The organism is Actinoplanes oryzae (assembly GCF_030757795.1).
In the GTDB taxonomy this organism is placed as follows: domain Bacteria; phylum Actinomycetota; class Actinomycetes; order Mycobacteriales; family Micromonosporaceae; genus Actinoplanes.
In genome coordinates this window covers 1-42,450 of sequence record NZ_JAUQWH010000074.1, presented here as the reverse complement: position 1 = coordinate 42,450, position 42,450 = coordinate 1, and the positions used below count along the sequence as shown (strand labels likewise).

Sequence of the window (42,450 nt, the reverse complement as noted above, 5' to 3'; positions counted from 1 at the left end):
CCGAGAGGGGTGACCGCCCGTTGTGGCGAGTAGGGGCTACCGCCCCGGCGGGTTGATGATGATGGGCCCGCCGTTGCCACCCGGCCGGGGCTTGTCCTCGTCCTTGTCGTCCTTGTCCTTGTCGTCGGGCTTCTCTTCCTTGCCCTTGCTGACCTCGATGCTGACGTAGCCGCCCTTGATCGTCTTGTGGCCCGGGTCGGTGCCGGCGGCCGTACCCTTCGGGCAGTCCGACTCCACCTCCTGGCCGACCGTGGCGGTGAAGCCGGCGCCCTCGATGCGGGAGCGGGCGCTGTCCAGCGAGGAGCACGTCACGTCCGGGATCGAGCGCTGGTCGCCCTCGGAGATCTTCTTGTCGCCCGGCTTCTTGAACTGGACCTTGGGCTTGCCCTCGAGGTAGTCGCGCATCGTGTCCCACACCGCCGGGTTGACGATGTCGTGGGACATGCGGTCGGGGTGGGCCTGCCAGTCCGGGTTGACCAGGTAGCCGGCGACGGTGAGCGAGCTGCTGCCGATGATCAGCGAGGCCGTCTTGTCGTGGTCGGTGGTGCCGGTCTTGCCGTAGATCGGGTGGTCGATGATGCCGTGCGCCGCCGGGGCCGTCCGGCCCTTGCAGGAGCCGAGCTGGGCGCTGTCGCCGACCGGGCAGCGGGCCGCGTCGAGCGCCGCGCGGGCGACGTCGGCGGAGGTGGCCCGGGTGCAGTGCGGCTTGCCGACGTCGAGCTTCTCGCCCTTCGGCGTGGTGATCTGCTCGACCGGGGTCGGGGAGCAGTACATGCCGTCGCCGGCCAGGGTGGCGTACGCGTTGGCCATGTCGAGCGGCGTGGACGCGGAGACGCCCAGCGTGAACGCGCCCCACTGGTGGGCGGAGTCCTCGTCGTTGGCGAAGTCGTAGTCCGACTTGGCGCGGAACTGCACGCCGAAGCGCTTGGCGACGTCGACGACCTTCTCGGCGCCGACCCGCTCCTGCAGCGGCACGAAGTACGTGTTCACCGAGGCGCCGAAGCCGGTCCACATGTTGAAGACGCCGGCCTCCTTGGCGGAGGCGTTCGTCGGGCAGTAGTACTTGCCGTTACACGTCGACGGGCCCGGCGCGATGATGTACTTAGAGATGTACTTGGCCGGGGCGTTGATCGAGTAGGCCAGCGGATAGCCGTTCTCCAGGGCGGCCACCATCGTGAACATCTTGAACACCGAGCCGGCCTGGTAGCCGTTGATGTCCCCGCCGCCGGTCATGAGCGGGTTGGTGGTGTTCGGATAGGTGGCCTTGACCTTCTGCTTCTTCTTGGCCGGGTCCGAGGAGAGCGGGTTCTTCGAGTCGTCCAGCTTGAACGTGCGGTTCGCGGCGAGCGCGCGGACCTTGCCGGTGCCGGGCTGCACGGCGGCGATCAGGAGAGCGTTGCGGTTCTTCTCCTTGATGTGGTCGGCGATGTTCTCGCGGGCCGCGCTCTGGGCCTTGATGTCGAGCGACGTCTGGATGCGGTAGCCGCCGCCCTTGAGGCGCCGCTCCCGGTCGTACGTGGTCGCGCCGAAGGCGTCCTGGGCCAGCCACCACCGGTAGAAGTAGTCGCAGAAGAAGCCCCAGTTGTTGGTCTTCACCGAGACGCAGCCGTTGCCGACGTGCTGGACGGTCCGGCTGATCTTCGTCGCCTTGGCCTTGGTCGCCTCGTCGGCGGTGATGAAGCCCATCTCGAGCATGTCGTTGACGACGTAGTTGCGGCGGTCGAGCGCCTGCGGGTAGCCGCTGGCCGTGGTCGGGTTGAACGCGGTCGGCGCCTTCACCATGCTGGCGAGCAGGGCCGACTCGGCGACCGTGAGGTCCTTGGGCTTCTTCTTGAAGTAGACCTGCGCGGCCGCGGAGACGCCGTAGGCGCCGTTGCCGAAGGGAGCCTGGTTCAGGTAGTGCTCCAGGATCTCCTGCTTCGACATCTCCTTCTCGACCTGCATCGCGTACTTCATCTCGGTGACCTTGCGCTTCGGCGTGTCCTTGGTGGCGTCGACGACCTCCTGGGGGTTCGTCGCCGAATAGGCCAGGGACATGCGCACGTACTGCATGGTCAGCGTCGAGGCGCCCTGCTGGGACTTGCCGCTGTTGTTGCTCACGAATGCGCGGGCGACGCCCTTGAGGTCGACGCCGTTGTGATTGAAGAACTCGTGGTCCTCCGCCGCGACGATCGCGTCCTGCATGTTCTGCGAGATGTCCTTCAGCGCGACCTCGCTGCGGAACTCGTCGTAGAAGACGGCGATCTGCGTTTTGTTGTCGCTCGCGTAGATGCGGCTGATCTGGGGGGTCGTCGCCACTTTCAGCTCGCTCGGCAGGCTCGCGAATGTCTCGCCGCCGGCCTTGGCCGCCAGGCCGGACATGGCCACTGCCGGGAATGCGGCCGCCGCGACGACCACGCCTGCCAGCAGGCCACAGATCAGCAGCGAGGTCGCATTGGCGAAGATGTTGTGATCGCGTCTGCGCATCCAGGAGGTCACGTGAGCAGGGTACGCGAAAGCGGCCCGTGTCCACGCGTCGAGAAGGTCACGGTTCGCCCAGAATGATTCTGTCCCTCCGGTCGGTTGCGCGTGGCGGATTCTGAGAAATTCCCCGGAGATTTCTCCGTCCGGTCAGCCCGGGATGCCCGGAACTCCCGAGGTATACGTATTTGAGGGACAACGTTGCGTAATCGCCCGACTACGGAGCATGATGGTCCGGCGAGACATCGCAGTGACGCCCGCGCGGCCTCGGGGTCCCAGACACTCCGTTCCGGTTCTCGGTAACGGACTGGCACAGGCCGGCCGGCGTCAGGGGGTGAAAGGCAAGGGGGGACGGAACCAGATGGGAATGATCAGCGACTGGCCCAGCATGGCGGCGTGTCAGAGTGGCGACCCTGACGCGCTTTTCGTGCAGGGCGCCGAGCAGAACGTGGCCAAGAGGATCTGCCGCAGCTGCCCGGTCCGCTACGAATGCCTCGCGGACGCACTCGACAATCGTATCGAGTTCGGCGTCTGGGGCGGCATGACCGAACGGGAACGGCGGGCGCTGCTGCGCCGGCACCCGCACGTGGCGAGCTGGCGGAAGATGTTCGAGGCCGCACTGCGCGAGAAGGGCGCTGACAAGGTGCTCGTGTCAACCCGCTGATCACGGGGCCAGAGCGGCACCGATCGTTCGCAGCCCGTCGACGTCGTGCACGTCGGCGGGCTGTGCTGTGACCGCCACCGTCGGCACGGCGGGGAAGGCGTCGGTGAAGCGGGCGGCCACCTTGACCTCGCGCTCGATCTGGCGCAGCAGGTGGGCGTGCACCCGCAGGGCGTCCGCGGTCATCGCCTGGTCGCCCTCGGCCTCCAGGGCCGCGGCGGCGGTCTCGGCCTCGGTCAGCGGAACCGTCTCGAGCGCGGCCCGGTGGATGCGGTTGAGCACCAGCCCGGCCAGCGGCATCCGCTCGGCGACGAGCCGCTCCGCGAAGTACGCGGCCTCGCGGACCGCGTCCGGCTCCGGCGCGGCGACCAGCAGGAAGGCCGTCTGCGGGTCCTGCAGGATCTGGTACGTGGCGTCCGCGCGCTGCCGGAAGCCGCCGAACATCGAGTCCAGGGCGGCCACGAAGCCGGACAGGTCGGTCAGCAGCTGGGCACCCAGGATCTTCTGCACGGCGCGGGAGAACACCCCGAAGGACGCCGTGACCAGGCTGAACATGCTGCGGCCGCCACGCGCGGGAGCCATCAGCATGCGGAGCATCTTGCCGTCGAGGAAGCGGGACAGCCGGGCCGGCGCGTCCAGGAAGTCGAGCGCCGAGCGGGACGGCGGGGTGTCGACGACGATCAGGTCCCACTCGTCCGCCGCGCGCAGCTGGCCCAGCTTCTCCATCGCCATGTACTCCTGCGTGCCCGAGAAGGTCGAGCTCATGGCCTGGTAGAAGGGGTTGGCGAAGATCTCCGCGGCGCGCTGCGGCGAGGTGTGCTGCTGCACGACCTCGTCGAAGGTGCGCTTCATGTCGAGCATCATCGCGAAGAGCTCGCCGCCGGTCGCCTCGGTGTCGATGCCCTTGACCTGCCGGGGCGTGTTGTCGAGCTCGGTCAGGCCCAGCGACTGCGCCAGCCGGCGCGCCGGGTCGATGGTCAGCACCACCGTGCGGCGGCCGTGCTGCTCGGCCGCGCGCAGACCCAGGGCGGCCGCGGTGGTGGTCTTGCCGACCCCGCCGGCGCCGCAGCACACGACGATGCGGGTCGCCGGATCCGCCAGCAGGGCGTCGACGTCCAGAAGCGGGGCGGTGTGATCGGAAGCCACGATTCGAGCGTAACGACTTCCGGCGCGAGCGCTGCGCTGTGTGGCGGGTCAGACACTCATCAGGATGCCCGAGAGCCGGTCCAGCCCGGCCCGGTCGACGCCCGCCTCCAGCAGCGGGAGCTCGACCAGCGGATATCCGGTCTCGGCCAGGTCGCCGCGCAGCGACTCCTCCAGCTCGCGCCGGGTCAGATGCGCCCTGGCCTCGGTCTGCAGGCCCGCCACGGTCGCCGCGTCGCTGGGCAGCCCGGCCGCGACCAGCCCGCGCTTGAGCTCCGCCTTGGTCACCTTGGCCCCGGCGAGCAGCGGCGGCCGGGCGGCGTTGACGATGATCCGGCCCACCGGGATGCGCAGGGTGGTGAGCTCCGCCACGGCGTCCAGCGTCTCCTGGACCGGCATCTCCTCGAGCAGGGTCACCACGTGCACGGAGGTGATCGGGGAGCGGAGCAGGGAGGCGACGCCGTCGCTCTGGGTCTTGATCGGCCCCATCTTGGCGAGCTTCGCCGTCTCCGTCGTGACGTTGAGGAACCGCCCGATCCGGCCGGTGGGCGGGGCGTCGAGCACCACGGCGTCGTACGCCCGGCGGCCCTCGGCGGACCGCGTGGTCGCCTCCTTGACCTTGCCGGTGAGCAGGACGTCCCGCAGGCCCGGCGCGATGGTGGTCGCGAAGTCGATCGCGCCGATCTTGCGCAGCGCCCGGCCGGCGGCGCCGAGCTTGTAGAACATGTCCAGGTATTCGAGGAGGGCCTCCTCGGGGTCGACCGCCAGCGCCCGGACCTCGCCGTCGGCCCGGGGCGGGGTGCCGATCCGCAGCTCGCGATAGGGCAGCGGCTCCAGCCCGAAGAGCTGGGCGATGCCCTGGCGCCCCTCGACCTCGACGAGCAGCGTGCGGTGCCCGCCCGCGGCCAGGCCGAGCGCGAGCGCCGCCGCGACGGTCGTCTTGCCCGTGCCGCCCTTGCCGGTCACCACGTGCAGGCGCGCCGGCCACTCACTTCGACCCATGCTCCGACATTACGCCCGGCTGGTGACGTCGCAGACCAGCCAGCCTGTCTTGCGGATCACGGTGAAGGTGAGCTGCTGCCGGGCGGCCCGCTCGTCGTCGGTGGTCATCGTGAGCTGCACGTCGACGAGGGCCTTGTCGCCGGTGTTGGAGGTCACGGACGGCTCGTTCCAGGCGAACGACGGCGCCGGGTACTCGGTGGCGTACCCCTCGATCTCGGCGACCCGGGCGGTGAGCTGCGTCGCGTTGCGTGCCTCCCGGCACACGTGCTCGGCGGCCGAGGTGGCGTCCTGCCGCGTGTAGACCTCGGTCATGAAGCGGTCGACGGCGGTCGCCGGGTCCGGAGAGCCCTTGCCGCTGTCGGCGTCGCGCAGCAGGAGTACGGCCGACACCGCCCCGCCCGCCAGGATCAGCAGCGTGAGCACCACCGCCAGCGCCATCCACCGCCCGGAACGCCGCCGCCGGGGCGACACGGGCTCGGGGTGCGGCTCGGCGTGCTGCGGGTCGAAGGGCACCTCCCACGGCTGCGGCAGCATGCGCAGCGGGATCGCCTCGGTGGGCAGGTCGTGCTGGACGCCGGGCTGCACCTCGGCCGGCGGCGAGTGGTGGAAGGCGAGGTGGTCGGGCGGGTGCGTGTGCCACTCGCCGGGCTTCTCGTGCTTGGCGTGGAAGGGCTCGGCCGGCGGCGGCTGGTGCCAGACGACCTCCCCCTCGACGGTGTCGTCCGAGACGGCGGGGAACTGATCCGTGCTCCGGTCGTCGGGGCTGAGGGAGGGGTAGTACTCGAGCGGCGCGTACGCGTGCGCGGGCGGCACCGGCTCGGGCGTCTCCCCGGGGTAGGCGCCGAGCGGCGGCCACTGCGGCGGGGCGACGGCGGTGTCGAGGGGCGGGTCCTGCGCCGCGGCGACCGACGAAGGCCGTGCGCCATCGTCCGGTGACGGCTGGTGCGTCATCGTGCTCCCTGGTCCGGCCCGGGGGCCGCCCCTCCCCGACGACAAGCCTAGAGGAAACCGGATGCCGCGGAGGGTTGTCCGCGCTGCGTGACTAGGCTGACGTCGACGATGGGCAGGACAACCCGGAGGCGGGCGAGCAATGCAGAAGTGGGAGTACGTGACCGTGCCGCTGCTGGTCCACGCGACCAAGCAGATCCTCGACAACTGGGGTGAGGACGGCTGGGAGCTGGTGCAGGTCGTGCCGGGGCCGAACCCGGACCAGCTGGTGGCCTACATGAAGCGGCCCAAGGCATGACGGCCCCGGCGCCGGTGAGCGGCGCGGGCGGCGCCGACGCGTACGCCCGGCTGGCCGAGCTCGGCATCACGCTGCCGCCGGTCGTGCCGCCGCTGGCCGCGTACGTGCCGGCCGTGCAGTCCGGCAACCACGTCTACGTCTCGGGTCAGCTGCCGCTGGTCGACGGCAAGCTGCCGTACACGGGCAAGGTCGGCGCCGAGGTCACGCCCGAGCAGGGCGCGGAGCTGGCCCGGCAGTGCGCGGTCAACGCGCTCGCGGCGATCGAGGCGCTGGTCGGTCTCGGCCGGCTCGTGAAGATTGTGAAGGTCACCGGGTTCGTCGCGTCGGCGGAGGGCTTCACCGGCCAGCCCGCGGTGATCAACGGCGCCTCGCAGCTCTTCGGCGACGTGCTCGGTGAGATCGGCCGGCACGCCCGCAGCGCGGTCGGCGTGGCCGAGCTGCCCCTGGGCGCCCCCGTCGAGGTGGAGGTCATCGCCGAGGTGGCGTGACCCGCTGCTACCCAGCGACGTGTGGAGTACGTCGCCGAACGTGACCGGAGGATGCCCGGGTCGCACATTCCGTGCTCGGCTCTCCGCCGTTCGGCGACGTACCATGCGGTTGGGGGTGGGGCTGTGTCGTCGCAGGTCGAGCGGTTTCCGGAGTGGCTGTCGTTGCTGCGTGCGCCCAATCCTGGCCCGATGACGCTGGAGGGCACCAACACGTGGGTGCTGCGCGCCCCGGGCGCCGCCGAGACCGTCGTGATCGATCCCGGGCCGGACGACGCCGGGCACCTCGCCTCGATCGCCGAGCACCGTCCGCTGGCGGCGATCCTGATCACCCACGGCCACCACGACCACGTGGAGGGCGCCGAGACGCTGTCCCGGATGCTCGGCGGGGTGCCGGTGCTGACCGCGGACCCGAAGCTGGGCGACCCGCTCCCCGGCACGCTGGCCCTGGCGGGCCTTGATCTTCAGGTGCTCACCACGCCCGGTCACACCGCCGACAGCGTCTGCTTCACGGCCACCGACGGGCACACCGCGGGCATCTTCACCGGCGACACGATCCTCGGGCGGGGCACGACCGTGGTCGCCTGGCCCGACGGCGATCTGGGTGCCTATCTGACGAGCCTGGAGACGCTGACGGCGTACCCGATGCTCATGCTGCCGGGCCACGGCCCGGCGCGGGCCGACTGTGCCGAGCTGGCCCTGGAATATCTCGCCCACCGCCGGGAGCGGCTCGATCAGGTCCGGGCCGCGGTGGCCGCCGGCTCGGCGACCCCCGAGGCCGTCGTCGACGTCGTCTACCCGGACATCGACCCCGGCGTGCGCTTCGCGGCGGAGTGGAGCGCCCGCGCGCAGCTCGACTACCTGAGGCGGGAATCACAGCCCGGCCCGGTGGAGTTGGACCCGCTGTGACCTGTCCAGTCTGCGGGACCGTCGCTGTTCCCCATGCCCGTTTCTGCCACAACTGTGGTGCCGCGCTGCCCGCCGCGGCCACGTTGCCGGCGGCCGAGCGGCGCATCGTGACAGTGCTCTTCGGCGACCTCTCGGACTTCACGTCCTGGTCGGAGGACCTCGACCCGGAGCGGGTCGGCGCGGTCACCGACCGGGTGCTCGCGGCGCTCGCGGGCGCGGTCAAGACCTTCGGCGGGCACGTCGACAAGCTCACCGGCGACGGCATCATGGCCGTCTTCGGCGCGCCCGTGGCCCACGAGGACGACGCCGAGCGGGCCGTGCGGGCCGCCCTGAGCATGCAGCGGGCCGTGCGCCGGGTCCTCGACGACGAGCGCGGCGGCGGGGCACCGACCGGCCTGCGCGTCGGCCTCAACACCGGCGAGGTGGTCGCCGGCATCCAGGCCTCCATCGAATACACCGTGATCGGCGACACCGTGAACACCGCCGCCCGGCTGGCCGACGCCGCCGCGGTCGGCGCGGTCTACGCGGGCACGCGCACCTCCGCCGGCACGAGACACATCGCGGCGTGGCGGCAGCTGCGCGCGTTACGGCTCAAGGGCAAGCGGGAGCCCGTTCCGGCGTACGAGCTGCTGGGTCTCCGCGACGCCCCCGGCACCCGCTCGGGCCTCGGCGACGAGGCCCCTTTCGTGGGCCGCGAGGCCGAGCTGGGCCGCGTCGCCGGCCGGCTCGCCGAGGTGATCGACACCGGCACCCCGCGCGTCATGGTGATGACCGCGGAGGCCGGCATCGGCAAGACCCGGTTCGCCGGCGAGGTCAAGCGCCTGGCCGCCGGCTACGACGTGGGGCCGGACCGGTTCGCCTCGCACACCGGCGCCCGGGTGCTGCGGGCCCGCTGCCGCGCGTTCGGCGAGCGGCGCCGCTTCGCGCCCCTGGCCGACCTGGTCCGCAAGGCCGTCGGCCTGCCCAAGGACGTCGCCACGGCGATGACCCGCACGGTGGTCGAGGAGCGGCTGCGCAAGGTCGTCGCCCGGCTGGCCCGCGACGGCGAGGCCCCGGACGTGGACATCGACCGGCTGCTCGCGCTCCTGGGCTACGGCGAGGCGCCCGCGAACCCGGTCGGGCCCAACGCCGTGGCCGAGTGGCAGCCGACGAGCTCGCTGCCCGAGACGGAGACGATCCCGGCGGCGGTGGCCGGCCTGCTCACGGCGCTCGCCAAGGAAGCGCCGCTGGTGGTCATCGTCGACGACCTGCACGACGCCAGCGCGGAGACGATCGACGCGCTCGGCGGGGTGCTGTCCCGGCTCGACGGCCCGGTGGTGCTGCTGCTGCTCGGCCGCCCCGAGCTGGTGCGCACGGCCGGCGCGCTGACCGGGCTTGCCGACGCCGAGATCCACAGCCTGCCGCCCCTGCGCGGGGCCGACGCGTCGCGACTGCTGACGTCGTACCTCAATGGGGGCAAGCTCCCGCAGCCGGACGCGGACCGCCTGCTCGCCACCGCGCAGGGCAATCCCTTCTATCTGGCCGAGCTGGTCACGCTGCTGCTCGAGCGCGGGGCGCTGATGCCCGCGGTCGGTGCCAACGCGGCCGGCAGGTGGCAGCTCGCGGCCGGCTCGATGGGCAGCCAGCTGCTCTCCCGCGACCTCGCCGCGGTCCTCGCCGCCCGCATCGACGCGCTGCCGAGCGAGCCGCGCGCGGTGCTGCGGGACGCGGCCGTGGGCGGTGACAGCGTGCCCACCGGCGTGATCGAGGCCCTGCGCGAGCGGCGCGAGCCGACCGACGCGCGCCCCGAGGCCGATCTCGAGCACGCGGTCGACGAGCTGCTCCAGCGGCGCATGCTGCACCGCGTCCGCGGCGGGTACGCCTTCAGCACTCCCCTCATGCGCGAGGCGGCGTACGCGGGCATCGGCCGCGCGGACCTCGCCGAGCGCCACGCCTTCCTGGCCCGCTGGGCGGCCCCGGAGACGATCGACGCGCTCGGCTACGACGCGGCATCGCGGCTGAGTCTCGGCGAGAACGAGCGGGACGCCTTCGTCGCCTCCCACGCCGAGTGCGCGGTCGAGCTGGCCGACGCGGTGAGCCTGCGCCCCGACGCCACGGTCCGGGAGGTCGCGCCCCTGGGCGTCGCGGCGCTCGGCCGGATGGCCCGGCGGGCGCTGGCCAACATCGAGCCGGCGGCCTCCATCGCGTACGCCGAGCGGGCCGCCGCCCTCGCCCGTGACGGTCTGCCGCTCTCCGACCAGCTCGTGCACGCCCGCGCGCTGCTGCGCCTGGGACGGGCCAAGGAGGCGCTGGAGGCCGGCGAGAAGATCGCCCACAGCGGTACGCCCGACCCGGTCTCCCGCGCGGAGGCCCTGCTCGTGATCGGGCGTGCTCAGGAGGCGCTGGGCGATCAGGCGCAGGCGGTCGAGGCCTGGCAGGAGGCCCTCGACGTGGCGACCGAGGCCGAGCTGGCCCCGGAGCGCGCCAACGCGATGCGCCGCCTCGGCATGGCCGACTTCCTGGCCGGCAAGCTGAGCCGGGCGAGCAGCCGGTTCGCCGCCGCCTACCAGGTGACGCTGGCCGCGGGCGACCGGCACGGCCAGGCCTGGGCGCTGCAGAACCTCGCCTGGGTGACCACGACCCGCGGGGACTTCGCCGGGACGGACGCCGTGCTCGGTCGCGCCGCCCGCCTCTTCGCCGAGCTGGGCGACCCCGTGGGGCGCTCCTGGCTGCGCGGCACCACGGCCTTCGCCCGGTTGCTGGCGGGCCGGCTCAACGAGTCGCGCCGGCTGGCCCGGATCTTCCTGCCCTTCGGCGACCGGGTCGGCGAGGGCTGGGCGGTGGGGACGCTGCGGGCGGTCGAGGCGTACGCGTCCGCGGAGCTGGGCGACCTGGGCGAGGCGGACGGCGAGGCGCGCCGGGCGTTCCGGGACTTCGACGCCGTCGCCGACGACTGGGGGCGCGGGCTCGCGCTGGTGGTCCGTGGCGTGATCGCGCGCGGGCTGGACGAGCCCGACCACGCGTACGACCTGCTCACCGACGCCCTCGGCTATGCCGACCGCACCGGGCACCCGCTGCTGCTGGGCATGGCCGGGGTGCTGCGCGGGTTCGTGGCGCTGCGCCGCGGCGACGTGGAGGCGGCCGAGGCGGATGCCCGGCGGGTGATGAGCGCCGTCGAGCCGCACAACCCGCTCGCCCCGGCGCAGGTCGGGCCGCGGGTGCTGCTGGCCGAGGCGCGGTTGCGGGCCGGCGACCCCGGGACGGCGGTCGGCCTGCTCGCGCCGATCGCCAGCGACACGGGGGCGTCGTTGCTGTTCTCGCGGCGGCACGCGCTGGCTTCGTACGCGTCGGCCCTGCTCGCCGACGGCCGGGTCGACACCGCCGGCACCTGGGTGCGCCGGGCGCGCGAGGTCAAGGCCGAGGACGTCCGCAGCGGGGTGCTCGCCGCGCTGGTGCTCGCCCGGGTCGAGGCGGCCGCCGGAAACCTGGCCGAGGCGCGCGCCGCCGCGGCGGAGGCGGTGCTGCTCGCCCACTCGACCGAGCAGCTCAGCGAGCGGCTGGCGGCCGAGGAGGTGCGGGACGCGCTGAGTCTCTCCATCGTGGATCCGCCGGAATCTGTCGCCTACGCGTCTGACGTGCCGGGATGATCCGGTACACCGGTCGCGTATTTTCATAGCCGTGACGGATACCCCGCCTGGCCGCCTGCCCGTGCCCTACGTGCCTGGCATGTCCGGCTTGTCGGTCATGGCCCGCGGCGGGTACGCCACCGTGTACCGGGCCACCCAGGACTCCGTGGGCCGCGAGGTCGCGATCAAGGTCGAGAACAGGACCCTGGACAACCCGCGCGACCAGGCCCGGTTCCTGCGCGAGGCCAAGGCCGCCGGGCGGATGTCGTCGCACCCGCACGTGGTGGACCTGTTCGACGTCGGCGTCACGGTGGACCAGCACCCGTACCTGATCATGGAGCTGTGCGACGGGTCGTACCTGGACCGGATGCGGGTGTCGCCGCTGGGCGCCGCCGAGGCCCGCGACCTGGGCGAGAAGATCGCGGACGCGCTGGTGCACTCGCACGCCAACGGGGTGCTGCACCGCGACGTGAAGCCGGCCAACATCCTGTACTCGCACTTCAACCCCGCGGTGCTGGCCGACTTCGGGCTGGCCGTGCTGGGCGAGATGCGTGACTCGTCGGTGACGCTGGAGGTGCTCACCCCCGCGTACGCGCCGCCCGAGATGTTCTCCCACGCCAACCCCTCGGGCGCCGTGGACGTCTACGCGCTGTGCGCCACCCTCTACGCGGTGATGGCCGGGCGCCCGCCGCGCTGGGAGAGCGACCGCAGTCCGAGTCTGATCACCCTGATGGACCTGTTCAACCGGCCGATCCCGGATCTCGACGGGGTGCCGCCCGCGCTGACCGAGGTGCTGCGTTACGGCATGGCCAACGACCCGCGCGCCCGGCCGACCGCCGAGCAGCTGCGCGAAATGCTGGGGCAGCTGCGGTTCGAGACCGCTTCCGTCTACCGCTCGTCGGGCTATGCGCCCCGGCCCGAGCGGCAGCCGCGCCCGGTGCCGCCGGTCACCCCGACCCGGGACTCCTCGGCGCCCGACGAGACGCCGACCGTCAACACCGAGAACCCGGCGAAGCGCGGCAAGCGCAAGTGGTTCCTCGGCGGCTTCGGCGCGGTGCTGCTGACGGTGGGCGGGCTCTGGATGACGCCGGGCGGCACCACGCCGACCGTGCCGGTGGCCATGTCACAGCTGCCCGGCTGCCCGGCTTCGAGTGAGCATTGTCCCGCCGAGGTCGAGTGCTTCACGCCCCGCGAGGGCAGTGCCGTGGCCCACCGGGTCGCCTGCTCCGCGGAGCACAGCTGGGAGGTCTTCGCGGTGGGCGCGTTGCGGGACGGGCTCGACCCGCGGGACCGGGCCGCGGTCACCACCGATCCCGCGGTGCTCGAGGTGTGCAGCCGGAAGACCTTCCACCGCACGACCACCCGCACCGACAGCGCGCAGTGGTCGCTGTCGGTGCTGCCTCCGGTCGGCGAGGAGCGGACCTTCCGGTGCCTGGCCGGTCAGGGCGCGGGCAGCCTGCGGGGTGCGGTGCTGGCCCGGGGGTGACTACTCCGGGTCGAGCACGGCCAGTAGCTCGCCGGTGTCCACTTCGGCCCCCGGGTGCACGGGCAACGAGGCCACCACGCCCGCCGAGGGCGCGTGCACGGGATGCTCCAGCTTCATCGCTTCAAGGGTGAGCAGCAGCTCGCCGGCGCGCACGCGCTGACCGGGGACGACCAGAACGCGCCGCACAGCACCCGGCAGCGGCGCGATCAATGATCCCTCGGTCGCCTCGGGCGCGGGCAACGGGAAGCGCGACAACTCCCGCAGCGCCACCGAGCCCTCGGGACTGTCCACGTACGACACCTCGCCGACCCGGTGCACCCGCAGCGTCAGCCGGATGCCGTTGACGTCGAGGTCGACCCGCGAGCCGTCGGCGTGCACCACGACCGTCGGCGGGTGGTCGTCGAGCGTCGGGGCCTGGCCGAGCCCGGCGAGATCGAGCTCCTCCGGGTCCACCGAGCGCACCCACCAGCCGGCCAGCTCGCCGTGGCGGTTCATCCGGTAGCCGACCTCGACCGGGCCGGCCGGGCCGTCGTACACGGCCGTCTGCGAGCCCGACGGGACGTTGCGCCAGCCGGACGGAAGCGACCGCAGCACGGGCGCGGCGGACCGGCGGGCGGCGGCACCGGCGAGGGCGGCGGCGAGGCAGGAGATGCGTACGGCGTCCACCGAGGACAGCAGCGGCGCGAACACCTCCGGATGCCGGTCGAGGAAGCCCGTGTCGACGTCGCCCGCCCGGAACGCGCCGTGCCGGAGCACCCGGACGAGCAGGTCACGGTTGGTCACCACGCCGTGCATCTCCGAGCGGGTCAGCGCGGAGGCGAGCATGCGGGCCGCCTCCTGCCGGGTCGGGGCCCACGCGACGAGCTTGGCGAGCATGGTGTCGTACTCGACGCCGACCACCGAGCCGTCGACCACCCCGGCGTCCAGGCGCAGGCCCGGCTGCGGCAGGGGACGGAACGACCCGCCCACGTCCGGTACGCGGAAGCGGTGCAGCGTGCCGGCCGCGGGCAGCCACGCGTACGCCGGGTCCTCCGCGCAGATCCGCACCTCGATGGCGTGCCCGCGGATCGGCGGCGGGCCGGGCATGGGCAGGTGCCCGCCCTCGGAGACGAGCAGCTGCAGCCGGACCAGGTCGTAGCCGGAGACGCACTCGGTGATCGCGTGCTCCACCTGCAGGCTCGGCGTGAGCTCGACGAACCAGAAGTCGCCCTCGTCGTCCAGCAGGAACTCGACCGCGCCGACGCCGACGTAGCCCACCGCGCGCACGGCGATGATCGCCGCCCGGCACAGCTGCTCGCGCAGCGTCGGGTCGACCGCGGGCGACGGCGTCTCCTCGATGATCTTCTGGTAGCGCCGCTGGACCGAGCACTCGCGCTCGCCGAAGGGCACCACCGCGCCGTGCGTGTCGGCGATGATCGGCACCTCGATGTGCCGCACGTTCTCCAGGTAGGGCTCGCAGAAGACCTCGTCGCCGGTCTCCTGCCGGGTCGAGGCCACCGCCTCCGCCAGCGTCGCCGGGTCGCGCACCACGCGCAGCCCGGTGCCGCCGGCGCCGCCCGCGGGCTTGAGCAGCACCGGGAAGCCCGCGACGTCCTCCGGGTCGCCGAAGGTCGGCAGCACGGGCACGCCCGCCTCCGCCACGATCGTCTTGGTCTCGACCTTGCTGTGCAGCGTGCCGAGCGTCTTGGCGGGCGGGCCCACCCAGATCATGCCGGCGTCGGTGACCTCGGTGGCGAACTCCGGATCCTCGGCCAGGGCCCCGTTGCCGGGATGGATGGCGTTGGCGCCGGCGCGCTGGGCCGCGGCGATGATGAGGTCGCCGCGCAGGTACGTCGACGACGGCGCGGTGCCGCCGGCCAGCCGTACCGCGTAGTCCGCCTCGGTGACATGGGGGGCGTCGGCGTCGGCATCGGAGTAGACGGCGACCGTCTCGATGCCGACGAGGCGGCAGGTGGCGAAGACCCGGCGGGCGATCTCACCCCGGTCGGCCACCAGTAGACGTCGGATCACTGCTACCTCTCCTACGGTCTGAAGACGCCGACGTGTTCGGCGCCTTCCACGGACGCGCTGTGCACGGCGGAAAGGCAGAGGCCGAGCACTGTTCGGGTGTCGCGGGGGTCGATGACGCCGTCGTCCGGCAGCTTGCCGAGCGGGCCCTCGACCCCGCGCTCGACCGGCCAGCTGAACAGGAAGCGTGGTTCGTAGGCCCGGCCGTAGACGCCGCCGGCCTCGTCGGGCGGGGCCGCGCCGATCATCAGCGTGAGATGCGGCACGGTGGACTTGGCCACGGCGTGCACCAGCGGCGCCCCGTGCCGGACGTCGGCGGCCTCGTTGGGCTCCGCGGCCGGCGTCCCCGTGTACTGCACGAACAGCAGCGTGGTCGAGGTGGCGTTGGCGAGCTGGATGAAGTGGACGGCCTTCTGCGTCTCGGCCGGCGAGAACGGGTTGCCCAGGTTGGCGACCACGCCGATCGGGTAGCCGTGCAGCTCGCCCCAGCCGGTGACCAGGCCGGTGCCGGTCGCGGGCTTGAACTCGTCGAAGTCGCTGTCGTCGAGGACCCGGGCCAGCACCTCGCGCGGGTCGAACACCGACTGCGGGTCGGGCCCGGCCATGGTGAGCAGGTCCTCGGCGTCGTAGCGGGGCGGCGGCGGAGGTGTCGTGCGCGGCTGCGGACCGCGTTTGCGCCAGTTGAACCGCCGCACGCACTGGCGGGCCAGGCGCAGGCCGTCACGCTCGTCCTCGGCCAGCTGGTCGGCGGGGCCGGTCACGCCGGCGGGGACGGTGGGGGCGCTGCGGACCTCGGGGACCGGGCGGCCGTTGGCGCCGGCCGCGCGTACCGGCTGGGGGTGGATCGTCAGCATCTTGGCGTGCCCGCGCACCATGATCGTGTAGTCCGACAGCGCCGGCAGGTAGGCCGCGTCGCCGGTCGTCGCGCCGAAGACCACGCAGACGGTCGGCACCCGGTCCGCCGTGAGCTGGCTGAGATCCCGGGCGATCGCACCACCCGGCGGCGGCCCGGTCGGCGCCGCGGCCCCGGTCGACTCGACCAGGTTGACCAGCGGCAGCCGGTTGACCGCGGCGATGCGCGCCGCCCGGCGGATCTTCTCCACCGTGTACGGGTTCACCGCGCCGCTGTCCACCGTCGGATCGTTGGCGATGACCACGCACTCGACGCCCTCGACCACACCGATGCCCGTGACCACGCTGGCACCGACCGGGAACTGCGAGCCCCAGGCCGCGACCGGCGAGAGCTCCAGGAACGGGCTGTCCTGGTCCAGCAGCATCTCGACGCGCTCCCGGGGCAGCAGCTTGCCGCGCGCGTGGTGCCGCGTGACCCACTTCTCGCCGCCGCCCGCCCGCGCCGCCTCCAGCGCGGTCTCCAGCTCGGCCAGGCGCTCCAGCATCGCGCTCCGGTTCGCCAGGTATGCGGGCGTACGCGGGTCGATCGCGGTGTCCAGCACGGTCACGTCCTCACCCCGCTGCACTGCACGCCCGCCACCTCGTTCAAGACCGCGCCCTCTCGACCGTCGTATCGACCATTCCGCTAACGACTCGGTGTCCGGGTGCGACACGGACCTTCCTACCCTCGATCAGGGAGAGTTATGTCGCTTTTGTCGGGTTACTGAGGTCTTAAGCGAGGATCAAGAGCTTTTTGTCGTAGCTGGGTGGGGGGTGCGGACCGTCGCTCACGCCGAGGTGCCCGGCGCGACTTCGCTGGCCGCTGGCGCGTCCAGGGCGCGAAGCCCCACCGGGCCACGTGCGTGAGTGGTTGCTGTCACCCCGCAAAACCACGTGCGGGCCGGGTGGTCGCGTGCGTGTCAGCGCTTCCGCACTCGTCCTTGCGTGGGCACGACTCGAAGGCCGCCTCCCTCGGGGAGACGGCCTTCGGGGGCCGGTCATGCCGGTGGCCGGGGCCGGCCGGGTGGATCAGACGCGGGCGCGCCGGGCCAGCCGCTCCGGGTCCAGGATGATGACGCTCTTGCCGTCGAGCCGCAGCCAGGCGCGGGACGCGAAGTCCGCGAGGGCCTTGTTGACGGTCTCGCGGGAGGCGCCGACGAGCTGCGCCAGCTCCTCCTGAGTGAGGTCGTGCGTGACCCGCAGCACACCACCGTCGCGGGTGCCGAAGCGGCCCGCCATCTGGAGCAGGTTCTTCGCGACGCGGCCGGGGACGTCCGTGAAGATCAGGTCCGCCAGGGCGTCGTTGGTGCGCCGCAGCCGCCGCGCGAGCACCCGGAGCAGCTGCTCCGCGATCTCGGGGCGGTTGTTGAGCCACGGGCGCAGCGACGACTTCTTCAGCCGCGCGAGCCGCGTGTCGGTCACCGCGGTCGCGGTGGCCGTCCGGGGGCCCGGGTCGAACAGGGCGAGCTCGCCCAGCATGTCCGACGGGCCCATGATCGAGACCAGGTTCTGCCGGCCGTCGGCTGCGCGCCGGCCGAGCTTGATCTTGCCGGAGAGAACGATGTAAAGGCTGTCGCCCGCCTCGCCCTCATTGAAGACGATGTCGCCCTTCCGGAACTCGATCGTCTCCATCTCCTTGGCGAGCGCCTCGGCAGCCTCCGGGTCAACGCCCTGGAAGATCCCGCTGCGAGCCAGTACCTCATCCATCGCTGTACCTCCGACTACGCGCCTTCGCCGCGCACGATCAGTCTAGGCGCACGCTGGCCGTAAACGGGCGGGCACCCCTCGAACTGGATCTCTGAGCGTAACCACCGCCCCCGGACGCGCCGGAAAACCGTCGCTCTCGGTGAGCGAAGGCTGGCCGTTCGACGGTCGTGGCCGCTTGTCGCCCGACGGTATCGTCCCGGTCGATGAATGCCCACCCCCCGAACCAGCGCCGGGGCCTCTTCGGCAGGCCCGTCCTCACCGCGACGATCGTCGTCGCGGCCCTCCTGGGCGCCGGGGTCGGTGGCATGGCCCTCGCCGACCGCAGCCCGGAGACTCCGCAGGCCCAGTGGCGGGACGCACCCCCGAAGAGTACGGCCAGCGGGGTCCCCGTCGCCGGCACTTCGGAGGATTCACCCGCGGCGCAGGACAGCATCACGTTCTCGGCGACCGGCGACATCATCATGGGCAGCGTGCCGGGCCGGCTGCCGGCGAACGACGGGCAGGGCTTCTTCGACTCGGTGGCGCCGGGGCTCGAGTCCGATCTCGTCATGGGCAACCTCGAGCAGCCGCTCACCGAGGACACGGGCACCAGCAAGTGCGGCTCCCCGCCCCGGGCCGACTGCTTCGCCTTCCGCTCCCCGCCGAAGTACGCGAAGCTCCTGAAGGAAGCCGGCTTCCAGCTGCTCAACACGGCGAACAACCACTCCAGCGACTTCGGGCCGCGGGGCTACACGAGCACGATCGAGGCCCTGGAGAGCGCGGGGCTCGAGCACACCGGCGCCAAGGGCGAGGTCACCGTCGTCGAGGTCAAGGGCGTGAAGGTCGCGGTGATCGGGTTCTCGCCCTACGCGACGGCGAACAACGTCAACGACCTCCCCGCCGCCAAGGCGATCGTCGAGGAGGCCACCGGGCAGGCCGACGTGGTCGTGGTGCAGGTGCACATGGGCGCCGAGGGCTCGGACAAGGATCACGTGCAACCGGGCAGCGAGCTGTTCGCCGGCGAGAACAGGGGCGACCCGATGAAGTTCTCCCGGGCGGTCATCGACGCGGGCGCCGACGTGGTCGTCGGGCACGGGCCGCACGTGCTGCGGGGCATGGAGTTCTACAAGGGGAAGCTGATCGCGTACAGCCTCGGGAACTTCGCGGCCGGCGGCAAGACGCTCAAGCGGACCGGGGTGCTCGGCTACGGCGGCATCCTGCACGTGACCATCACCAAGGACGGCACCTTCACCGGCGGCAAGTTCCTCTCCACGGCCATCAACCCGGCCGGGAAGCCGCTGCGGGACAGCTCCGGGGAGAAGGGTCTGGCGCGGGTGCGTGAGCTCTCGGAGGCCGACTTCGGCGACTCGGCGGCGGTCATCGGCACGGACGGGGCGATCGCGGCCCCGAAGTGACTGTCGTACGGGCGACGTACTCTTGCTCCCGTGAGTCGTCCTCTCGTCGCCGCGTCCGCCGGTGCGGCCGTGCTCGTCCGGTCAGCCAAGCGGTTCGCCAACGAGACGCCGATCGGGCGCAAGCGCCGGGCGCGCAAGATGGCCAAGGCGCTGGCGGAGACCCATCCCGACGCGCACTGCGAGCTGGATTTCCAGACGCCGCTGCAGCTGGCCGTCGCGACGATCCTGTCCGCCCAGTGCACCGACAAGAAGGTCAACGAGGTCACGCCGACCGTCTTCGCGCGCTACCTGACCGCGGCCGACTACGCCGCGGCCGACCGGGGCGAGCTGGAGGAGATCCTGCGCCCGACGGGCTTCTTCCGGGCGAAGACGGATTCGCTGATCAAGCTGGGTCAGGCCCTGGTCGAGCGGCACGAGGGCGTCCTGCCGCGCACGCTGGACGAGCTGGTCGCGCTCCCGGGCATCGGCCGCAAGACGGCCAACGTGATCCTCGGCAACGCGTTCGACGTCCCGGGCATCACCGTCGACACCCACTTCCGCCGCCTGGTCAACCGCTTCGGCTGGGTCCAGGAGGAGGATCCGGTCAAGATCGAGTTCCTGGTGGCGGACCTGATCGAGAAGCGCGACTGGACGATGCTGTCGCACCGGATCATCTTCCACGGCCGCCGGGTGTGCCACGCCCGCAAGCCCGCCTGCGGGGCCTGCACGCTGGCGAGCATGTGCCCGTCCTACGGCACCGGGCCGACCGAGGCGGCGCCCGCGGCGAAGCTGCTCAAGGGCCCGCGCGCCCGGGAGCTCGCCGTGCAGGCGGGCGTCGACCCCGAGCTCGTGCCGGCCGGCGCGGTCGTCGCCCCGGAGGCGCCGTGAGGGCAGCAGGCTGGGTCGCGGCGCCGCTGGTGCTGGTGCTCGGGGGCTGCAGCGCCGATCCGGCGGCCCCGGAGCCGTCGGCGCCCTTCGCCGACTGCGCCGGCCTGACCTCGCCGTTGCCCGCACAGGCGGCGTCGGCCGCCCCTTCGACCACGTCCGCCGATTCCCCCGTCGTCACTCAAAGTGACGGGTCGCGGTTGCCGGACGTGTCGTTGCCCTGTTTCACCGGCGGCGAGTCGGTTCGCGTGGCCGACCTGCCCGGGCCCGCCGTCATCAACCTCTGGGGCTCCTGGTGCGGTCCGTGCCGCGAGGAGTTGCCGCTGATGCAGGAGCTGTCCGACGTCACGGCCGGGCGGCTGCGGGTGCTGGGCGTGGACACCCGCGACAAGAAGGACGCCGGCGCCTCCTTCGCCGCGGAGCACCAGGTGTCGATGCCGACGCTCTACGACAAGGACACCGCGCTGCTCACGGCCCTGGGCAGGAGCACCCTTCCGGTCACCGTCTTCGTGAACCCGGCCGGCGAGACCTACGTCTACACCGGGAAGGCGCTCGACAAACCGACACTGGGCAGCCTGGTGCGGGCCCACACCGGCGTGACGGTGGCCTGATGGGCGCCGCGGCGGGCCTGCCGGCCTGGTGGGAGCCCCTGCTGAGCCGGGCGGCCGCCGCGCGTACCAGTGATTTCACCACCGTGCCGCCGCCCGCGAGCGGGGGCCGGCCGAGCGCGGTGCTCGTGCTCTTCGGCGAGGAGCGACCCGGCGAGCCCGACCTGTTGCTGTTGCAACGGGCCGGCACCATGCGCACCCACGCCGGGCAGCCGGCCTTCCCCGGCGGCGCGGCCGACCCGGGCGACAAGGACCCGGCGGCCACCGCGCTGCGGGAGGCCCAGGAGGAGGTCGGCCTCGACCCGGCCTCGGCGACCGTGCTGATGACGCTGCCCGAGCTCTACATCCCGGTGAGCCGGTTCGTGGTGACGCCGGTGCTGGCCTGGTGGCACGCGCCGCATCCGGTGCGGCCGGGGCACCCCGACGAGGTCGAGCGGGTGGCGCGGCTTTCCGTCGCCGATCTGGTGGACCCGGCGAACCGCGTCCGGGTCCGCCACCGTAGTGGATGGGTGGGCCCGGCGTTCCAGGTGAGCGACATGCTCGTCTGGGGCTTCACGGCCGGGGTCATCGCGACGCTGCTCGACCTGGCAGGCTGGAGCCGGCCATGGGAGCCGGGCCGCCTGGTGACCCTGCCCGACTCCCAGATGCCGGCCGCCCTCCGGGCGGTGCCCGCGGAGACCGACGCTGCCGAGGCAACCGCCTCGGCGCCGGCGGCGACCGGCGAGGTGGTCCCGTGACTGTCACTTCTACCCTGGGCGAGTGCTTGTGGTCGATGTACTCCTGATCGTGCTCATGCTGATCTTCGCGGTCAGCGGCTACCGGCAGGGTTTCGTCATCGGGGCGTTGTCGTTCGGCGGCTTCTTCAGCGGCCTGCTGATCGGCCTGCAGGTCGGCCCGTTGCTCGCGAACCAGTTCGAGAACCCGACCACCCGGCTGGTCGTGTCGCTGGTGACGATCTTCGCGCTCGCCGTGCTCGGGCAGACCCTGGCCGGCTGGCTGGGCACCCGGGTCCGCCGCGCGATCGAGAGCCGCCCGCTGCAACGCCTCGACGACGCGGGCGGAGCGGCGGTCTCCGTGGCGGCCGTGCTGCTCGTCGCGTGGCTCATCGCCGTACCCATGGGGTCGACGCCGTTCCCCGCCCTCAACGCGGCGGTGCGGGACAGCGCGATCCTCAACGGGGTCAACCAGCTCCTCCCCGAGGAGGCCCAGGCCCTGTCCTCCGGGCTGCGCGAGTCGCTCAACACCGACGGCTTCCCCGACGTGTTCGGCGGCCTGACCAGGACCAACGCCCGTCAGGTCGACCCGCCGGACCCGACCCTCGCCAAGTCCCAGGTCGTCGTCGACTCCCGCAAGTCGGTCATCAAGGTCCTCGGCACGGCACCCAGCTGCTCCCGCCGCATCGAGGGCTCCGGCTTCGTCTACGCCGACGAGCGCATCATGACCAACGCGCACGTGGTCGCGGGCACCAAGAACGTCCAGGTGGAAACGCAGGACGACCGCCTCGACGGCAAGGTCGTCGTCTACGACCCGGAGCGTGACCTGGCGGTCCTCTACGTGCCCGGCCTCAAGGCGCCGGTCATGCCCTTCGTGGAGCGCCCGGCCGGCACCGGGGCGAACGCCGTCGTGCTCGGCTTCCCGCTGGACGGCCCCTACCGGGCGGAGAGCGCCCGCGTCCGCGAGGTCAGCAACATCACCGGCCCGGACATCTACGACGCGGGCAACGTGACCCGCGAGATCTACACGATCCGGGCGCTCGTGCAGAGCGGCAACTCGGGTGGCCCGCTGGTCTCGCAGAACGGCGACGTGCTCGGCGTCATCTTCGCCGCGGCCGCGGACGACCGGAACGTGGGCTTCGCCCTGACCGCCAACGAGGCGGCAAGCACGGCCCGCCTCGGCACCCAGCGCACCCGCGGCGTCAAGACCGGCGACTGCGCTTAGCCGGGTCCCGGCGAAGCCTGCGCTTGGCCGGGGCCCGGCGAGGAGTCCACGCGCGAGGTGTCCACGACGAGACGCGCGTGCGCCGGAGGCGGGTAGACGCACAGCACTGCCCCACGAGCGCGCGACGCCCGCCCCGGCCGTGAGCGCACGCCCGCCCGCCTGGGCCGTGAGCGCGCGACCGCCCGCCCAGGCCGTCAGCGTGGGATCGGCCGCCTGGGCCATGAGCTCGGGGGCGCCCGCCTGGGCCATGAGCTCGGGGGCGCTCGCCTGGGCCGTGAGCGCGGGGCGCCCGCCCGTCACGAGCGTGTGGCGGCCGCCGGGTCACGAGCGTGTGGCGCTGGCCCGAGCCGTGAGCGTGTGGCGCTGCCCGGGCATGAGCGGACCCGTGGTCGAGGGGCGCTGGTCGGCGCGGTGCGGTCAGGCGGTGGCGAAGCGGCGGATGGCGAGTGCCGTGGCCAAGAGGGTGACGAGGAAGAGGGCGGCGGTGGCCCACCAGCCGGGGGAGTGGCCCGGGGCGGGGAGGTCGGCGCCGGCGATGGCGCTGCCGGCGTTGGAGCCGGGGACGCGGGCGCCGACCGTGCCGGAGCCGGTCGTGTCGGGGGCAGACTGGGCCTGACCGGCGCTCGGGGCGCTGCCGATGCGGGAGATGCCCGGGGAGGCCGTCGTGTCGAGCGGGTTGCGGGCGACCGCGGGCAGCTCGGCGGTGAGGGCGGCGGTCGGGTCGACCATGCCGTAGCCGTACTCGTCGTCGCGGCCCTGCGGGCCCAGGTCGCGGGCGGTCTTGATGATGCGGTTGACCACCTCGCCCGCGGGCATGGTCGGCCAGCGGGAGCGGATCAGCGCGGCCGTGGCCGACACCATCGGGGCCGCGAAGCTGGTGCCCTGCACCTGCCAGTAGCCCTCGGGGCGGGCGCCGACCAGGTGCGTGGAGGGGGCCGTGACCACGGTCTCCTTGCCCGTGATCGAGCCGGACCACAGCTCGGTGCCGTCCTTCTCCATGCCGGCGACGGCGATGACGCCGGGCTCGCGGGCGGGGTACCAGACGCCGGGCGACGGGGAGGCGCCGGCGTTGCCCGTGCAGGCGACCACGACGACGTCCTTGGCGAACGCGTAGTCGAGGGCGGCGGCCAGGGCGGCGCTGGTGCCGTTGCCGCCCAGCGACAGGTTGATCACCCGGGCGCCGTTGTCGACCGCCCAGCGCACGCCCTTGGCGACGATCATCGCGTCGTCGTACCTGTTCTCGCGGTCGAGGACGCGCACCGGCAGGATCTTGGCGTTGGGCGCGATGCCCACCACGCCCTCGTCGTCGTCGTTGCGCCCGGCGATGAGCGCCGAGACCGTCGTGCCGTGCCCGACGAGGTCGGTGTCGCCGTCGCCGCCGGAGTCGACCAGGTCCAGCCCCTTGAGCACCTGGCCCTGAAGGTCCTCGTGGTCCGCGTCGACGCCGGAGTCGACGACGGCCACGGTCACGCCCGTCCCGGTCGAGTAGGTCCAGGCGCCCGTGACGTGCAGCTTCTCCAGCTGCCACTGGTCGGCCCGGATCGAGTCACCCCGCAGCGGCTCGGCGAGCGGAGCAGCCCCGGCCGCGGCACCTCCCGCGCCGCCGTCCATGGTCCTGGCGCCGCCGGGCGCCGGTGCGGAGCCGGTCGTGGTCGCAGCGCCGCCGGGCGCCGGTGCGGAGCTGGTCGTAGCGTCGCCGAGCGCCGGTGTGGAGCTGGTCGTAGCGTCGCCGAGCGCCGGTGTGGAGCTGGTCGCGGAAGGCGTGGTCGCGGCGTCGAGTGCGGCGGCGGAAGTGGCCGCGGGCAGGGCGGGTGCGCCGGTGAGGCCGGCGCAGAGACAGGCAGCGGAGGTCGCGGCGGCGACGCGGGCGGGCAGCCTCACCAACGGGCACCGCCGTGGGCCGGGTGCGCCGCGCCGGCGTCACGTCGCCGGCGGCGGGACGCGCACGATGCTTCGCTTCGAGCTCTCACTGGTCAGCGGGCCGTTCTGATGATGGACACTGATGCACGGAGATTACTCCGAATCGGCGCATCGTTGCCCGTATCCGTGAATGCCGATCGCACGTCTTGTCCGTTCGGCCGGGTCCATGCCCCCGGGGACGCGCCGCGCGTACGGGAACGCGGCCGAGGCGGGCGGGACGACGCCCGGTCACGAGGGTGGATAGGGCGGCAGGTGCGCGAGCTGGACCAGCCGCAGCCCCTCGCGCCGGGTGACCAGCCGCCCCCGGCCGGGCGGCAGTGGCCCGGGCCGGGCGGGTCCGATGAGCGCGCCCTCGTCCGGCGGCCCGGCCATCACCAGGCCCGGCGATGACAGCTCGCGCAGGCGCTGGATCACCGGGTCGAACATGGCCCGCGCGGCACCCCCGGCACGCCGGGCGATGATCAGGTGGAGGCCGATGTCGCGGGCCTGCAGCAGGTGGTCGAGGATGGGCTGCAGGGGGTTGGTGCTGCCCGCGGTGACGAGATCGTAGTCGTCGACGAGGACGAAGAGCTCCGGCCCGCTCCACCAGGACCGGTCGCGCAACTGCTGCCGGTTGACGTCGGGGCCGGGCAGGCGGCGGTCCATGTAGCCGGCCACGTTCTGCATGAGCTCGAGGGTCTGCTGGGGCTGGATGCCGTACCCGATGCGGTGGTCGCTCTCGGGGAGGTCCATCAGGCTGCGCCGATAGTCGACGAGGATGATCCGCGCGTCGCGCGGCTCGAAGCGGCCGGTGATCGTGGTGGCGAGCGCGCGCAGGAACGAGGTCTTGCCGCATTCCGCGTCGCCGAAGAGGACGAAGTGCGGGTCGCTCGCGAAGTCGATCGTCACCGGGCGCAGGTCGGCTTCCGCGATGCCGATCGGCAGGTGCAGGCCGGTGCCGGCGTGCAGCTCCTCGTACGGCAGAGACGCCGGCAACATCCGAACCCTGGGCGCCGGCGGCCCGTGCCACGCCGTGGCGAGCCGCGTGGCGAGGCCCGGTCCCGTGGTGTCGTGCAGCTCCGGCCGTACGGTCAGGAAGTGCAGCCCGTCCCCGACGATCCCGCGCCCGGGCCGGTCGGGTACCTCGGCAGCGGCCCGGCGGTTGACAGCCGAGTCGGTGGAGTCGCCGAGGCGCAGCTCCACCCGCGTGCCGAACATGTCGCGCAGCGCCGGACGGTAGTCCATCCACCGGGGTGCCGCCGCCACGATGTGGATGCCGTAGGAGAGGCCGCGCGTGGCGATGTCCGTGATCGCGTTCTCGAGGTCGTCGAACTCGTTCCGGATCGTGGACCAGCCGTCCACGACCAGGAACACGTCGCCGAACGGGTCGTCCGCGTGCTCGCCCGCCGCCCGCTGCGCCCGGTAGCCGGCGATGTCGGTGCCCAGGTCGGCGAAGCGGCGCTCCCGCTCGGCCAGCAGGGCGGAGATCTCGCCGACGGTACGCCGCACCCCCACCGGATCGAGCCGCTGCACCACCCCGCCGACGTGCGGCACGTCCCGGATCAGGCCCAGCGCGCCGCCGCCGAAGTCGAGGCAGTAGACCTGCACCTCCGCCGGGGTGTGCGTGAGCGCCAGCCCCAGCACCAGCGACCGCAGCAGCGTGGACTTGCCGGACTGCGTGCCCCCGGCGATCGCCACGTGCCCGGAGCCGCCGGCGAGGTGCAGCCACAGTACGTCGCGTACCTGGTCACGGGGTTTGTCGATGAGCGCGACCGGGACGCGCAGAGCACCGTGCAGGTCGGGCCGCGCGGAGGACAGCCCGCGCGCCGGGTCGGTGGTCAGCGGCCCGAGCAGGTCGTCGAGGGTCGGCGAGTCCTCCAGCGGCGGCAGCCAGACCTGGTGCGCGGGCGGCCCCTCGCCGTCGAGCCGGTCGACGAGCACGTCCAGCAGTGTCGCCCCGAGGGCCGGGGTCACGTCGCGGGTCGTGCCGGAGGGGCGTACGGGGGGCAGCTGGGGGGTGGCCGAGAAGGGCAGGACCAGCGGCTCCCCGGCCCGGCGTGGCCCGGCGACGCGGCCGGTCGGGCGGTAGGGACCCGAGACGTACGCCGCCCGGAAGCGCACCAGCGGCTCGGTCCCGAACCGCAGGTAGCCGTGGCCGGGCGCGCGGGGCAGCTCGTACGCGTCCGGCACCCCCAGCACCGTCCGTGACTCCAGCGCCGAGAAGGTCCGCAGCCCGATCCGGTACGACAGGTGGGTGTCCAGCCCCCGCAGCCGGCCCTCCTCCAGCCGCTGCGAGGCGAGCAGCAGGTGCACGCCGAGCGACCGGCCCAGCCGTCCGATCTGGACGAAGAGGTCGATGAAGTCCGGCTTCGCGGAGAGCAGCTCGGAGAACTCGTCGCAGATGATCAGCAGGCTGGGCAGGGGCGGCAGGTCGGCGCCGCCGGCACGGGCCCGTTCGTAGTCGCGCCGGCTCGCGTAGTTGCCCGCCCGGCGCAGCACCTCCTGGCGCCGGACCAGCTCGCCGTCGACGGCGTCCACCATGCGGTCGACCAGGGGCAGCTCGTCGGCGAGGTTGGTGATCACCGCGGCGGTGTGCGGCAGCCGGTCCAGCGAGGCGAAGGTGGCGCCGCCCTTGAAGTCGATCAGCACGAAGTTGAGCGTCTCGGACGAGTGCGTCGTCGCCAGCGCGAGCACGATCGTGCGCAGCAGTTCGGACTTGCCGGACCCGGTGGCGCCGATGAGCAGCCCGTGCGGGCCCATGCCGTCCTGGGCGGACTCCTTGAGGTCCAGGTCGACGGGCGAGCCGTCCACGCTCAGGCCGATCGGCACCCGGAGCCAGTCGCGGTCCGGCCGGGGCTCCTGCCACACGGCGGCCACGTCGAGGGCGGCCGGGTCGCCGAGCGCGAGCAGGTCGGCCAGCCCCGCGCCGACGGGAGCCGGCGTGTCCGTCGCGGTGGTGACCACCCCGAGCCGCAGCGGCGCCAGCCTCCGCGCCACGGCCTCGGCCTCGGCCTCGCTGAGCCGGTCCGGCCTGCCGACGGCGGTGGCGTGCTCCATCCCGTACGTGTGCAGGGTCCGGCCCTCGCCCGTGTCCAGCACGAGCATGCCGCGATCGAGCAGGCGAGGCGGTGCTCCGAGGTCCAGCACGGTCACGCCGTCGATGCCGTCCTCGGACGGGTCTTCGCCGACGCCGTCGAGGACCAGGACGACGTGCGGGCCGGTGGGCTCCACGCCGGCCGGGTCGAATCGGGGCCGGTCGCCGAGCACGTCCTCGAGCAGGTGGCCGAGCTCGGCTCCCGAGGTGGCGAACAGGCGCAACGGCCCGGTCCGGTCGCTGCGGACGGGGTGCAGCGCGTGCGGGAGCCACTTCGCCCACTCCCAGCGGGCGCGCTGCTCGGCGCCGGTGCAGACGGCGATGACCAGGTCGTCCGGGGCGTGGAACACCGCCAGCTGGGTGAGGATCGCCCGGGCCAGCCCCGGCGCGCCGGACCCGCGCAGGAACACCCGCGAGAAGGCGCGCAGCGAGACGGCCACGGGCAGGTCCGGCACGACGGAGTACGTGTCCAGGAAGCGCCGCAACGCCCCGGCGGTCAGCGGCTCGAGGTCCTCGACCGGCCGCGTGACGGGCGGCACCAGCGGCGTGGCCAGGGTCTGGGGGCCGACGGCGACCCGGATCACCGCGAAGTCCGGGTCGGCGGGCCGCCGCTCCCACACGCGGTGACTGTCCACGGTCGACCACAGCCCGGCCGGGTCGGGATGGCGGTAGTAGAGGCCGGCACGTTGCCGGGCCACCGTGTCCCGGACGCGGCGGCGCAGCCCGGCGAGATGGCGCAGATAGTCGCGGCGCGCGGTCAGCATCTCGGCCTTGCGTGGTGTCCCGCTGCCGCCGAAGGAGGTGGCCAGCATGGCGAGCGACGAGATCCCGAAGAGGGCGCCGATCACATAGGACAGGGCGCCGCCGCGGCCCTGGCCCATGAGCATCGCCATCGCGACCGAGCCGCCGAGCATCGGCAGGGTCATGAACGCCTGCTGCCACCGGCTGCCGGACGCCGCGGGCACCTCCGGCGGCGGGTCGATCACCAGCTCGCCGGTGGGGATCTCGGGCGCCGGGCGGCGCGCGGCCCGCTTGACCACCACTGTTCCCACGCCGAGCTCCCCCCTGTTGGAAACTGAGAGCACTCGATACGTTACACAGCGCTCATGATAGCCTCAGGTTCGTCGATGGGAGGTGCCGTGAGCCTGGGCCTCGCCCGAGTCACGATCAGCGCGCCGCGGCGCCGCCTCGACGTCGCCCTGCCCGAGCACGTCCCGCTCGCCGAGCTGCTGCCCGAGGTGCTGCGCCACGCCGGCGAGGAGCTGGCCGACGACGGCGAGCGGCACGGCGGGTGGGTGCTACGGCGTACGGACGGCGCGCCCCTCACCCCCGCCGAAGCGCTCGCCGCGCAGGGCATCCGCGACGGCGAGGTGCTCTACCTGCGCCCGGCCCGCTCGGGCTGGCCGGAGCTCGAGTACGACGACGTGGTCGAGGCGATCGCCGACGAAGCCCGCCGCCGCAGCACGACGTGGACGCCGGGCGCCACCCGGGTCGCCACCCTCGCCGGGGCGGGCGTGCTGCTGGCCGTGGGCGCGCTCGCGGTGCTGGCGGCGGGTCCGGAATGGGGCCTGGGCGCGGGCGTCGGGCTGGGCGGTGCGGTGCTGCTCACACTGGCCGGGACGACGGCTTCCCGGGCGTACGGGGACCGGGCGGCCGGGGCGGTGCTGGGCGGTGCGGCGCTGCCGTACGCCTTCGCCGGTGGATCCGTCCTGATCCCCGCCGGCAGCGGTCCCTTTCCCGGGCTGGCCTGGCTCGACGGCCCGGGCCTGCTGACCGGAGCCGTTGCGCTGCTGCTTTTCTCCGTGCTCGCCGGCGCCGGAGTCGCCGCGGTGCGCAGAATCTTCGCCGCCGGGGTGACAGCGGGGCTACTGGCGGCGCTGGCGGCGCTGACCGGGCTGGTGACCTCGGCGGCGGGTGCGGCGGCGGTGCTGATGAGCGTGCTGGTGTGCGGGATAGGGCTGCTGCCGGTGCTCGCGATCCGGCTCGGTGGGGTGCGGGCGCCGGCGCCGGTTGGGCCGGACGACCGGCCGGAGGGCGGTGCCCCGGACCGGGCGCGGGTGGGTGTGGCGGTCGGGCGTACCGAGGAGGCGCTGGCCGGGATGCTGATCGGGCACGCCGTCACGGCGGCGGGGGCCTTCGTCGTGCTCGCCGCGGGCGGGACGGCGGCGCGCATCCTGGCCGGGCTGGCGGTGGCCGCGCTGCTGCTGCGGTCGCGGTTGTTCGTGACCGTACGGCAGCGGGTGCCCCTGATCGCGGGCGGCCTGATCGGGCTCTTCGCGCTGGGCACGGGCCTCGTGCGCGACGCCGGTCCGACGGTGCTGCTCGTGGCCGGCGCGGCCGTGGTGGTGCTGGCCGTGCTCGTCGTGGCGGCCGGGGTGGCGTGGTCCCGGCGGCCGCCCTCGCCCTATCTCGGCCGGGCGGCGGACCTGCTGGACAGCCTCGCGGTGATCGCGGTGATCCCGGTGGCGTGCGCGGTGGTGGGCCTCTACGGCCTGGTCTCCCAGGTCACCCTGTGAGCCGGGTGGTGAGACGCGCGCCGGGCCGGGGGCTCGGCTCGGAAGCCGGCCACCGGCCCGGTGCGGTGGTCGTGCGGGGTGGGCGGGACGGTGCCCGCCCGAGGGGCGTTCGCCCAGGCCGGTGGACGCCCGGAGAAGCTGCCCGGATCAGTGCTCGTCGTGCTCGCCGTGCTCGGCCTCGGCCGCCTCGGCGCGCTTGAACGAGGCGCGGATCTCCTCCTCGGCCTCCATGCGGCCGACCCACGTGGCGCCCTCGACCGACTTGCCCGGCTCGAGGTCCTTGTAGACCGTGAAGAAGTGCTGGATCTCCATGCGGTCGAACTCGGACACGTGGTGGATGTCGCGCAGGTGCTCCTGACGCGGGTCCTCGAACGGGACGCACAGGACCTTGTCGTCGCGGCCCTTCTCGTCCGTCATCCGGTACATGCCGATGGCGCGGGCGCGCACCAGGCAGCCCGGGAAGGTCGGCTCGGGGATGATCACGAGCGCGTCCAGCGGGTCGCCGTCCTGGCCCAGCGTGCCCTCGATGTAGCCGTAGTCGGCCGGGTACTGCGTCGAGGTGAAGAGCGTCCTGTCGAGCCGGATGCGACCGGTCTTGTGGTCGACCTCGTACTTGTTTCGGTGGCCCTTCGGGATCTCAACGAGAATGTCGAAATCCATAGTTCGCTCCCTTGTTCGCCCGGCCTGGTCACCGGCTGATGATCCGTGCGGCGGAGCGGGGGACTCGGCCCCGTCGGATCCGCGCGCACCGGTGTGCCGGATGTTTGTAGTGTCTCCTAAGTCTGCCGGTCCGTACGGAGGAGGGGCGTGTGGGGAGGCAAGATTCACAGAACACTCCCGAGTACGACGGCGTGTCGGAGTCGAAGCAGGGGCGGTCTCCGGTAGAGGGCGCCGGAATTGCCCCGGATGCTCCTGGTTCTCCGCGGGCGGCGGGCGGAACGTACGGTCGAGCGGCGGTTCCGGCCAGTGAGACACCGGCGGCTCCGCGGTTCCCTGGACAGTACGCCGCGGAAGCGCCTCAAGCCGGGCAAAGTGCTGTATCCGGGCAGCAGGTTCGGGGTGGCACGTACGGGACACCGGTGGCGGAGGCTGCCGAAGGACGCAAGCGGCGCTCCCGGCGTACGCTCGTGGTGTCGGGTCTGTCGGTTGTGGTGTTGCTCGTCCTCGCCGCGGCGGTGCTGGTCGTGCGGCCGGGACCCGTCGAGGGCTGGCTGTCGGCGAAACCGTCGGCGCAGCCCCGGGTCGTCCCCACGCCGGACCCGACCCCCACGCCGGTGCTCGTGGCGGCCGAGGCCGGCGCCACCGCCCCGACCGCGTCCGGCGTGGCGGCCGCCATCGGCCCGCTGGTCTCCGCGAAGTCCCTCGGCACCGCCAACATCTCCGTGGTCGACGGCCTGACCGGCGACGTCCTGTTCGAGAAGAACGCCGGCACGATGACCACGCCGGCCTCCACCACCAAGCTCCTGACCGCGGCGACCGTGCTCGCCGCGCGCGGCCCGGCCTACCGGCTGACCACGCGGGTTGTCGCCGGGGCGAAGCCGGGCGAGGTCGTGCTCATCGGCGGCGGCGACCCCACGCTCGCGGTCGACGCCGACGACCAGTTCCCCGGCGCGGCCCGGCTGGACAAGCTCGCCGCCCAGGTCAAGCAGGCCCTCGGCGCCCAGCAGCCGACCCGGGTGATCGTCGACACGTCGCTCTACACCGGGCCCGAGATGGGCACCGGCTGGGACGGCGGCCTGATCTCGGGCGGCCAGGTCGCCCGGATCCAGGCGCTGATGACCAACGCCGGGCGGGTCGAGCCCGTGCACAACGAGCGGGGCGGCGACCGGCGCTTCACCGACCCGGCGCTGGCGGCGGGCAGGGCCTTCGCCCAGCAGCTCGGCCTCCCGGAGAGCGCGGTGAGCAGGGGCAAGGCGCCCGCCGGCACCCAGCTGGGCGCGGTGCAGTCGCCGCCGCTGGTGCACATCGTCGACTGGATGCTGGAGCAGAGCGACAACGTCCTGGCCGAGGCCATGGCCCGGCAGGTGGCGCTCGCCGCCGGGCAGCCGGCGTCCTTCGACGGCGCCGCCAAGGCGATGGGCGACAAGCTCGACGAGCTGGGCCTGCCGGGCGAGGAGGCCGACCTGTACGACGCCAGCGGCCTCTCGCGGCACAACGGCATCAGCCCCGAGCTGCTGACCGACGTGCTCTCCCTCGCGGCGAGCGGCAAGAACCCGCAGGTCAGCTCGATGCTGGGCGGGCTGCCGGTGGCCGGCTGGTCGGGCACGCTGCGCACCCGCTTCGCCACCCCCGAGCCGAACCAGGCCGGGCAGGGGATCGTGCGCGCCAAGACGGGGTCGCTCAGCGGCGTCAACACGATGGCCGGGCAGCTGATGACCCGGGACGGGCGCCTGCTCCTCTTCGCCTTCATGGCCACGGGTGCGAACGCGATCGAAGCCCGGGCGGCCCTCGACAAACTCGCGACGACCCTGGTGTCCTGCGGCTGCAGTTGAGGGTTTTCCCGGGGTGGGCGGCTGGTCGTCCGCGGGTACGGTGGGTTCATGGCGCAGTTCGTCGACTGGGATCTGGCCGCCGCCACCGCGGGCGCGCTGAGCAAATCCGGCCCCGCGGTGTCCTACGAAGAAGCCACGCAGGTGGTCGCGCAGCTGCGCGAGCTCACCGACGAGGCCCGCCGGCACGTCGCGGCGTACACGGGTCTGACCCCGGTGACCGAGGGGCCGCCGGTGCGCATCGTCGACCGCAAGGACTGGGCCGCGGTCAACCTCGCCGGGCTCAAGGAAGTGATGATCCCGCTGGTCAGCCGCCTCTCCGGGGACAAGCAGCCGGGCCCGGTGGCCGACGCGATCGGCTCCCGCGTCACCGGCGTGCAGGCCGGCACCGTCCTGGCCTACCTGTCCGGCCGGGTCCTCGGGCAGTACGAGGTCTTCTCGGCCGAGCCGGGCCAGCTCCTGCTCAACGCGCCCAACATCGTCGAGGTCGAGCGCAAGCTCGCCGCCGATCCGCGCGACTTCCGGCTCTGGGTCTGCCTGCACGAGGTGACCCACCTCACCCAGTTCCAGGCCGTGCCGTGGATGCGGGGCTACTTCCTCGGCGAGGTCCAGGCCTTCGTCGACGCCTCCCAGGGCGGCGAGCACATCCTCGAGCGGCTGCGCCGCGGCGTCGCCACGCTGTCCGACGCCCTGCGTGACCCGGACAGCCGCTCCTCGGTGATCGACATCGTCCAGACGCCGGCGCAGAAGGCGGTGCTCGATCGGCTCACCGCGCTGATGACGCTGCTGGAGGGGCATGCCGAGTTCGTGATGGACGGGGTCGGCCCCGACGTCGTGCCCTCGGTCGACGCCATCCGCGCCAAGTTCAACCAGCGCCGCGAGGGCGGCAACCCGCTGGAGAAGGCCATCCGCCGGGTGCTGGGCATCGAGGTCAAGATGCGGCAGTACGCGGAGGGGCGCAAGTTCGTCCACGGGGTCGTCGACCGGGTCGGCATGGCCGGCTTCAACAAGGTCTTCGGCTCCCCGCTGACCCTGCCGCGCCTCGACGAGCTGGGCGACCCCGACGCGTGGGTCGCGCGGGTGCACGGCCCGGTGGGCCTCGCCTCGTAACGTGGCCCGCATCCCGGCGCCGGTCGCCACGATCCGCACCGCGGTCCGCCGGGCGCTGACGCCGGGATCGCCGGTGCTGGTCGCCTGTTCGGGTGGCGCGGACTCGCTCGCCCTCGCGGCGGCCGTGGCCTTCGTCGCGCCGCGCATGGGCGTGCCCGCGGGGCTGGTGACCGTGGACCACCAGCTCCAGGAGGGCTCGGCCGAGCGCGCCTCCTCGGTGGCCGACTGGGCGCGGTCGGTGGGCCTCGATCCGGTGGTGGTGTCCACCGTTGACGTGGGCTCCGCCGGAGGGCCCGAGGCGGCGGCGCGGGATGCCCGTTATGCGGCTCTGTCCTCGGTCGCGGGGGAGGCCGATGTGCTGCTCGGGCACACTCGCGACGACCAGGCGGAGACCGTGCTGCTGGCGCTCGCGCGGGGTGCCGGGCCGCGCGGGATGGCGGGGATGCCGTACCGGCGGGGGATTTTCGTCCGTCCCCTGCTCGACGTGTCGCGGGCCGACACGCGCAAGGCCTGTGCGGCGCTCGGCCTGGTCGCTTGGGAGGATCCCCACAACACCGATTCCGCGTACGCGCGGGCGCGGGTGCGATCGTCGGTGGTCCCCGCGCTGGTGGCCGCGCTCGGGCCGGGCGTGGTCGGAAATCTGGCGCGGACGGCGTCGTTGCTGGCTCTGGATGTCGCCGAGCTGGACCGGCAGGCTGTCGTGGCACTCGGCGCCGCGCGGTCTCCCGCCGGGCTGGCTGTCGGCGTTTTGTCGGCTTTGTCGCCCGCCATCCGCGGCCGGGTGCTGCACGCGTGGGCGTTGGAGCTCGGGGTGCCGGGGGCCGCGCTGTCCCATCGGCATGTGGCCGCGCTGGATGCTCTCGTGACCGACTGGCACGGTCAGGGGCACGTCGCGTTGCCCGGGGCTGTCCACATCGCGCGGCGGGCGGGTGATCTCGTGCGGGTGATCCTGTGACAGTTGTCACTGTCTGTGGCACGACCGGGTCGCTTGCGGGGTGTTTCGCCCGATAACCTGCGCTTGTCCCGGCACGGAGTGCTCCCCCCGCCCGCGCGCGACACACTTGATACGGCAGGCTTGACGACATGGCAGACGGCTCCTGGTACGACGCCGACATCGACCGCGTGATCATCTCCGAGGAGCAGATCCGCGAGAAGACCGAAGAGCTTGCGAAGCAGGTCGCCGCCGACTACGCGGACGCCGAGGGCGGCGTGCTGCTGGTCTGCGTGCTCAAGGGCGCGGTCATGTTCATGGCGGACTTCGCGCGTGCGCTCGGACGGCAGGGCCCGCCCTGCGAGATGGAATTCATGGCCGTCTCGTCCTACGGCTCCGGCACCACGTCCTCCGGGGTGGTGCGCATCCTCAAGGACCTCGACAGCGACATCAGCGGCCGGCACGTGGTGATCGTCGAGGACATCGTCGACTCCGGGCTCACCCTGTCGTGGCTGATGCGCTACCTGCAGTCGCGCGCGCCGGAGAGCGTCGAGGTCGTCGCGCTCTTCCGCAAGCCCGACGCGGTCAAGGTGCCGGTCCCGACCAAGTACGTCGGCTTCGACATCCCGAGCGAGTTCGTCGTCGGTTACGGTCTCGACTTCGCCGAGCGCTACCGCGAGCTGCCGTACGTCGGCGTGCTCAAGCCCGAGGTCTACGCCCGTAGCTGAACGTCTTCCCAGCTGACTCTCAGAAAACGCCCGATCGCCCCGTCCGCGGGAGGTATTGTCCGGCTTTACGGTAATTTTCGGGCGAACTTCCGGTGGTCCGGAGGTGGCGACCGGGCGGGCTCACGGAGTCGCGGAAGGCACCCACGGTGTACCGTCGAATGACCGATGGCGCAGAGTCACGAGCGCCGGCGGGGCCGGGCGTCGACAGCCGGGCTGCAGGGGGTTTGCCTCGCGGCCCGGCGGTTATTCGTTCCGGCAGCGTCTCCGCGGCTCGTTCGCCCTTCCCGGCGGCCGGCGGCGGGGATCCATAACCCAGGTGACCAGGACGCCGATCAGGAGGGTTCGGGCGCACTCCAGGCCCGACAACAGTATGGAACGTACGCGTTTCTTCCGCCGCCCGGTGGTCTGGATCGTTCTGGTGATCCTCGGTGCGATCGCGCTGAGCTCTTTCTTCACCAGTGGTCCCAGCTACCAGCGTGTCGACACTTCGGTGGTTCTCGAGCGGCTCAACCAGCCCGGGATCAAGAAGGTCATCCAGGAGGACAAGGAGCAGACGCTCCAGCTCGAGCTGGCCTCCCCGGAGCGGTTCGACGGCAAGACCACGGACAAGATCGAGACCCAGTATCCGTACGAGCTGACGGACGAGATCTGGAACGACGTCCAGGAGGCCAAGAGCGCGGGCCGGATCACCGGCACGGTCAACGCGACCGTCTCCGGCGACAACATCCTGCTCAGCCTCGTCGTCAACCTGCTGCCCATCGCGATCCTCGTGATCCTGCTGCTGCTGTTCATGTCGCAGATGCAGGGCGGCGGCTCCCGGGTGCTCAACTTCGGCAAGTCCAAGGCCAAGATGCTCACCAAGGACATGCCCAAGACGACGTTCGCCGACGTGGCGGGCGCCGACGAGGCGGTCCAGGAGCTGCACGAGATCAAGGACTTCCTGCAGAACCCGGCGAAGTACCAGGCGCTCGGCGCCAAGATCCCCAAGGGCGTGCTGCTCTTCGGCCAGCCCGGCACGGGTAAGACGCTGCTGGCCCGCGCCGTCGCCGGCGAGGCCGGGGTGCCGTTCTACTCGATCTCCGGCTCGGACTTCGTCGAGATGTTCGTCGGTGTCGGCGCCAGCCGCGTCCGCGACCTCTTCGAGCAGGCCAAGGCCAACGCGCCGGCCATCGTCTTCGTCGACGAGATCGACGCGGTCGGCCGCCACCGCGGCGCCGGCATGGGCGGCGGGCACGACGAGCGCGAGCAGACGCTCAACCAGCTGCTCGTCGAGATGGACGGCTTCGACACCAAGGGCGGCGTCATCCTCATCGCCGCCACCAACCGGCCGGACATCCTCGACCCCGCGCTGCTGCGCCCGGGCCGCTTCGACCGCCAGATCCCGGTCGACAACCCGGACATGGAGGGCCGCAAGGCGATCCTGCGGGTGCACGCCAAGGGCAAGCCGTTCACGCCCGACGTCGACCTCGACTCGGTCGCCCGGCGCACCCCCGGCTTCTCCGGCGCCGACCTGGCCAACGTCATCAATGAGGCCGCGCTGCTGACCGCGCGCCACGACAAGCGCGCGATCTCCAACGAGTTCCTCGAGGAGGCGATCGACCGCGTCATCGCCGGCCCCGAGCGCCGCACCCGGGCGATGAGCGACAGCGAGAAGAAGATCACCGCCTACCACGAGGGTGGACACGCGCTGGTCGCCTACGCGCTGCCGCACTCCGCCCCGGTGCACAAGGTGACGATCCTCCCGCGTGGCCGCTCGCTGGGTCACACGCTGGTGCTCCCGACCGAGGACAAGTACACGCAGACCCGCGCCGAGATGATCGACACGCTGGCGTACGCGCTGGGTGGCCGCGCCGCCGAGGAGCTCGTCTTCCACGAGCCCACCACGGGCGCCGGCAACGACATCGAGAAGGCGTCGGGCCTGGCCCGGGCCATGGTCACGCAGTACGGCATGAGCTCGAAGCTGGGCGCCGTCAAGTACGGCACCAACAACGACGAGCCGTTCCTGGGCCGCACCGCGGGGCACGAGCGGGACTACTCGGACAGCGTCGCCGCCGAGATCGACTCCGAGGTGCGCGCGCTGATCGAGCTGGCGCACGACGAGGCCTGGGAGATCCTGGTCGAGTACCGCGACGTGCTCGACAGCATGGTCCTGGAGCTGATGGAGAAGGAAACCATCACCCGCGAGGACATGGACCGCATCTGCGCCCGGGTGGCGAAGCGCGCGCCCATGTCGCCCTTCAACGGCTTCGGCAAGCGGCTCCCCTCGGAGGCGCCCCCGGTGCTCACCCCGGCCGAGCGCGAGAAGCTCAAGGCGCAGGCCGAGGCGGACGGTCAGATCGCGGTCGGCGGCGGCAGCAGCGCCACGCCGTCCGACATCAACCCGAACGGCAACGTGGAGGGGCACTGATCACCGACGCCAGTGCGACGGAGCCCGCGGACTCCGACGACGAGCTGGACTATCTCGCCGCGCGTCTGATCGACGGCAAGCTCACCGGCACCCCGGTCGAGAACGCCGTCGATCTGGCGCGCATCGAGAAGGCGGTCCGGGAGATCCTCATCGCGGTCGGTGAGGACCCGGACCGTGACGGTCTGCAGCGCACGCCGTCCCGCGTCGCCCGCGCCTACGCCGAACTTTTCGCCGGGCTGCGCGTCGACCCCGCGAAGGTGCTCACCACGACGTTCGAGGCGAACCACGAGGAGCTCGTGCTCGTCCGCGACATCGAGGTCATGAGCCTCTGCGAGCACCACCTGCTGCCGTTCAAGGGCGTGGCCCACATCGGCTACATCCCGGGCGTCGACGGGCGCATCACCGGCCTGTCGAAGCTGGCGCGTCTCGTCGAGGTCTTCGCCCGCCGGCCCCAGGTCCAGGAGCGGCTGACGTCGCAGATCGCCGACCTGCTCACCGAGAAGCTCGGCGCGCGGGGCGTCATCGTCGTGCTCGAGTGCGAGCACCTGTGCATGGAAATGCGTGGCATCCGCAAGGCCGGGGCCCGTACAGTCACCTCCGCCGTCCGAGGCGCCTTCCAGCGCGACGGCAAGGTTCGCGCCGAGGCCATGGCCCTGATCAACGCGAGGTGACCCCGTGCCGGTCGACCGGTTCAACCCGCCCGAGCTGCACGCGCCCGACGGCTACAGCCACGTGACGATCTCCTCCGCCGGGCGGCTGGCACACCTGGCCGGTCAATGCCCGGTCGACCCGTCCGACCAGGTGGTTCCGGGTGACATCCTCGCTCAGACGGATCAGGTCGTCGCCAACTGTCTGACGGCCTTGTCGGCGGCGGGCGCCACGGCTTCCGACGTGGTGCGATCCGTGGTCTACGTCGTCAGCGCCGACCACGTCGTCCTGGGCGACGTCTGGCGGCGGCTTGTCGCCTCCGACCTCGGACCGGCCTTCAGCACCGCTTCGACGCTGCTGGGAGTGACGGCGCTCGGGTATGCGGGGCAGCTCGTCGAGGTCGACCTGACCGCTGCGCTTCCGGCCTAGACGATCATGCGGTAGGCGTCGGCGCTGTCGATGGCGGCGCGGGCGAGGGTGGCGGCCTCGTCCATGCGGGTGCGGGCCTGCTCGAGGTGGGCGATGGCGGCCGCGACCGAGGGGTGCAGCGAGCCCACCGCCGTGATGCGCAGGCGGGCCAGGGCCTCGTCCAGCTGCTCGTTGACCTGCTGGATGCCGGTGATCGCCCGCTGGGTGCCGTCGACACTTGCCGCGACGTTGGCCTTGACCTGCTCGACGCTCGCCATGGTTCGACTCCTATCTGATGAAGGCCAGCAGGCCCACGCCCATGCAGGTGAGCAGGACGGGCGTGAGGCAGATGATCGCGCCGGCCAGGGGAGTCCGGTCCACTTTGGCCCCGTCGTCGCCCGCGCCGCCGCCGGCGCCGCCGCTTCCGCCGCCGCTTCCTCCTCCGCCTCCGCCGTAGACGAATCCGATCGTGAGCCAGCCGAGGCCGAAGGCGAGCACGGGCATGCTGAGCCCGCACAGCAGGGCGTAGGTCGGGAGCGAGCCCGAGGGCGCCACCAGGTACAGGACGATCTGGATGATCAGGACGGCGGCGGCGAACGGGCCGTAGATGAGCAGGTTCCGGGCCAGGGGACGCAGGGCGACGGCCGGGGCCGGGCCGAGCATGCCGGCGTCGGCGGCGTCGGCTGCGGCGTACGCCTGCCGGAGGGCCGCCAGGATCGCCGCGGGACCGCCCGCCACCGCCTGAGCCGCCAGGGCCTGCTCGGCGGGCTGGGGCACCAACTCCTGCTCCGGGACGCCGAGATCGCCCACCAGGCGGGCGCGCTGGGGCGCCAGGCGCGCCTGGACGGCGGCCAGCTCCTGCTGCGCGGCCTGAACGGTGGCCGCCTGCTCGCCCGCCGCCGAGGACGCCGCACGGCGCAGCGCGTCCAAGCGTTGCGCCGCCGCGAGGTAGTCCGCCCAGGGGCCGGGTTCGTCACTCATCGCTCAGCCTCGGGGTCTCGCAGTGGTTCACGCATCGGGGTCGGGTCGGCTTCACGTGTCGGGGTTCGGTCGGCTTCACGCGCCGGGGTCGGGTCGGCTTCACGTGTCGGGGTTCGGTCGGCTTCACGCGCCGGGGTCGGGTCGGCTTCACGTGTCGGGGTTCGGCCGGCTTCACGCGCCGGGGTTCGGTCGGCTTCACGCATCGGGGTCCGGCTCGGCGAACGGGACGATCGTGACCGTGCGGTCGGCGTGGCGGTCATGGAAGAGCGCGCGGTTGTCGCGAGGCTGCCAGTCCAGCTGCCGGCCGAGCATGAGCGCCACCTCCTGACCGGGGACGTTGAGGAAGACCAGACCGGCCACGTCCTCGCGGCCCGTGCTGCCCCCGGTCTCCTCCGAGAACCGGCGCAGGCCCCGCCACCAGGAGAGCAGATGGGCGCCACGAGCCGGCCCCTCGCGCAACAGCGGGCGCAGCTTCGGCATCGTGCCGGGGGCGGCCGCGTCCAGGCCGAAGACGACGCGGTAACCCGGCTGGCCGGGGTCCAGCTCCGCGGGCAGGGCCGCCGCGTCCGCCACGACCACCTCCTGCCGGTGGGCTATCTCGGCGGCCAGCTCCTTGACCAGCTCGTCGCCCTCGGCCACCAGCGACGACAGGACGAAGCGAGCTGTGCGCGGCGGGTGGAAGGCGGCCACGCTCCGGGCGGCCGCGGCGAGCACCTCGGCGCCGCGCGGCTGGGAGCCGAACACGGCCAGGTGCCGGCCCGGCGACGCGTCGAGCGGGAACGCTGCGGTGGACAAGGCCACGTCGATGACCCGGCCCACGAGCGCCGCCGGGCGCCCGCCACGGCCGGCGAGGGCGGCACGGTAGGTGGGGTCGTCGGCGAGGTGCTGGTCGGCGTATCCGGCGAAGATGCGCGGCGGCGCGGCCTCGGGGTCACGGAGACCCCACAGCCGGTGCCGCAGGTCGCTGAGGGCCTTGCGGTCGGCGTGCGGATCGGGGAAGCGGACGACCCGCTCATGACCCCGGGTCGCGCCGCGCGGGCCGCCCAGACCGCCCGCCGTGTTGACCACCGCGGTGCCCAGGGGGAGGCCGGCGGCCGAGTCGTTCGTGGGCTCCAGCACGTCGCCGCCGCCCGGCAGCGCGATGCGGACCGGGAACTGGCCGAAGATCGAGTCGCGCTTGGCGTACAGGGCCTCGACGCCGAGGACGGTCTGGCTCGCGAGGACGAGATGGATGCCGTACGAGCGGCCCTTGCGCGCCAGGGACTCCAGCAGCTGCACGGCCTCCCCGGCCGTCGTGTCGTTGCCGGCCAGCAGCACCTGGAACTCGTCGATGACGCAGAGCAGCCGCGGCATCGGCTTGCCCCGGCCCTCCTCGGCGGCCACGGCCCGCAGATCCGCGAATCGGGTCACCCCGGCCCGCTTGTACGCCACGGAGCGCCGGGTCATCTCGGCGTCGAGCTCGCGCAGGACTGCCAGCCCGTACTCCCGGTCGGACTCGACCCCGACGGCCCGGGCGTGCGGCAGCCAGGTCCTGTCCCGGGCGGTCGGCACGAACTCCGCGAACGAGATGCCCTCCTTGAAGTCGAGCAGGTAGAGGCCCAGCTCGTCGGGGCTGTAGCGGGCGCCGAGGCCGTAGAGCACGTTGATGAGGAAGGCGGTCTTGCCGGCGCCGGACCGCCCGCCGACCATCCAGTGTGGAGTCAAGTCGTTGAACCGCAGCACGACCGGCGTGTCCCCGTCGTAGCCGACCGTGGTGCCCAGGCCGTCGCCGGCGTCCCCGGTCCACTGCTCCTCCGGCGTCTCCGGCAACAGGTCGGCCAGCGTCGCCTGGCTCGCGGCGACCGAATGCGCCGCCAGCTCCCGGCACACGGCGTCGACCAGATGCGGAGGCGGATCCTCGTCCAGGAAGACCGGGGCGTTCAACCAGGTCGCCTCGGACACGGACCCGAAGGTGCCGCCCGGAGGATCACCGACGACGGCGTACGGGTTGCGGAGCGCGACCTGCGTCGTGCGGGGCAGCGGCGGCTGAGTGGTGTCGGCGGTCAGCGGAGGCGGCGGCCAGCCGGCCACGATCAGGTGCAGGCCCGAGTCCGGTCCCTGCTGGGCCAGGGCGGCTATGCGTACGAGATCGCCGCCCTCGGTCAACTCGGGAAGGCTGGCAATGACAATGACCAGCAGCCTGTCCCGCCGCCCACGCGCGCCCCGGGCGGGACGCAGCCACTTCTCCGCCTCGTTCAGCACCTCCCGCAAACCCTGCCGATCGGTCGCCGGCGGCGCCATGAGCCCCGCATCGGCCAACGCCTCGAACGGCGCGAAAACCGTGCCCCCGCCCGCGCCGTCGACGCCCCGCACAAGCAGCGACCCGGGCGGCGCCGCGGCCAACAGGCGCAGCAGCAGACTCCGCAGCAGGGCGGCCACCCGCTGATCCCGCCCGTCCGCGTCGACGGTCAGATGCCCGATGCCCAGCAACGGCACAATCGCGGGAAAACGCACATCATCGAGAGGCTGAGCCATCCCGATGCGAACAAACCGCGGCGGCAACTCCCCACCGAGCGGCGTGCTAGGCGACAACGCATCAAGCGGCGCCCCGAGCCAGCCGGGCGCCACCTCGGCCGCGGCCGCCCGCAACTGCTCGGCGACCCGCTGCTGCTCAACCAGATCAACACCCGGCTGAACCGGCCCCTCGAGCGCCGCCGCCGCCGCAGCCACGGTCGCCTGAGCCTGGCGGTGCAGGGCCGCGGCCTGACCGGTACGCCCCGTCGAATCCACCGCCACACCTCCGTATGTGCGCTCAAACCGTACCCTGCACCAGCCGACGGTCAATCTTCCCAGC

At 72.9% G+C, this 42,450-nt stretch carries 33 protein-coding genes; 20 read left to right on the top strand and 13 right to left on the bottom strand.

Annotated features, from left to right (window positions below):
- Positions 1-36 precede the first annotated feature (36 nt).
- Positions 37-2,466, bottom strand: a complete 2,430-nt coding sequence (locus tag RBH18_RS23385) for a transglycosylase domain-containing protein (RefSeq protein WP_306211220.1) — start codon at positions 2,464-2,466, stop codon at positions 37-39.
- A gap of 355 nt (positions 2,467-2,821) precedes the next feature.
- On the opposite strand from RBH18_RS23385, the gene RBH18_RS23380 reads away from it, so the two are divergent.
- Entirely contained in the window at positions 2,822-3,124 is a 303-nt protein-coding gene (locus RBH18_RS23380; RefSeq protein WP_041832981.1) for a WhiB family transcriptional regulator, read from the top strand.
- On the opposite strand, the gene RBH18_RS23375 is transcribed toward RBH18_RS23380, so the two are convergent.
- Genes RBH18_RS23375 through RBH18_RS23365 form a run of 3 tightly spaced genes read right to left on the bottom strand, consistent with a single transcriptional unit; the run spans position 3,125 to position 6,217 of the window.
- Positions 3,125-4,270, bottom strand: coding sequence for an ArsA family ATPase (locus tag RBH18_RS23375; RefSeq protein ID WP_372338971.1), 1,146 nt, complete (start codon positions 4,268-4,270; stop codon positions 3,125-3,127). It abuts the gene before it with no gap.
- Between the two features lie 45 nt (positions 4,271-4,315).
- Positions 4,316-5,266 (bottom strand): ArsA-related P-loop ATPase, encoded by a 951-nt coding sequence (locus RBH18_RS23370; RefSeq protein ID WP_306211193.1) that lies wholly within the window; start codon positions 5,264-5,266, stop codon positions 4,316-4,318.
- A gap of 9 nt (positions 5,267-5,275) precedes the next feature.
- The gene (locus RBH18_RS23365) at positions 5,276-6,217 is read right to left on the bottom strand and encodes an Rv0361 family membrane protein (protein ID WP_306211191.1); all 942 of its coding nucleotides are present in this window, start codon (positions 6,215-6,217) and stop codon (positions 5,276-5,278) included.
- 139 nt (positions 6,218-6,356) lie between these two features.
- On the opposite strand from RBH18_RS23365, the gene RBH18_RS23360 reads away from it, so the two are divergent.
- The 5 genes from RBH18_RS23360 (at position 6,357) to RBH18_RS23340 (ending at position 12,997) form a co-directional block, all read left to right on the top strand.
- On the top strand, positions 6,357-6,512 hold the full coding sequence (locus RBH18_RS23360) for a DUF4177 domain-containing protein (RefSeq protein ID WP_305787442.1): 156 nt from the start codon (positions 6,357-6,359) through the stop codon (positions 6,510-6,512).
- Positions 6,509-7,000, top strand: coding sequence for a RidA family protein (locus RBH18_RS23355; protein ID WP_306211188.1), 492 nt, complete (start codon positions 6,509-6,511; stop codon positions 6,998-7,000). Before RBH18_RS23360 ends, RBH18_RS23355 begins: the two co-directional genes overlap by 4 nt.
- 189 nt (positions 7,001-7,189) lie before the next feature.
- Positions 7,190-7,906, top strand: a complete 717-nt coding sequence (locus RBH18_RS23350) for an MBL fold metallo-hydrolase (RefSeq protein ID WP_306211186.1) — start codon at positions 7,190-7,192, stop codon at positions 7,904-7,906.
- The gene (locus tag RBH18_RS23345; protein WP_306211184.1) at positions 7,903-11,532 is read left to right on the top strand and encodes an adenylate/guanylate cyclase domain-containing protein; all 3,630 of its coding nucleotides are present in this window, start codon (positions 7,903-7,905) and stop codon (positions 11,530-11,532) included. The genes RBH18_RS23350 and RBH18_RS23345 overlap by 4 nt, the downstream gene beginning before the upstream one ends.
- Positions 11,533-11,563: 31 nt before the next feature.
- Positions 11,564-12,997, top strand: a complete 1,434-nt coding sequence (locus RBH18_RS23340; protein ID WP_306211182.1) for a serine/threonine-protein kinase — start codon at positions 11,564-11,566, stop codon at positions 12,995-12,997.
- Here the strand turns inward: RBH18_RS23340 and RBH18_RS23335 are convergent, their stop codons facing one another.
- The 3 genes from RBH18_RS23335 to RBH18_RS23325 form a co-directional block, all read right to left on the bottom strand.
- Complete coding sequence (locus tag RBH18_RS23335) at positions 12,998-15,007, bottom strand: ATP-binding protein (protein ID WP_306211180.1); 2,010 nt, start codon at positions 15,005-15,007, stop codon at positions 12,998-13,000.
- Between the two features lie 11 nt (positions 15,008-15,018).
- Positions 15,019-16,464: a carboxyl transferase domain-containing protein gene (locus tag RBH18_RS23330; protein WP_306211178.1), complete on the bottom strand. Its 1,446-nt coding sequence runs from the start codon at positions 16,462-16,464 to the stop codon at positions 15,019-15,021.
- 460 nt (positions 16,465-16,924) lie between these two features.
- On the bottom strand, positions 16,925-17,602 hold the full coding sequence (locus RBH18_RS23325) for a Crp/Fnr family transcriptional regulator (protein ID WP_067509198.1): 678 nt from the start codon (positions 17,600-17,602) through the stop codon (positions 16,925-16,927).
- A 203-nt stretch (positions 17,603-17,805) separates the two neighbouring features.
- Between RBH18_RS23325 and RBH18_RS23320 the strand changes: the two genes are divergently transcribed.
- From RBH18_RS23320 to RBH18_RS23300, 5 genes are all read left to right on the top strand, one after another.
- Complete coding sequence (locus tag RBH18_RS23320) at positions 17,806-18,996, top strand: CapA family protein (protein WP_306211174.1); 1,191 nt, start codon at positions 17,806-17,808, stop codon at positions 18,994-18,996.
- A 69-nt stretch (positions 18,997-19,065) separates the two neighbouring features.
- Positions 19,066-19,863 (top strand): endonuclease III, encoded by a 798-nt coding sequence (gene nth, locus RBH18_RS23315; protein WP_306211218.1) that lies wholly within the window; start codon positions 19,066-19,068, stop codon positions 19,861-19,863.
- The gene (locus tag RBH18_RS23310) at positions 19,860-20,471 is read left to right on the top strand and encodes a TlpA family protein disulfide reductase (RefSeq protein WP_306211172.1); all 612 of its coding nucleotides are present in this window, start codon (positions 19,860-19,862) and stop codon (positions 20,469-20,471) included. The genes nth and RBH18_RS23310 overlap by 4 nt, the downstream gene beginning before the upstream one ends.
- Positions 20,471-21,205, top strand: coding sequence for an NUDIX hydrolase (locus RBH18_RS23305; RefSeq protein WP_306211170.1), 735 nt, complete (start codon positions 20,471-20,473; stop codon positions 21,203-21,205). The genes RBH18_RS23310 and RBH18_RS23305 overlap by 1 nt, the downstream gene beginning before the upstream one ends.
- 22 nt (positions 21,206-21,227) lie before the next feature.
- Entirely contained in the window at positions 21,228-22,406 is a 1,179-nt protein-coding gene (locus RBH18_RS23300; RefSeq protein ID WP_306211168.1) for a MarP family serine protease, read from the top strand.
- A 417-nt stretch (positions 22,407-22,823) separates the two neighbouring features.
- On the opposite strand, the gene mycP is transcribed toward RBH18_RS23300, so the two are convergent.
- Entirely contained in the window at positions 22,824-24,017 is a 1,194-nt protein-coding gene (gene mycP / locus RBH18_RS23295) for a type VII secretion-associated serine protease mycosin (protein ID WP_306211216.1), read from the bottom strand.
- A gap of 537 nt (positions 24,018-24,554) precedes the next feature.
- Positions 24,555-28,451 (bottom strand): type VII secretion protein EccCa, encoded by a 3,897-nt coding sequence (gene eccCa, locus RBH18_RS23290; RefSeq protein WP_306211166.1) that lies wholly within the window; start codon positions 28,449-28,451, stop codon positions 24,555-24,557.
- 87 nt (positions 28,452-28,538) lie between these two features.
- On the opposite strand from eccCa, the gene eccD reads away from it, so the two are divergent.
- On the top strand, positions 28,539-29,915 hold the full coding sequence (eccD, locus tag RBH18_RS23285; RefSeq protein ID WP_306211164.1) for a type VII secretion integral membrane protein EccD: 1,377 nt from the start codon (positions 28,539-28,541) through the stop codon (positions 29,913-29,915).
- Between the two features lie 147 nt (positions 29,916-30,062).
- Here the strand turns inward: eccD and RBH18_RS23280 are convergent, their stop codons facing one another.
- Entirely contained in the window at positions 30,063-30,575 is a 513-nt protein-coding gene (locus tag RBH18_RS23280) for an inorganic diphosphatase (RefSeq protein WP_305787455.1), read from the bottom strand.
- Between the two features lie 419 nt (positions 30,576-30,994).
- Between RBH18_RS23280 and dacB the strand changes: the two genes are divergently transcribed.
- The 7 genes from dacB to RBH18_RS23245 all read left to right on the top strand — a co-directional run bounded on the left by dacB (position 30,995) and on the right by RBH18_RS23245 (position 38,657).
- Positions 30,995-32,407: a D-alanyl-D-alanine carboxypeptidase/D-alanyl-D-alanine endopeptidase gene (dacB, locus tag RBH18_RS23275; RefSeq protein ID WP_306211161.1), complete on the top strand. Its 1,413-nt coding sequence runs from the start codon at positions 30,995-30,997 to the stop codon at positions 32,405-32,407.
- A gap of 48 nt (positions 32,408-32,455) precedes the next feature.
- Positions 32,456-33,514 carry a zinc-dependent metalloprotease gene (locus RBH18_RS23270; protein WP_306211159.1) on the top strand — a complete coding sequence of 353 codons (1,059 nt, stop codon included), beginning with the start codon at positions 32,456-32,458 and terminating at the stop codon, positions 33,512-33,514.
- Position 33,515: 1 nt separating this feature from the next.
- On the top strand, positions 33,516-34,469 hold the full coding sequence (gene tilS / locus RBH18_RS23265; protein ID WP_306211157.1) for a tRNA lysidine(34) synthetase TilS: 954 nt from the start codon (positions 33,516-33,518) through the stop codon (positions 34,467-34,469).
- A gap of 128 nt (positions 34,470-34,597) precedes the next feature.
- A complete protein-coding gene (hpt, locus tag RBH18_RS23260; protein WP_306211156.1) occupies positions 34,598-35,173 on the top strand; it encodes a hypoxanthine phosphoribosyltransferase in 576 nt (191 codons plus the stop codon).
- 370 nt (positions 35,174-35,543) lie between these two features.
- Positions 35,544-37,580 (top strand): ATP-dependent zinc metalloprotease FtsH, encoded by a 2,037-nt coding sequence (gene ftsH / locus RBH18_RS23255; RefSeq protein WP_306211154.1) that lies wholly within the window; start codon positions 35,544-35,546, stop codon positions 37,578-37,580.
- Positions 37,577-38,251 carry a GTP cyclohydrolase I FolE gene (gene folE / locus RBH18_RS23250; RefSeq protein WP_372338970.1) on the top strand — a complete coding sequence of 225 codons (675 nt, stop codon included), beginning with the start codon at positions 37,577-37,579 and terminating at the stop codon, positions 38,249-38,251. Before ftsH ends, folE begins: the two co-directional genes overlap by 4 nt.
- A 4-nt stretch (positions 38,252-38,255) precedes the next feature.
- Positions 38,256-38,657, top strand: a complete 402-nt coding sequence (locus RBH18_RS23245; RefSeq protein WP_306211152.1) for a RidA family protein — start codon at positions 38,256-38,258, stop codon at positions 38,655-38,657.
- Here RBH18_RS23245 and RBH18_RS23240 read toward each other — a convergent pair.
- From RBH18_RS23240 to RBH18_RS23230, 3 genes are all read right to left on the bottom strand, one after another.
- Complete coding sequence (locus RBH18_RS23240) at positions 38,654-38,914, bottom strand: hypothetical protein (RefSeq protein ID WP_306211150.1); 261 nt, start codon at positions 38,912-38,914, stop codon at positions 38,654-38,656. The two genes, RBH18_RS23245 and RBH18_RS23240, sit on opposite strands and share 4 nt — an antisense overlap.
- Before the next feature lie 10 nt (positions 38,915-38,924).
- Positions 38,925-39,617 (bottom strand): hypothetical protein, encoded by a 693-nt coding sequence (locus RBH18_RS23235; protein ID WP_306211148.1) that lies wholly within the window; start codon positions 39,615-39,617, stop codon positions 38,925-38,927.
- 195 nt (positions 39,618-39,812) lie between these two features.
- Positions 39,813-42,092, bottom strand: a complete 2,280-nt coding sequence (locus tag RBH18_RS23230; protein ID WP_306211146.1) for an FtsK/SpoIIIE domain-containing protein — start codon at positions 42,090-42,092, stop codon at positions 39,813-39,815.
- On the opposite strand from RBH18_RS23230, the gene RBH18_RS23225 reads away from it, so the two are divergent.
- Positions 42,069-42,450 (top strand): hypothetical protein (locus RBH18_RS23225; protein ID WP_306211144.1); only part of this gene is annotated, 382 nt, incomplete at its 3' end. The two genes, RBH18_RS23230 and RBH18_RS23225, sit on opposite strands and share 24 nt — an antisense overlap.

Bases quoted from the DNA above. Each gene is read 5' to 3' on its own strand.
- RBH18_RS23325 (WP_067509198.1), bottom strand. From the start codon at position 17,602: ATGGATGAGGTACTGGCTCGCAGCGGGATCTTCCAGGGCGTTGACCCG.
- RBH18_RS23270 (WP_306211159.1), top strand. From the start codon at position 32,456: ATGGCGCAGTTCGTCGACTGGGATCTGGCCGCCGCCACCGCGGGCGCG.
- RBH18_RS23385 (WP_306211220.1), bottom strand. From the start codon at position 2,466: ATGCGCAGACGCGATCACAACATCTTCGCCAATGCGACCTCGCTGCTG.
- RBH18_RS23365 (WP_306211191.1), bottom strand. From the start codon at position 6,217: ATGACGCACCAGCCGTCACCGGACGATGGCGCACGGCCTTCGTCGGTC.
- RBH18_RS23280 (WP_305787455.1), bottom strand. From the start codon at position 30,575: ATGGATTTCGACATTCTCGTTGAGATCCCGAAGGGCCACCGAAACAAG.
- RBH18_RS23370 (WP_306211193.1), bottom strand. From the start codon at position 5,266: ATGGGTCGAAGTGAGTGGCCGGCGCGCCTGCACGTGGTGACCGGCAAG.
- RBH18_RS23235 (WP_306211148.1), bottom strand. From the start codon at position 39,617: ATGAGTGACGAACCCGGCCCCTGGGCGGACTACCTCGCGGCGGCGCAA.
- RBH18_RS23240 (WP_306211150.1), bottom strand. From the start codon at position 38,914: ATGGCGAGCGTCGAGCAGGTCAAGGCCAACGTCGCGGCAAGTGTCGAC.
- RBH18_RS23360 (WP_305787442.1), top strand. From the start codon at position 6,357: ATGCAGAAGTGGGAGTACGTGACCGTGCCGCTGCTGGTCCACGCGACC.
- RBH18_RS23305 (WP_306211170.1), top strand. From the start codon at position 20,471: ATGGGCGCCGCGGCGGGCCTGCCGGCCTGGTGGGAGCCCCTGCTGAGC.
- RBH18_RS23350 (WP_306211186.1), top strand. From the start codon at position 7,190: ATGACGCTGGAGGGCACCAACACGTGGGTGCTGCGCGCCCCGGGCGCC.
- RBH18_RS23320 (WP_306211174.1), top strand. From the start codon at position 17,806: ATGAATGCCCACCCCCCGAACCAGCGCCGGGGCCTCTTCGGCAGGCCC.
- mycP (WP_306211216.1), bottom strand. From the start codon at position 24,017: ATGGACGGCGGCGCGGGAGGTGCCGCGGCCGGGGCTGCTCCGCTCGCC.
- RBH18_RS23355 (WP_306211188.1), top strand. From the start codon at position 6,509: ATGACGGCCCCGGCGCCGGTGAGCGGCGCGGGCGGCGCCGACGCGTAC.
- hpt (WP_306211156.1), top strand. From the start codon at position 34,598: ATGGCAGACGGCTCCTGGTACGACGCCGACATCGACCGCGTGATCATC.
- ftsH (WP_306211154.1), top strand. From the start codon at position 35,544: ATGGAACGTACGCGTTTCTTCCGCCGCCCGGTGGTCTGGATCGTTCTG.
- RBH18_RS23380 (WP_041832981.1), top strand. From the start codon at position 2,822: ATGGGAATGATCAGCGACTGGCCCAGCATGGCGGCGTGTCAGAGTGGC.